Raw genomic sequence first — 57,671 nt, 5'->3', positions numbered from 1 at the left:
GCCCGCTCCGACCAGCAAGACATGGCTGCCAGGCTTGAGCTGGGCACGGATACGGTTGGCGTCGTCCAGCGTACGCAAGACATGCGATACCGAACCCAGCGCGTCCAGCTCGGGCAGACGGCGGGCTTGTGCGCCGGTAGCCAGCAACAGGCTGTCATACTTTAGGGTTTCGCCATTGGATAGGGTGACGCAGCCTTGTTGAGCATCAATCGTATCCGCACGAACCCCCAGTTTCAGGGTGATGTTCTGCTCGATGTAAAAGTGTTCCGGATGCACGTTGAGCTGCACATTGTCCGGGTCCAACAAGGCATCTTTGGACAAGGGCGGACGCTCGTAGGGCAGGTACGGCTCCTCACCGACCAGGGTGATCTGCCCGGCAAATTCACGGCGGCGCAGTTCAGCGGCGGCCGTGGCTCCGGCTTGTCCCCCCCCGATAATCACAATATGAGGTGTCTGCATCACAGCTCCAGTCCACCGGCCACATTACGTATGCCGCGTATTCCCAGGCCTGCGTCGGCATTGATCATGACGCCGGTCAGCGTTTGGTTGTTCTGGCGCGAGGCCAGCAGCACAAAGGGGCCGGTAAATTCCTCAGGCTCGGGAAAGAATTGCAGGGGCAAAATTGCTTTGATGGCGTCGGGCGAGCGCGAGTCCATGATGCGCGTATCTTGCTGGCCCAAGGCTTGTGGGCCACGCAGATCGGTTTTCATGCCGCAGGGCCCCACGCCGTTGACACGCACTTTAGGGGCCAGCTCAAACGCCAGCTCGCGAATCAGACCGACCGCTGCATGTTTGCTGGCGGTATAGAGCGGGCCACCGCCTTCGGCGTAAAAGGCCGAATTGCTTAAGGTGAAAATCATGCTGCCGCAGGATTTAACCAGTTCAGCGGCGGCTGCCTTGGCACCGAGCAGATAGCCTTTGACGTTGATGGCAAACAGCTCGTCAAAGCCAGTGTCCAATTGCTCGATGCTGGTGTTGATCAGCCGGGCACCGTGGTCCCAGACTGCGGCGTTGCCAATAAAACAGTCCAGCTTGCCAAAGCGGGCAACCGTGGCAGCCACGGCTTTCTGGTTGTCCGCCGCGCTGCACACATCGCCCTGGATAGCCAGCACTTTGCCTGCAAACTTCTGTTCCAGATCGGCACATTTTTCTGCCGAGCGTTCCAGTACCGCCACGGATGCGCCTTCCTGGAGAAAGCGCTCCACCAATGCCAGACCCAGGCCTGAGCCGCCGCCGGTGATCAAAGCGACTTCGTTTTGTAGCCAGCCGTTCATGCCTGGGCCTCCAGATCGATATAGACCATGCCTTCGCTGATGATCACCGGATAGGTACGTAGCGCCTCGGTGGCGGGTTGGCACAGGGCCGCGCCCGTTTTCAGGCAGAAACGGGCAGCGTGCAGTGGGCACTCCACCGTGCCATCGTCCTCGACATAGCCTTCGGACATGGACGCGTTGCCATGTGTGCAACGGTCGTCAGTCGCATAGAAGGTGCCATCAATATTGAACAGGGCAATCTGACGGTCGGGAGTGTCTATCTTCAGTGCCTCGCCATCGGCCAGGGCACCGGTTTCACATGCGGTAATGCGTGTCATATCAATCAACATCGGAAAGTGAGCAGGGTCAGAACAGAACGCTCAGGTTGTGGGATGTAATGACCACTTGATCCAGAACGATCTCGCGTTCATACAGCTCCCAACCAAAGCGGTTGTCTGCACGGCGTACATAGTCCAGGCGTTTGCCGGCGTACCAGGTCTCGTCCTTCTCTTTCTGGGCGCGGTACAGGATGTAGTTGCTACGAATTTCGTAACCCTGGCCGTCGGCAGTGGGGCGAATACGCAGGTTGCTGACAAAGTGGCGGGTGCGCGAAGGAGGTTCTTCGGCCCAGGCCATGCCGGTTTCCAGGCGAGCGACGCGACGTTCCAGTTGGAACTTGTTGTCGTTAAAGATCCAGGTGGTGGGTGGCTGCACGCTGCGGCGACGGTCGCGGGTTTGCGCATTGGTGGTGCTGCGCATGTGGTAGTGCACATCCTCGGACAGCAGGTCCAGCCAGTCGCGAAACTGCCAGTCGTCCAGCAACTCGGCTTCCATGTACAGGAAGTCAGCAATTTCATGATGCAGTTGCATATCGACGATGGCTGTTTGGGTCGGTTCTTCAATGACGGCGCTCATTTCACCAACTCCTCTTCGTAGACGCGGCTGCGCTCCAGGACTTCATCCCAGGTCTCGGACACCATCAGGTCGGCCCAGTACTTGTACAGGCCGCGAGCGGCGGTTTCGGAGAAGATGTAGTTGGTGACGCCTGGCACGCCGTCGCTACGCAGACCTTCGTTACCCAGGCCCATTTCCATGCACAACTGGGTGCCACGGGCGCGTTTGCCACGCAGGATTTTTTGGATCTCAGCCCAGTTCTCGGAGTCGTCCTGCTCCAGGAATCCGGCAGGACCAAAAGCGCGGGTGGCGCTGCGTTCAAAGGCCGCCTTCACATTGTCGGGAGCGGCGGCATCGGCAATACAAAATGCCCAGACTTCCACCTGGTTCGGGCCGCGTGGATGCCAGACGCGCAGCGTTGCGGTACCGTTCAGCCAGCTCAGTGTCGGGAACATATTGTTGTGGCCAGCCAGACGCAGGGCACGCACTTCGCCCAGGCGCTCGTGCGCTTCGGCATAGGTGTCGCGAAAGTACTGCGAGACCTCACCGTCTACCCACACGTTGGCATCGGGCTGTTCGGTAAAAAAGAAGCCACTGCCATGGCCGCGTTGGCCATATTGGACGGCGTCTTTGGCGGTTTCCCAGACAGGGCGGGCGGTTTGACCGGCACCTAGCGCCTTGTCTTCGTCACCCGGTTTTTGGCCCAGCACCTGCACAGCAGAAGCGTGCGAGAACAGAGCGTGGTATTGGTCGGAAGCGAATTGCTCAGCGGGGAATTTCCAGTTGCATTCGATGGTCCATTTCTGAACCCCGCCAATGATTTCAGTCCCGCCTTCGCGTCGGTCCAACACACCGTCCAGATACCAGGCGATATCGCCCATGTATTCTTCCAGATCAGGAGCGCTCGCATCCCAGTTGCCAAAGACCAGACCCTTGTATACTTTGACGCGGGTCACTTCTTGCAGACCCCACTTTTCCTTGCACAAGCCTTGCGGATAGGCGCGCGGCTCCAGCGGTACGTCCACCAGATCGCCGTTGGTGCCATAGCTCCAGCCGTGGTAAGGACAGGTAAAGGCTTTGGTATTGCCCGAGTCGGCATAGGACACGCGCATCGAGCGGTGTCGGCATTGGTTCAGGAAGGCCTTGATCGAGCCGTCTTTTTGACGGACAACGATAATCGGGTCCTCGCCCATATAGGTATTGAAGAAGTCTCCCGCTTTGGGGATCTGGCTGGTGTGACACAGGAACAGCCAGGTGCGGCCAAAGATGCGCTCCAGCTCCAGCTCATAAATATCCGGGTCGGTGTAAATGGAAGGGGTAACGCGTCCATTACGTGCATCGACCAAGGCTTCGATTTTTTCAGGGTTGATTCCCATCGCTTGCTCCTCGCTATTGCAATGCGTGCTTTTGCGAAACAGGTTTTTGTCGCCAACGGCAAAATGTAGAAGCTTGAAATGAATTCGACCAATACTTGCTTTAGATCGGGTGATCGGCAAACCCGATAAGTCGGCTTTAAGACCCTGGTATGTATAGGGTTTAAGTCTGAAGGCCAATATTGATGCGGCTTTACAGGTACTTAGGGTTTACGAGAATCCCAATTGCTGCGCTGCAGCAATGAAAATCGCAGTCGCTTGTAGCGCCTTTGGAGCAGCGACAATAGTGCTTGCAAGAACGGCTTGTTCGGGAGAAATACCGCAGGCCGAGCCCTATGCTGTTCGGGTCAGAGCCGGACAGGGCGACTAATTTGACAGGAGACTAACTTGGAATTGCGACACTTGCGTTACTTCGTTGCAGTCGCGGAAGAGTTGAATTTCACCCGTGCTGCTGAGCGGCTCTATACCTCTCAACCCTCCTTGAGTGAGCAGATCCGCAATCTGGAAGAGGATATTGGTTATCCCTTGTTGAACCGTACTCGTCGCAAGGTCGAGTTGACGGAGGCCGGAGCCGTTTTCCTGGATGACGCCCGCGAGATTTTGCAAAAAGTGGAAGAGGCGGTGATACGTGCGGGCAAGGCGGCTTCGCAAGCCAGGGAAGTGCTGACGATAGGCTTTGTCCCGGCGGCAGAGGTGCGTATCTTTCCAGCGGTATTGCCCGCTTTTCGGGCGGCTTTCCCCCAGGTGGATGTGGTGCTGCGTAGCCTGACATCCAACGAGCAAGAAGGCGCCATGGCCCGAGGGGAACTGGATCTGGCTTTCATGCGTGGCCCGGTGCGAGCCACCAATGTTTGTAGCGAAGTGGTATTGGATGAGCCCTTGCGGGTCTATCTACCCAAAGGTCATCGCCTGGAAGCGTATAGCTTGATTCCTCCGGCGCGTTTGAACCGCCTGCCCATGATTGCCGTGGATCGCTCTTATGGCCGCTCCATGCACGATGTGCTGGCTCGCTATCTGGCCCATCACAAGGTGGTGCCCGAGCATACCTACAATTCGGCCAACCCCCTGATGAGCATTAATCTGGTCGCGGCTGGATTGGGCTACACCTTGTTGCCAACCTACGCGGAATACTTCATGCCCAAGAACGTGGTGTCACGCCCCTTGATCGGTGGTGGCCCGCGTTGCGAGTTATTGATGGCCTACCCGCGAGAGACAGGCAGCATGAGCGAAGCGGCTGCCAGCCTGATAGAGCGCATACGAGAGCTGGCACGCTGGCATGGTTCAGGACCCTCCGCGGCCAGCAGTCATTTGAAACAGGCACCCAGCAAAATAGCCTGTATGTAGGAAGAACAAGAGTTTCTTGTCTGATCCTGAAGGGCGGACGGAGAAATGACGCTTGCACCGGTTATGTTTGGGTTGGAATACGTGTGGGGTTAGGAGTTGTGAGGAGCAAGCTGTGGTTGCAGTTTGATTCCCAAGGCGTGCATGACTTTTAGAATGGTGCCAAAGCTTGGATTGCCTTCGCCTGACAGGGCTTTGTACAGGCTTTCACGTCCCAAGCCCGTTTCTTTAGCCAACTGGCTCATGCCCTTGGCGCGAGCAATATTGCCCAAGGCTTTTGCAATGAAAGCGGCATCGTTGCCAGCTTCCTCCATGCAGGCTTCTAGGTATAGCACCATGTCTTCCTCGGTTTGGAGGTGTTCGGCACTATCCCATTTGCGTAATTTGATGGTTCCCATGATGATCGCCCCTTATAGTTGCCGCGCGATTTCCAGCGCAGTTTTAATATCTTTATTCTGGGTAGATTTATTGCCACCCGCCAATAAGATCACGATCTCCAGTTCACGTTGTACAAAGTACACACGGTAGCCAGGTCCGTAGTGAATACGCATCTCGGAAACTCCTTCGCCGACCGATTCACAGTCTCCAAAGTTGCCATCTTCTGCTCGGTCAATACGAACCTGAATTCGTCTGGCGGCCTGCTTGTCGCGCAGACCGCTAAACCAGTGATCGAAGGTATCGGTGGTGTGGATAGTCTTCATGGATTGATTGTATAAAACAGGATACAGTCAGTCAATTACTACTTGGTATTCATTTGTCTTCCACAAAGCGCATACGGAAGCGGCGACCTTTGATGTTGGCGTTGGAAATACGGTCAAAGAATTGACGGGCAATTCCACGATCCAGGGCCACGTAGGAGCGGGCGTCGGTAATGGCAATCTTGCCGACCTGATCCCCTTTCAGACCGACATCACGCGTCAAGGCACCGAGCAGGTCGCCGGGGCGCAGCTTGTCTTTTTTGCCACCCTGAATTTCCAGTGTCATCATGGGTGCGCGCAAGGGTTCTTTTGATTGAGATCGCAAGGCTTTCAGATTGCCCCATTTCACTTCACGGCCCTGGAAGTCTTCAATCAGCTTGACCCAGCGCAGCTCGTTGCGCGAGACCAGATTCAAGGCCAGGCCTTTTTGATCACCACGACCAACACGGCCAATGCGGTGGATATGCACTTCGCTGTCTTTGGTGACGTCTACGTTGATGACAGCCCCCAGATTCTGAATATCCAGACCGCGCGAGGCCACGTCGGTGGCGACCAGCACAGCGCAGCTCTGGTTGGAGAACTGCACCAGAATTTCGTCGCGATCACGCTGTTCAAGATCACCAGTCAAGGCCAGAGCCTGGATACCTTCGGATTGCAGCTCTTCGACGACTTCCTGGCAACGCATCTTGGTGTTGCAGAAAACCAGGGTCGAGCAGGGGCGGAAATGCTCCAGCAGGGTCACCACAGCAGACAAACGCTGCTCGGGGTGAACTTCGTAAAAAATCTGTTCGATCTGGCTGGCATCGTGCAGGGCTTCCACTTTGACTTCGGCGGGGTTATGCAGAAAGCGGGCGCTGAGCTTGCGAATGTTTTCCGGGTAGGTGGCCGAGAACAGCAGGGTTTGACGACGGGGCGGGCAGTGCGAGGCAATGGCCACGATGTCATCGTGAAAGCCCATGTCCACCATACGGTCGGCTTCGTCCAGTACCAGGGTTTTCAGGGCGGACAAGTCCAGGTTGCCGCGCTCTAGGTGGTCCTGGATGCGGCCCGGTGTGCCCACCACTACGTGAGCACCGTTGCGCAAGGCTTCTGTTTGCGGGCGCGAGGGAACCCCACCGCACAGCGTCAGCATACGTACGTTAGGAATCTGGCGGGCCAGACGACGCAGTTCGGTCGTGACCTGATCGGCCAGTTCGCGCGTGGGGCAGATTACCAGGGCTTGTGGCGTCAGTTTGCTGGGGTTGAGGGTTTGCAACAGACCCAGGCCAAATGCGGCGGTTTTGCCGCTGCCGGTCTTGGCTTGGGCAATCAGGTCGCGGCCTTGCAGAATCAGCGGCAGGCTCTGTTCCTGAATGGCCGTCATTTTTTCAAAACCCAGGCTATCCAGGGTTTCAAGCAAGGCGGGCAAAAGGGGAAGGGTACTGAAAGAGGTATGGGGCACGATGGGTGACATCAAAAAGAACTGCAAAATAAAGGATTTAGCGACAGTTTACCGGTATCGCTTGGTGTGCGGCATCTTAATGTTGTTGCTCGGATCACTGTGTGGCATCTGCAGCCCAGCGCAGGTGAGTCTGCCAGGAGCAGATCACGCTGCTGTGATCGACGGTCTGATTGCTTGGCTTGGCGCACAAAAAAATAAACCCCAAGTTATCGAACCTGGGGTTTATCGGCGGTCTGGGAAAGCGTGGCGAACCCGCTTGTTGTTGGCTTATTCTGGTTTGCGGACTCGTACGGCTGACACGGCAGCAATCGAGATGAGCGCGGCAACGATAATGTAGACCGCGACAGGCACCCAGGAGCCGTCGTAACGACTCATGAGCCATGTTGCGATCAGTGGTGCTGTCCCACCGGCCAAGGCGGCACCGATTTGATAACCCAGGGTAATGCCGGTATAGCGGACACGTGTGGCGAAAATCTCCGAAAACATGGTGCCCAGCACGGCGGTAATCGGTGCCCAGATCAGGCCCAGGGCAACAACCGTAGCAATCATCAGGGATGTGGTAGAACGTTGGTCAAGCAGCAGGAAGTAAGGGACGGCAAACAAGGCCATGGCTACTGCCCCAGCAATAAATACTTTGACGCGGCCGATATAGTCAGACAGCAGTCCCATCAGTGGAATGCAGAAGGTGGTGACCAGCGTGGCGACGGTCACCGCGTTAAGAACATCAAAACGTTCGTACTGCAATGTGCTGCTGGTGGCGTAGCTGACTACAAAGGTCGAGAACAAATAAAATGGCGCCGTTTCCACAATCTTGGCACCGATGGCGATCAGTACTTCACGCCAATGGTCTCGCAAGGTTTCAACCAATGGCATTTTGGCGACTTGACCCTCCTGCTTGGCTTTTTGAAAGTCCGGTGTCTCATCAATGCCATTACGTACCCATAGGCCAAGAAAAACCAGTCCGGCGCTTGCCAGGAAGGGGATGCGCCAGCCCCAGCTCATGAACTGCTCATCGGGCAGCAGGCTCATCAAGGTCATGGCCAAGGTGGCCAGCAGCATGCCAATGGTCACTCCCATCTGCGGAACGCTACCAAACAGCCCGCGTCGGTTCGGCGCCGCATACTCATAGGCCAGTAACAAGGCTCCGCCCCATTCTCCACCAATCCCCAAACCTTGAATCAGACGCAGCAGCACCAGCAAAATGGGGGCCCAGACGCCGATCGTATCGTAGCCAGGCAGCAGTCCAATCAGAACGGTAGCCCCGCCCATCATGGATAAGGTGATGACCAGGGTTTTCTTGCGTCCGATTCGGTCCCCAATATGGGCAAAGATCAAACCGCCCAAGGGACGAATGAAGAAGGTCAGGGCAAAGGAGAGGTAGGCCAGCATTAAACCGACGACAGGGTCGAAGGTAGGGAAAAACAGCTTGTTAAAAACGAGTGCGGCGGTTGTGCCGTACAGAAAATAATCAAACCATTCAATAGAACTGCCTGTCAGGCTAGCCAGAAGAACGCGCTTGGCGGAGGCACGTTGTGCGGGAGGGGTGACGTTTGCCGTCATGAGGGGTTTCCTTGTTATTGGTTCGCGTTGAGCCAATCAGCCCGGTGTAAAAGTAGAGGATTGTTCTTGCCAAAGGTCATAAGCCAGTGTCGCGGCAGCCAGGTCTTCCAAGGCTGTGCCAACGGCTTTGAACAGTGTGATTTCGTCGGCACTCTGGCGGCCAGGGTGTCGGCCCTGGCACAGATCTTCCAGCGTGGCGGTAATGTCAGCCGGATCGAATTTTCCGGATTTGATGGGTTCCAGAATGTCGCCCGATTTCATCGCTGCTTCATCGGTATCAACAAAAACGGTGGCGCGTGTAAAGCAGGCATCATCGCTCTCGCGCATGGTGGGCATGAAGCTACCGATCAGATCCAGGTGAGTGCCAGCTTGCAGCCATTCGCCTTTAATCAGCGGTTCGGTGGCCAGGGTGGCGCAGGTAATGATGTCAGCTTGTCGTGCAGCGCTTTCCAGCTCACGCACATGATGAGCGTCAAAGCCATCGCGGTTTAGCCGTTCGACCAAGGCGAGAGCATTGTCGGCATTCCGATCCCAGACCAAGACCGTGCGGATGGGGCGGACGGTGCGATAGGCATCGGCCAGCAGGCTGGCAATCCGACCTGCACCAACGACCAGCAGTGTTTGCGAGTCTGGGCGGCTGAGCCAGCGTGCAGCCAGGGCCGAGGCGGCAGCGGTACGACGGGAGGTGATGACATCGCCGTTCAAGGCCGCCAGTGGTTTGCCTGTAGTCGCATCAAACAGGGTATAGGTTGAGTGCAGGCCAGGCAGGCCCTGAGTGTTATTGTCCGGGAAAATGGACACGGTTTTCAGGCCCAGATGTTTACCGGCTTGCCAGGCGGGCATCAGCAGCAGGGTGCCGGTTGCGTGACCGGCGTTTTCAATGGCGTGGTTATGCCGTAAAGGCACGTTGCAGCCTTCAATGAACATGGATTCGATCGCATCAAAAAGACGATCGAAAGGCATGGAGTGCTCAGTTTGAGCTTGATCCAGGATTTGCATGTGATCTACCATCAACGTACAGGCGCATGCCTGTAATTTTGAGAAAAATATTTCTTATGCGAAATAATATTGCCATATCGGAAAATCCTCTTTAAGGGTTTTCCATAGGTAGTGCATCCAGGAAGCCTTAAAAACTGCCATGACCCCCCCTGATGATCCCGTCAATGTATTGGCCGTCAAACTGAATCAATTACGCCGTCAGGCCAAATTGACCCTGCAACAATTAAGTGAGCGATCGGGGATTTCTGCCTCGGCCTTATCCAAGATTGAAAATGGGCAGCTCTCTCCGACGTACGAAAAAATCGCTGCCCTGGCCCAAGGATTAGATGTGCATGTGGGCGAGCTGTTTGGCCACACTTCCAAACCCACGCCCCTAGGTAGACGCAGCGTGTCTCGACGGGGGGAAGGGGTGGTGCACGATACGCGTCAGTACAGTTATGAAATTTTGCATAGCGATCTTGCAGATAAGCAATTTATCCCCTTGGTAACGACGATCAAGGCGCATGACTCCAAGGCCTTTAAGACCTTGTTGCGGCATGATGGCGAGGAGTTCATCTATGTGTTGACAGGGACGGTGGTGATACACACGGATTTTTATGCGCCTCTGGAGCTGGAAAGTGGAGACTCCTGTTACTTTGACAGCGCGATGGGACATGCCTGTATTTCCGGTGGCGAGCAGGACGCCACCGTGCTGTGGGTAAGTTCACACCCCTCCTTGGGTGAGTGACTCGCTGGCCGATCAGCAGGTAACAATGGCAAGGTCGGGCCGCCTCAGCGTTGCGCTTGGCATCGCGCAGGACGGCTTGGCTTGACGGTAAGATGGGCGCGGACGGCGCCCTTAAAGAACTATTTCAGTTACCAGATCCGGCTTAAATCCAGGGCCATGGAGCTTTTGACCTCTTCCATGACGGCAAAGGTGCGGGTTTCTCGGATACCGGGTAGTTTCCATAGCACGCGACCGGCAAAGTCCCGGTACGCACTCATATCTTCGTGGCGGGTTTTGAGCAGGTAGTCAAAGCCACCAGCCACCATATGGCACTCCATGACCTCGCGTCGATCCTGTAGCGCCAGCTTGAACTCTTCAAATACGTTGGGCGTGGTGCGGTCTAACAATACTTCAACAAACACCAACATCCCTGCCTTGAGCTTGGCCGGATTGAGCCGAGCCTCGTAGCCCAGGATATAGCCTTCTCGTGTCAGACGTTGCACCCGAGCCAGAGCTGCCGTTGGAGACAGGGCAACGGCTTCGGCCAGTTTTGTGTTGGCAATACGTCCGTCTTGCTGGAGCAAGTCCAGAATTTTCAGGTCTTGCTTGTCAAGTTGGTGCTCTTGGTCTTTCATGATTTATTTTTCACTATAGATCGGTGTGAATATAGTGAGAAATTTTACATTTATTCCTTAATAATAGCGAAAAATTTGTCATCAATCTGTCTTTCGTATTTATTGCAGGGGTAGTTCATGGTCCTACAACAAGGTGCGTGCGCGTCGCCAGTTCGTGCAGCAGTCCACTCCTTTGCCGCTTTGACGCCTTGGTTGGAGCAATCCACGTTGCGGCAAGCCATTACCCGGGCCTGGCTGCGTCCAGAAACCGAGCTTGTGCCCAGTCTGTTGGAGCAGGCTCGTTTACCGGGTGAGATGGCGACCCGGGCGCAGGCTTTGGCACTGCGGGTTGCCGGAGCGTTGCGACAGCGTAAAACCGCCACCGGCAAGTCGGGACTGGTGCAGGGCCTCTTACAGGAGTTTTCCTTGTCGTCCCAGGAAGGCATTGCTCTGATGTGTCTGGCCGAGGCCTTGCTGCGTATCCCTGATACGGCAACACGCGATGCCTTGATTCGCGACAAGATCAGTCATGGCAATTGGCGTCAACACGTCGGCAAGAAAGGCACGCCCATCTTTGTCAACGCCGCCGCGTGGGGCTTGATGGTGACGGGCAAACTGGTATCCACCTATAGCGAAACTGGAATGTCGGCCTCGCTGGGGCGCCTGATCGCCAAAGGTGGTGAACCCCTGATTCGCAAAGGGGTGGATATGGCAATGCGCATGATGGGCGAGCAGTTTGTGACGGGTGAAACCATCCAGGCGGCCTTGCAACACGCAGGCTCCTTAGAGGCCAAAGGCTTTCGTTATTCCTATGACATGCTCGGCGAGGCGGCATTGACGGCGGCCGATGCCCAACGCTATCTGCAAGATTACGAGCAGGCTATTCATGCCATTGGCAAGGCCTCTAATGGCCGTGGCGTTTATGACGGCCCAGGGATTTCCATCAAGTTATCTGCCTTGCATCCGCGTTACAGCCGTGCCCAGATTGACCGGGTGCACGAAGAGTTGTATCCCTTGGTGTTAAAGCTGGCCCGTCTGGCATGTCACTACGATATTGGTCTGAATATTGACGCCGAGGAGGCCGATCGCCTGGAGATTTCCCTGGACCTGTTGGAGCGGCTTTGTTTCGAGCCAGACTTGCGGGGCTGGAAAGGAATTGGCTTTGTGATCCAGGCCTACCAAAAGCGATGCCCGTATGTCATTGACTATGTCATTGATCTGGCCCGTCGCAGTAATCAGCGTTTGATGGTTCGTCTGGTCAAAGGTGCGTATTGGGACAGTGAAATCAAACGGGCGCAGTTAGACGGCCTGGAAGGTTATCCGGTCTATACGCGTAAGCCCTACACCGATCTGTCGTATGTCGCGTGCGCACGCAAACTGCTGGCCGCACCAGAGCAAATCTATCCCCAGTTTGCCACTCATAATGCTCAGACACTGGCTAGCATTTATGAGCTGGCTGGGCCTGATCAGTATCATTCGGGACAGTATGAATTCCAGTGCTTGCACGGGATGGGGGAACCCTTGTACGAGCAGGTGGTGGGCCACCCCGAGCAAGGCAAGTTGGGGCGACCTTGCCGCATTTATGCACCCGTTGGTACGCATGAGACCTTGTTGGCGTATCTGGTGCGGCGCTTGCTGGAAAATGGGGCCAATACGTCGTTTGTGAATCAGGTCGCGGACGAGAGCATCGCGCTGGGCGAACTGGTGCGTGATCCTGTGTTGCAGGTCGAGCAAATGGCCGCGCAAGAGGGGCAGCTTGGCTTGCCGCATGCTGGCATTGCCTTGCCACGCGATTTGTATGGTGCATCTCGCCCCAACTCATGGGGACTGAATCTAGCCGATGAGCAGCAGTTAAAGACGCTTTCGCAAACCTTGCAGCAGGAAGCGAGCACGTCTATGCAGGTGCAAGCCATGTTGGGCACGGAGACGCCGCATGATGATTTGGCCGCAGCTGTGGTGACGGCGATCGTAAATCCAGCGGATCATCGCGATCAGCTCGGTCAGGTATACAGTGCGACAGCGCAGCAGGTGGAATTGGCCTTGCAGACGGCCAGTCAGTATTTTCCTCAATGGGCTGCGGTCGAGCCTGCCGAGCGTGCAGCAATTTTGTTGCGGGCTGCTGATGGCATGGAGGCGCAAATGCAGCCTCTGATGGGAATACTGGTGCGCGAGGCGGGTAAAACCTATGCCAATGCGATTGCCGAGGTCCGTGAAGCGGTGGATTTTCTGCGTTATTACGCCCAGCAAGTACAGGTCCAGTTTTCCAATCACAGCCATCGACCGCTAGGGCCAATAGTGTGTATCAGCCCCTGGAACTTCCCCTTGGCGATTTTCACGGGTCAGGTGGCTGCTGCTCTGGCGGCGGGCAATACGGTGTTGGCCAAGCCGGCGGAGCAGACCTCCTTGATTGCCGCCCAAGCGGTTCGTATCTTGTGGGACGCGGGTGTGCCGCGCCAGGCTGTGCAACTGGTGATTGGCCGGGGCAGTGTGGTGGGGCCACAGCTGACTTCGGATGATCGTGTGCAAGGCGTCATGTTTACTGGCTCAACCGAAGTGGCTCGTGGTTTGCAGGCGACGGTTGCCCAACGTATCGGTCGGCATGGGGGACCGGTGCCTCTGATTGCGGAGACGGGGGGGCAAAATGCCATGATTGTCGATTCGTCTGCATTGACTGAGCAGGTTGTGCAGGATGTGATCGTATCGGCTTTCGATAGCGCCGGGCAGCGTTGTTCGGCTTTGCGGGTTTTATTTGTCCAAGAAGAAGCGGCAGATCGTTTGATCACCATGCTGCAGGGTGCGATGGCTCAATTGCGAGTGGGCAATCCTGTTGAGTGGGCGAATGATATTGGTCCGGTGATTGATCAACGGGCTCAAGAGGGGATTGAGCGGCATATTGCAAAAATGCGTGCCAAGGGTCATGTCGTCCATCAGTTGAGTCTGGGCGGTGAAGCCGCCCGCACCTTGACAACGGCCCACGGTACGTTCATTGCGCCAACCTTGATTGAGCTGCCCGATCTGTCCGATTTGACGCAAGAGGTATTTGGCCCGGTACTGCACTTGCTGCGTTATCGCCGTGATCAACTGGATGCAGTGCTGGAGCAGATCCGGGCCAAGGGCTATGGTCTGACCATGGGTTTGCATACCCGTATTGATGAAACGATTGACTATGTTGTGGCGCGCAGCCATGTGGGGAATATGTATGTCAATCGCAATACGGTGGGGGCGGTCGTGGGAGTACAGCCGTTTGGTGGAGAGGGTTTGTCTGGAACAGGGCCCAAAGCAGGTGGACCTTTGTACCTGTATCGCTTATTGGCTGAGCGGCCTGAACAGGCGCTCAGTCAGCCTTTCGGCACAGACGGGGCAGGCCAGTTCTTAGGGAACCCACAGGAGTCTGCGCGACAAGCCTTGGCCAATTGGTTGGATCAGCATCCGGAACTGGCTCCAACGCGTACTCCGATGACGTTTTTCAGTAACCAACGCTTTGAGCTGCGTGGGCCAACGGGGGAGTCCAATACCTATCGCTTAGTGCCTCGTCAGGCCGTGCTGGGCGTGGCAGATAATGAGCGCGATCGTATCGCGCAATTGTGCGCCGTGTTGGCTGTTGGCAGTCAGATGGTATGGGATGCGCATGATGAGCAGGCACAGAGACTACATGCCCGTTTGCCCGCCTTGCTGCGTTCGGCCATTACGCTGTCTGATGATCTGGAGCGCTGCTACATTGATGCCATGCTGCATCACGGACAGGCCAGTTCATTGCAACGTTGGCAGCAACGGATCGCGGCCCGAGAGGGAATGATTGTCAGTATTACGGCATTAGCTCCAGGAGACCATGCGATTGCGTTGGAGCGACTGGTTCAGGAGCGAGTCTTGAGCGTTAATACGGCTGCTGCTGGAGGGAATGCAAGCCTGATGACGATGGCCTAAGCGATATGGATGTTCTGTAGGTAAACTGGAGCCTCAGTTCTTTGAGGCTCCGATTGTTTGACCTTGATGTTTTTGATCGGGTTCATCATTTTAGAAATAGGTCGACCATAATGAACACTATAGCGGCATCATTGATTCATAAACTGAACAATCCCCGCCTGGCTAACGATCAGTCCTGGACGGCTCGGGGTTGGGTCAGCGCAGCGGATGGCAATACCTTTGCCGTTCTGAACCCTGCTACGGGCCAGTGCCTGGCCAATGTCGCCAGCCTGGCTAAAGCAGAAGTTGAAGTGGTCATAAGCGATGCTGAAGTGGCTCAGCGCGAATGGCAGGCACGCAGTGGGCACGAACGTGCCAAGTTGTTGCGCGCCTGGTTCGATGCCATGGTTGCCAATGCAGATGACCTGGCCACCATCATGACCCTGGAGCAGGGCAAGCCCTGGGCGGAGGCGCGCGGTGAAGTGCTGTACGCCGCCTCCTTTGTAGAGTGGTTCAGCGAAGAAGCCAAGCGCGTATACGGCGATGTGATGGGGCACCCCCAGTCGGACAAACGCATTGTGGTGGTCAAGCAGCCTGTGGGTGTGTGTGCGGCCATTACTCCCTGGAACTTCCCTGCGGCCATGATTACTCGCAAGGTAGCGCCTGCTTTGGCTGCGGGTTGCAGCATTATTGTGCGTCCCGCCAGCCTGACTCCCCTGACCGCCCTGGCCTTGGCGGCGCTGGCCGAGCAGGTGGGTATTCCTGCCGGTGTATTCCAACTGGTCACAGGCTCGTCCAGCGTGGTGGGGGCTGCGTTGACGGAAAGTCCCATTGTGCGCAAGCTATCGTTTACCGGCTCGACCGAAGTGGGTCGTTTGCTGATGGCGCAATGTGCTCCTACCATCAAACGTCTGTCGTTAGAGTTGGGTGGCAACGCTCCGTTCATCGTCTTTGATGATGCCGATCTGGATGCCGCCATTGAGGGAGCGATAGCCTCTAAATACCGCAACAGTGGTCAGACTTGTGTATGTGCTAACCGTTTTCTGGTGCAGGACGGCATTTATGATCGTTTTGCCAAAGGCTTAAGCGAACGTGTTGCCACTCTGAAAGTGGGCAACGGGATGGATGAGGGGGTAGAACAAGGCCCATTAATCGAGCAAAAAGCCGTCGATCATCTGAGTGAGCTGATTGAGGATGCCCTTGAACACGGGGCCCGTGTTCTGCTAGGCGGTAAACCCCACCCCTTAGGCGGGACCTACTTCTTGCCCACGGTCTTGGGGGAGGCGAGCTCAGCCATGCGTGTGGCCCGTGAAGAGTTATTCGGCCCAGTGGCTCCATTGTTCCGCTTTGACACTGAAGAACAGGCCATTGCCATGGCCAACGATACCGAATATGGCTTGGCCGCCTACCTGTTCACCCGGGACAACGCGCGAGTCTGGCGGATGGGTGAGGCCTTGGAGTACGGCATGGTTGGTGTAAACACCGGTCTGATCTCTAACGAAGTAGCCCCATTTGGGGGCATCAAACAATCTGGCCTGGGCCGCGAAGGTTCACGCTACGGTCTCGACGAGTACCTGGAAATCAAGTACCTGTGCCAGCAACTATAGGGAGCGATCCCTATCGCGCACAGCGCCGCAACAAGGCGCCATTATTGATGGCATTCATACCAAGGGGCCGGAGGTTGAACCGGCGCCTTTCAATGTATTGACCTTGCCCGATGGCGGCTTTGTGGGGGCGGCTCAGCGCCCTTGAGGGCAGGGCACTGATGTGGTGCTCAGTGGTGATGCTTTCGGTTCGAAGGCATCACGGTTGGGCCGCAATTCGCAGGGCGGGTTTCAAGGAGGCGGCCAGCATCTGCCCGTGGTTCAGCTCGCTGAAGTTCTCGTAGCTGACGTTCAGCCCGGCCTCTTGCAAATGCTTGGCCATATCCTGTGTGGACCATTGTGCCGCAGCATTGCTCATGGATGTACTGCGGCGCTGTCCGCCGACCATGATGGCGATCTGCTTGTCCTTGGCCCGCCTTGTATCAAAGGCCTGAGCCGTCTTGACCAGAATTCCGTCGTACCACCACAGGGAAGGATCGCCCGCCACGTACCGCTGGTACAGATCAGGGTGGGTAAACAGGGTATGCAAGGTAAACAGGCCACCATAAGAGTGGCCCCACAGCGTCTGGCGGGAGCGATCAATAGGCTCGCGCGCTTCTACTGCAGGCTTGATGTGCGTTTCTATATAGTCCAGAAAAATATCGGCGCCGCCCCCTAAACGACCCCGTACTTCCACCGGCTTGCTGACGCCGTTCTCCGTGACCGGAGGCGTGTAGTCGAAGGAGCGGGCAATCACATCGTGACGTGCTTCGGTGTCGTAGCCAATGGCGACCAGTACCGGCGCAGACAGGCTGCTGATGGCTTTCAGGTCGTCCACATCAATACTGGCCATGGCGGCATTGCCATCGACCATATAAATCACCGGATGACCGCGTGCGGGAGCGGGGCGGTTTGGGGTGCCTATTTGTATTTTGTAGTGCCGCTTGCCGTCTTCCGAGGACATGATCAGCGTCTCGAAGCGGTATAGGCTTTGTTGCTGATCCACGATGGTGGGGCCCACTGATTCGTTCCAGGGGCGGGTAGTTTGTTGGGCTTGGGCGGGCAGCGTGCAGGCCAGGCAGAGCGTGGCGGCACTGAGCAGAAAGTGGGGTAAGGAGGTTTTCATCAAGGTCAGATTGCAGAAAGCTAAACAGGAATCATTCTTGATTATAGGGCCTGTGATATCTCAGAAAACCAATACCCGGACAACAAATCGTATCTCTATGATGAGAGGTGAATGATCAATCGTTCATTGCTCATTGTGGGCGATGGAGAGTTTGCCTGTCTGTAATAGGGGTTGTCGACTGCTTTTGATCATGCAGCGAGAAGCGCAGAGCACAGAGTGTGCCTGGTGCAGAGATTGAAGCGGGTAGTAAAACAGGTGTGAAAAAAAAAGCCCGGATTGGCAGCATGCGGATCCGGGCTTTTCTTTACAGGTCTTGATCAGGCAATGCAAAGGGGTTCAGGCCGGTGCGGCCATAACCTTCTGCGCTTGCTGCATCATCCAGTACCAGCGTCGCCAAGTCATCCGCGACACTTTCTGCATTGGGTTCGCGTTCCTGTGAGATCACCTTCAGATAGCTGTGGCAGTGACCGCAGCTTTCCGCACGCACCACGGCTTCGGTGGAGTCGAAGCTCAGGTAGTCCAGATCGCCCGCATCGGCGCAGTTGGTGCATTTGGCGCGAACCATATGCCATTGGCTCTCGCACAAGGAGCAGTGCAAATAGCGCAGACCTTGTCGGGTACCCTTATAGATCAGGCTGGCGACAGGGGCACTGCCACAAACCGGGCAACTGGGGGACTCTTCACTGCTGGCCACAGGCAAAGGCACTGTCCGTGCTGCCAAAGCCACGTCCAGAGAAAAAGCCGCCCACAAAAAAGGAGCCAGGGCCTGGGATACGGAATGGAACTGGTGTTGGGCCAGGGCCAGACCTGCATCCAGACGCGCCTGGGTGCTCATGGCGCGCAGGGCATCCAGATGTGGGGTAATTGCTGGTGAAGCACCAGGGATAAGCTGGTCCAGCATGGTATCCAGATGCGTTACCCATGTACCTTGGCGAGCGATCTCTACAGGATCAACGGCCACGGCATTGGAACGGCTTTCAGGTGAAACTGTTGCCTGAGCCTGAGCCTGAGCCTGAGCCTGAGCCTGAGCGACATCGGCGGCCAAACGCAGATAGGCCTCCAGCTCATGGCCTGTAGCCAGTTCGCGCAAACGGGCCGCGCGGGCGGTGTACAGCTCATGCAATTCAGGCAGCAGGATGGGGTCAAAGTGCCGGGTGGACTCTTCCGATGGAACGGAACGACGGACAGGAACTTCGTTCATGCCTTGCCTTCCTTCACGTCTTTCTTGGTCGCTTGAAGCTCTTCATGCCAGCGATCGTGATGATGACGTATCCAGGCTTTGGAAACATAGCCTGTCACCATGCCGGTGATGGAGCCGCGCACCCAGATCGCCAGATAAATATGGCCCAGAATCAGCAAGATCAGCCCAATCCCAGCCACGGAGTGGATCAGGATGGCCAGACGCAGAACGGGAATGGAGAAGAACTCGGCAAAGTACGCGCGCCACATGATCAGGCCCGATACCAGCAGCGTGACGATAGACAGCATGATCAGCCAGAACAGTACTTTTTGACCGGCATTGTATTTGCCGATTTTCAATGGCTGCTTGGCGTTGTTCAGGATCACGCCTTTGACGTTACGAAACCAGATCAGATCGGTTTTGGCGGGCAGGTTGTACTTTACGAAGCGGGTGAACATATAGCCAAGGCCAACGAAAACTGCGATCCCTAAAAAGGGATGCAGAACGCGTGCCAATTGCGGGGTGCCCAGAAAGGAACTTAACCAGGAAAAAGAGGGGTAGAACCAGGATAGCCCCGAGGTGGCAGCCAGGAAAAAGCAGAGCACAACGGCCCAATGACATAGCCGCTCACGGAATGGGGTGCGCAGCACAAGATTACTTTTCTTGTTCATGATCGTCTCCTTGCGTTGCCTTGTCGTGCTCGTGTTCTTCGTCCTCGTCCACGCTGTTGGGGCCCACACCGATGAAGTGGGCTGCCATACCGGCCACCGCCACCGCACCAGCTACGGCAGCAGCAGGTTTGAGTACGTCTTTCCAGCCATCCACCACAGCGCTGATCTGCGGGTCTTTGGGCAGGCCCGCGTAGCGCTGCGGATCGTCCGCGTGTTGCAGCACGTACATGACATGGGTGCCACCAACACCTTGAGGATCGTACAGACCGGCGTTTTCATAGCCGCGCTCGTTCAAGTCCTCAATACGACTCAGGGCCAGATCCTTCATTTCCTGTTTTGAGCCAAACGCAATGGCGCCGGTCGGGCAGGTTTTGGCGCAAGCAGGAGCCTGGCCCACGGTAACGCGGTCCGAACACAGGGTGCACTTGTAGGCTTTATGGTCTTTCTTGGAAATACGGGGCACATCGAAAGGACAGCCGGCCACGCAATAACCGCAGCCCACACACAGGTCGGACTGAAAATCCACAATGCCATTGGCATATTGAACAATCGCGCCGGGAACCGGGCAGGCTTTCAGACAGCCGGGGTCTTCGCAGTGCATGCAGCCGTCCTTGCGGATCAGCCATTCCAGCTTGCCTGCTTCGTCCTCGTGCTCGGTAAAACGCATCAAGGTCCAACTGTCGGGGCTCAGGTCGCTGGGGTTGTCGTACACGCCGACGTTTTCTTCCACCTGGCCGCGCAAATCGTTCCATTCATTGCAGGCGACCTGGCAAGCTTTGCAGCCAATGCAGATGGACACGTCAATCAGCTTGGCCACTTCCATCTGGTGATCACGCACCTGTGGGGCTGGTGTGACCGAGTTGGTGGCCGAACGGCGTACTATGTTTTGCGAATTCATGCCGTGGCTCCCTTCATTTTCTCGACATTGACCAGAAAGGCTTTGAACTCCGGTGTTTGCGTATTGGCATCGCCAACGCCGGGGGACAGCGTATTGGCCAGAAAGCCCTTGCGGGTTTCACCTTCAAAGCCCCAGTGGCAGGGGATACCAATTTGCTGCACCTGCTGGCCGGCAACGGTCAGGGTGCGCATGCGTTTGGTCACCACCGCCTTGGCGGTGATGTAACCGCGCTTGGTTGTGACTTTGACGGTGTCGCCGTGGCGGATGTCTTTTTCAGCCGCCAGTTGTTCGCCAATTTCCACGAACTGTTCAGGCTGCAACATGGCATTCAGATAAGAGTGCTTGGTCCAGTGGCGGAACAATTCGGTAATGGAGTAGGTGGTGGCTACATACGGGTAATCGTGACGATTGCCCATGCGCTCGGCGTCATTGGAAAGAATCCGTGCGGTCGGGTTATGCGTTACGTTTTCGTGTAGCGGGTTTTTCGCAATGGGGCTTTCTACCGGCTCGTAGTGTTCGGGGAAGGGGCCGTCATTAATGCCTTTTTCCGAGAACAAGCGGCCCAGCCCTTCGGGCAGCATAATGAAAGGCGCTGCTGGGCTACCAGGAGGCAGGTTGGCTGGGAAGTCCGGAACATCCGCCCCGGTCCATTGCTGGCCGTCCCAATGCAAAATCTGGCGATGCTCATCCCAGGGTCTGCCCATTTCATCCATAGAGGCGCGGTTGTACAAAATGCGTCGGTTGGCAGGCCAGGCCCATGCCCAGCCAGGGGTGTTGCCCAAGCCCGTATCGGTGTTGTCCCGATTAGCCATCTGGTTGCCTTTCTCGGTCCAGGAACCGGTAAATACCCAGCAGTAGCTTTGTGTCGTGCCGTCATCGCGCAATTGCGCAAAGCTATCCAGCAACTGGCCCTTGCGTAGAATCTGCGTGCCGTTCTCGTCGAAAACATCAGCCAGTGCATAGCCATTGGCCTCTTTGGCCACTTCTTCCGGATGCGGGAAATGCGGGTCGTGATAGGTGTCGGCGTCCCAGGTCATGTTCAGGACTTGTTCGGGACAGGCACCGCCTTCTTCTTCGTACAGGCGACGCAGTTCCATCATGATGTCGCCCAGGATGTTGGGGTCATGACGGGCCAGACCGGGAGGTTGCTGACCGGCATAGTGCCATTGCAACCAGCGGCCCGAGTTCACGATGGAACCGTCCTCTTCAGCAAAACAGTTCGACGGCAGGCGGAACACCTCTGTCATGACTTCTTCTGTCTTGATGTCGTTGAACTGACCTTCATTGCGCCAGAAGTTCGAGGTCTCGGTGACCAGTGGGTCCACAATAACCAGGAACTTCAGCTTGGACAGGGCCTTGGACGTCTTGTTCTTGTCCGGCATCGCGGCCAGCGGGTTAAAACCTTGTGCGAAGTACCCGTTGACCTTGCCTTCATACATCATGTCGAAGTAGGCCAGCATGTCGTAGCTACGATCCCATTTGGGCAGCAGATCAAAAGCGAAATCGTTAGCGGGCGTGGCGTGCTTGCCGTACAGGTTCTTGAGCAAAGAGATGAAGAACTTGGGTGTGTTTTTCCAGTAATTCACCTGACCGGGCAATACGTCTTTGGGCGTGGTTTCTTCCAGGTACTGTGCCAGTGTCTGCTGATTGTCCGAGGGCAGGTTCATATAACCTGGCAAGCGCAAGGACAGCAGACCCAGGTCGGTATAGCCCTGGATATTGGAGTGACCGCGCAAGGCGTTCACGCCGCCCCCGGCCATGCCGATATTGCCTAGCAAGAGCTGAATCATGGCGGCGCCACGAATGATCTGTGCGCCCCCGGTATGGTGCGTCCAGCCCAGCGCATATAGCCAGGTCAGCGTTTTGTTCTTGGCCGAACAGGAGCCAATAACCTCGGCAATCTGCAGGAAGTCGGCCTGTTTGACGCCGGTAATGTTTTCCACGACTTCGGGCGTGTAGCGGTCCACGTGCGCTTTTAACAACTGCAGCACGGAGCGTGGATGCGTCATGCTGTTGTCGCGCATCACTTCGCCGTTCTCGTCTAGCGCGTAGGTCCAGGAGGACTTGTCGTAGATCTTGGTTTTCGGATCGAAGCCGGAGAACATGCCTTCGTCAAAGGCGAAGTCGTCACGCACAATCAGGCAGGCATTGGTGTAGGCGCGCACGTACTCGTGCTGAATCTTGTCGTTCTCCAGCAGCCAGCGCACCATGCCCATCAAAAAGGCGGTGTCCGAGCCGGCGCGGATGGGCGAGAAGATATCGGCAACAGCGGCTGTACGGTTAAAGCGTGGGTCCACCACAATGACCTTGGCCTTGTTCTTGATTTTGGCCTCAATCACCCATTTGAAGCCGACCGGGTGGGCTTCGGCAGGGTTGCCGCCCATCACAATCACCACGTTGGCGTTCTTGATGTCCACCCAGTGGTTGGTCATGGCACCGCGCCCAAAGCTGGGGGCCAGGGCTGACACGGTCGGGGCGTGACAGAGTCGCGCCTGACAGTCGATACCCAGCATGCCTAAGGCACGGGTAAATTTGAAGTCCAGCAGGCCGGTTTCGTTGGACGCGGCCGAGGAAGCCAGAAAGCCCGAGGATAGCCAGCGGTTCACCACCTGGCCTTTTTCGTTTTTGGCAATGAAGTTGGCGTCACGGTCATCTTTGAGCAAACGGGCGATGCGCTTGGTGGCTTCGCTCCAACTGATCTTGACCCATTCTTTGGAGCCCGGGGCTCGGTATTCGGGGTGCAGCAGGCGATTCTTGGAGTGAATCATGTCCAGCAGGCCAGCGCCTTTGGGACAGAGCGAGCCACGGCTGACCGGATGGTCCGGGTCGCCTTCAATATGGAAGATGCGCGGTTTCGCGTTTTTGGAGCCATCGCCCATGGAATACATGAGGATGCCGCAGCCCACTGAACAGTATGTACAGTTGTTGCGTGTCTCTTTGGATCGAAGGAGTTTGTAGGGCCGGACGGCGGCGGGAACTTGAGCGGCGGCTGTCGAAAGTCCCATCGCGGTCGCTGACAGCGCAGCTGCCCCAGCACCAAGAATTTTGAGAAACTGACGCCGACCAAAACTTGGTACGTTGGTATTCATGAAAGGTTCTTCTTGCAGAAAATGTGTTGGCAAAAGGATCGCTAATTGCCGGGCCGGATTATAGCAGTCTGTGTATAAACTGCTTTTGCTGTGCTGATACTGTCGTTTTTAAAGCGGATAGCGTTTAAGGTTTATTCGCACAGCAGCGGCCAATGACTCGCCACAGGTAGTACACAGCGATGCCGCTAAAGATAAAGGCGGGCAAAGCCCAGACCATACCTGCGCCGATCAGGTTGTCTCCCTGCGCGTTCAGGCAACTGGAGGCAGCCGTTTCTATGCAGTCTTTATAGCGGTAGTAGCGCTCGTAAAATAGCCACCAGAAAAAACCAGCCAGACTAGAAAAAATAATCAGGCCAATCGTTGATTTAAGGCGGGGTGTCGAGCGGGAAATCATGCTTGGAAATGTGGACCCATTGGTGTGATGAAAAAAGGGCTTATGCCCCGATTGCTTTAGCTGATTGCATTTTGCTAGGTGATCAACAGCAAAAAGAATAGGTGCAGCACAGATGCAAAATTGTAGCGATTCTGTGTGTCGATTTTGATGCAAGAGCAGACCCTGGCACGATGAGGTCAACATAAAACTCCGTTAATTCAAGGCATTGCCGTACTCTTTGAATTCTTTAGAGGTGCCATATAATTGAGAATGTATGTTATTCTCAGTTGCATTGTGTCGGATGTTCTGTTCCCATCGGCCCGAGTGCCTTGAGCCCGTATCCGCCAGGCTGACATCGTTTTTTCTCTCTATTCCTATGATCAGATTCACAGTATCGGACTTTGACCGACTCGGTCGTCCGGCAGGCTTTCACTATTGTTTGCCTCACTATGTTGGCCCAGATCGGGAGAGGGAGCAGCTTTGCATTGCCGAGGGGCGTGTGCAGGAACACGAGGTCAGGCCGGGCATCAAGCTGGTGCTGTCAGATATCGTCACGCACCATCACTACGAATCCAGTTCCGTCAGCGCGCCGCAGTTCTCTGCGATTGTGATGCTGCAAGGCCGCGCGCAAGCCCGCCTGGCCAGTCAGAATCAACTGAGCCTGGTCGCGCAAAGTGGTGTCAGTATTGCGCATAGCGAATCGGTCGCGTTGACCGGGATACACCCGGCCGGGCAACGTTTGCGCTGTATTAACCTCTCTTTGCGTTCAGCGGAAAGCGTGGGCGACTCGCGCTTGGGCGACACCCTGTCCAAACTGATGGGCCCATCCGGACTGTGCATGCAGAAGTGGACGGTCCCGCCGCATTTGCTCAACACGCTCGAGCAGTTGATAGACAGCCCCTGGCAGGGGGCGACGTACGATTTGCTGCTGGAAGGTGTCAGCCTGCAAATGCTGGCTCATGCGCTGGACGGATTGACTCCAAAGCCTGCTAAAGAGTCGCCGGCCACGGCCCGTGACCGACAGCTACTGGAGCGTGTGCGTGAACGTTTGTACAACGCGCCGGGTGACGATCATACCTTGGCGGATCTGGCCAAGCTGGCCTGCATGAGCCCGAGCACCTTGCGGGTGAAGTTTCAGGCAACCTACCAGTGTTCTGTGTTTGGCTGGTTACGTGAGCGTCGTCTGGAGTTGGCACGTGATTATCTGGCGCAAGGCTGGAGCGTACAGCAGGCGGCTCATTTTGTGGGCTATCGCCACGCCACCAACTTTGCCACAGCCTTTCGTGAGCGCTACGGGATTGCGCCCAGCGAATTGAATTGAGGTGGCCGGGCGGCCAGCTCTGTCATTGTTCAAAGCTTTTTAGGCGTTTGCCATTCCCCTCTCTGGCGAGCCTGGTCCATCCTGAAAAAGACCTCCCCTATGCGGGTTTGTTTTCTTATTTCAGACAGAGCTGTGTTGCCTTCCTCGCTTCCCCCGTATCCCTTGATGGTGTTGATTCTGGGCCTGCTGGCCTGCGTTGCACCTGCCACTATTGACGCCTATTTACCTGCTTTCAGCGCGTTGGAGCGCGAGTTTCAGGTACCCCCCGAAAGCGTGCAGCAGACCTTGGGTGTGTATATGTCTGCCTATGCAGCGATGTTGCTGCTGCATGGCACTTTGTCCGATGCCTGGGGGCGCAAACCTGTGATTGTGGCGTCCCTGGCGGTGTATATCACTGGCTCGGTGATGGCGGCCTTGGCGCCCAGCATGGATTGGCTTTTGGCTGCTCGGGTACTGCAAGGCTTGTCGGCCGGAGCGGGTTTGGTGATTGGCCAGGCCATGGTGCGTGATTGCTATCAAGGTGAACAGGCGCAACGGACTCTGTCTTATATCGTCGTGGTCTTTAATGTCTCGCCCGCGCTGGCCCCGATTGTGGGTGGTCAATTGATTGCGCTTTTGGGTTGGCGCGCTGTGTTCTGGATGCTGGCCGCCCTGGCCGCTGCGGCGTGCTATTTGTGCCTGCGTCGCTTGCCTGAAACCTTGCCCAGCAGTAAGCGTCAGCCTTTGGCCTGGCGCCAGTTGCGTAGCGATATTGGGCAATTACTGGGTGATGTGCCTTTTATGGGCATGAGTGTGGCCTTAAGTTTGCTGATTGGGGCTCAGGCCTTTCTGATCGGCGCTGCTCCGGATTTCATTTCTCATACTTTGAATTTGCCTGAAACCGCCTTTGCCGTGTTGTTTGTGCCTTTGGTGGTCGGGGCCATGTTGGGGGCTTTGGCCTCTGCCCATCTTGTGCGACATTGGGGAGACATCACGATTATTCGCTGCGCCTATGGCTTGATGCTGGCCAGTTGCCTTGTCTATACCGGGTATCTGGCCAGCGCCTGGCATCCTGCCTTGCCGTGGGCCGTGTTGCTCCCCGCCTTTTTCACCGCAGGTCTGGCTATGTTGATGCCGGTGGTGACCATGCATATTTTGGCCCAAGTTCCCAGTCGGGCCGGGTTGGCGGCCTCCTTATTGGGCTTTTGCCAGATGAGTACGTTTTCGCTGGTCAGCGGTTGGCTGGTGCCGTGGGTTTACGGCCAGCCCTTGCGGATGTCAGCCGCCATGCTGATCTGCGTCTTGCTCAGTGCCGTTAGCTGGTTTTGGCTGCAACTGCGCGCGGATCGATGCCCCTCCTAGAAGGAAAGCGGCAGGACTGATATTTGGAATAGGGTTTTTGCGTTTAGGGATACGCTCATGCAAACTCTGTAGATGATAATTGTTCGCATCTAAAACCTGTTCTGAGATCCTTGCTCATGCCTGCTGCTTCAACCTGCTATGCCCGTTCAAGATTGCGCTTGCTTGTCCCTGTCACTCGTTCTGCCATGTTGCTGGTTGCTGCCAGCAGCCCGGCCTGGGCGCAGGATTCCGTGGCTGATACGCCTGTAGAACTGTCCACCATTACGATCAAGGGCAATCGAGACCCAGGCGTGACGGAAACTGATCCGTCTTACACCACCAAGGCCATGAGCACGGCGACGGGGCTGTCTCTTTCTATCAAGGAGACGCCGCAATCGGTCAGTGTGGTCACCCGAAAAATGATGGATGATCGCGGCATGCAGACGACGGCGGATGCCTTGCAGAGCGCGCCGGGTATATCTGTGACACGCAGCGATACCAACCGTTATTCCTTTTCCTCGCGTGGTTTTGGTATCGACAACTATCAGTTTGATGGTTTGACGCAGCCAGTTTTGTCGCCCTGGGCTTTTGGTGAAAGCAACCTGGACCTGGTCGTTTTTGATCGGGTTGAAGTGGTGCGCGGCGCGACCGGTTTGATGACGGGGGCCGGTAATCCTTCGGCAGCCGTCAATTATGTACGTAAACGTCCTTTGCGGGACTTTGCCGCATCGGGGGGGATCAGTGTCGGAAGCTGGGACTTTGCGCGTGGATACGCAGATGTGTCTACCCCGATTACGGAAGATGGGCGTATCCGTGGCCGTATTGTAGGAGCTTATGGCAAGGCCAATAGCTATACCGATTTGCAGGATACTAAAACCCGTACATTGTATGGCGTGGTCACGGCTGACTTGATGCCTGGCATGGAGTTGACGGGGGGTGTTGCCTATCAGTCCAGCTCCAATAATGGTTTTGGCAGTGGTTTTCCGCTGTTCTATAGCGATGGCTCTCGTACGGATTTCAAGCGTTCGATTTCCAACAATACAAACTGGTCACGCGTCGAGAACAATACGACAACGGGTTTTGTGGATTTGAGCCACCAGTTCAAGAATAACTTGAGCTTGCGCTTGACCTATAACCAGTCCTACACCGATGCCTTCATGAAAAACCTGTTTCGGGGTGGGTATCCGGATCGGGAAACAGGGCTGGGTACATCGAACTCGTACTCTTATTACGAAGGCGATGTACGCCGCAAGGCATTGAATGCGTCCTTGTCCGGGCCATTTACCTTGTTTGGCAAAGAGCACGAGTTTTCGGTGGGCTGGATGATGTCCCAGGATCGCGTATCTTTCCCGCAGTATCGGGCCGTACCCCCATTGGCTGCGGCGGCCAGCTTCTATCAGCCAGGCCGAGAGCCGGAGCCGAACTGGTCCAGTGAGCCATCCCAGGCTGATGATACGGATAACAAACAGTCCGGCGCCTATGCCGTTGGCCGCTTTGCCTTGAGCGATAGTTTGCGCTTGATGGTGGGGGGGCGGCTGAGCAACTGGGAAACTGATCAGACCTACTTTGGTTCCAAGCGTCAGTATCGCCATCGTAACGAGTTCATCCCCTATGCCGGCCTGATCTATGACTTTGACGATACCTATACCGCTTACGCCAGCTATACCGAGATATTCAAGCCGCAGAACGCCCGCAACGAACAGGGTGCGATTCTGGCACCGATTACCGGTAAAAGCTATGAGTTGGGCTTGAAAGCGGCATGGATGGATGGCCGGCTCAATGGTGCGTTGTCCCTGTTCCAGACACGGCAGGACAATTTGGCGGAAGCCACAGGTAATAATGTGATTGGTGCACCACCTAATACACCTGCTTACCGCCCGGTGTCGGGGGCCAAAGTAGAAGGGGTGGAGCTGGAGTTGGGCGGAGAACTGATGCCTGGCTGGAATCTGGCCACGAGTTTGACGACCTTTACCGCCAAGGATGCGAAAGGCAAGCCCATCAATACCAGCAAGCCACGTACCTTGTTCAAGCTCTATACCACCTATCGCTTGTCAGGGGATTGGCAAGGGCTGACTGTGGGCGGCGGCATTGATTGGCAAAATCGCATGTATCAGAACGCCACGGCACCAGGCCGCAAAGTGGTGAATGTTGAGCAGGGCAGCTATGCCATCGTGAATCTGATGGCAAGTTATGACTTCAACAAGCGCGTCTCGGCCACCTTGAACGTGAACAACCTGTTCGACAAAAAGTACTACTCGCAGATCGGTTTTTATAACCAGGGCTGGTACGGTGCTCCGCAAAACGTGATGCTGTCCTTGCGGGCGCAGTATTAAGGGTGGAGTGAGCAGACAGGATTGCCTGATACAAAAGCCTGCTTGGCAAGGACAAGCAGGCTTTTTTCATAGGAAGCGGAGACCTGAGCGGGGTTATCTCAGATGCAAAAATCTTGTGGTCCTGGAGCGGCAAGCGTGGCGCTGTCCGTCTGCCTTGAGGCCTGCGGGCTACAACATTCAGGATACCAAGGCCATTAAATCAGTCACCCCAATATCGACACCCGCTTGATACAACAAGGTGCTGGCCTGACCACGATGGTGAGTCTGGTGATTAAAAAAGTGCGTCACCAAAAGCGCAACATCCTTCTCCATGCTCTGGCCCGCCATATTGTTATAGCGTAGCGTTTGGCCCAGTTGCTCGGGTGTCAGTGTGGCCGCCCAAGCAATAATAATCAGATCCAGTTTGCGACGGTACGGATCCAGTTCCGCCAAGGTGTCGAATAACTGCTGGTCCAGTGTACGTGGCTTGGCAAATACCTCCATTTCTTCGCGCAAGCTGAGGGCATCAGGATGCTGGGCAAAGCGGTGCAGCCAGATCGTATCCCCCACTGCAATGTGCATCATCGTCTTGAACAAGGAGCCAAAGAAGGCGCCGCACTCTTGATGCTGCTTCTCTGGGGGCAAGCGAGCGGCGGCCTGATAAAGACGGCGGTTCATTTGGCTGTTGTAGTCAGCCATGCGGATGGCAGTTTGAGGTGTCATAAAGAGCAGTATCCGGCAAGAGGAGGCATCCTGATTATTTCTTTAAATAGATAGCGGTACCAAGATCAAGGGCCATCTTTGCCAGTCATGAGTTGTTCGGTTGATCCCGCGTTGACTGCTTGCCTGGCGTGCGGAAAGTTAAGTGGACCCTTGTGCTCGATAAATTGCGCTGTGAATGTTTCAGCTGAAACAGGTCTTCCAAAAAGATAGCCTTGTATTTCTGGGCATTCATTATTTTTAAGGAATATGAATTGCTCTTCCGTTTCCACGCCTTCTGCAATCACATCCAGGCCAAAGTTCTTGGCTAAGTAGATAATAGCCCTGACCAGTGCGGCATTTCCGGCATATTCGTAGACATGGTGGATGAATGACCGGTCGATTTTCAGGCGGCTGACTGGATATGTTTTTAGCAGACTTAATGATGCGTAGCCTGTCCCGTAGTCGTCGAAGGCCAGACCAACGCCTATGTTTCGTAAACCGCGAAACAAGTTTTTGGTGACTGCTTCGTTGCGAAGCAAGGAGGTCTCCACGATTTCCAGCTCAAGAGAACTGGCAGGCAGACCTGTTTCAGCCAGTAGAGCGCTGATTGTGTAGAGCAGGCGATTGGTACGTAGCTGTGCCTCGAACAGGTTTACGCTGATACGAAAATCGGGGATGGTTGCTTGCCAGCGGACGGCCTGACGGCAGGCCGTTTGTAATATCCATTCTCCTATAGCAGGCGCAGATGGCTTTTCGTTGAGCACATCAATAAAAGAGAGCGGCGTTAACAAGCCCCTTGTAGGGTGGTTCCACCGAATCAGTGCTTCTGCTCCGGTCAACTGCCTAGTGTGTGTTGATACTTGGGGTTGGTAGAAAAGCTCAAACTCATCGTTTTCAAAGGCCAGGCGTAATTCCCGCTCGAACGATCTGCGTGCGACAGCGACCTCGCGCAAGGCCGGAGAGAACACCTCGTAGTATCCCTTACCGGATGATTTCGCTTTGTAGAGCGCCAGATCGGCTGCGCTCAGAATATCCTCGGCGCTAGTGCCGTGCGTCGGCGCGAGAACCACGCCAATGCTGATACTAGTGTCAAAAGACTGGCCAGCAAAGTTATACGGCGTTGCAAAGACGTTGATCAGTGTTTGTGCGGCTCTTCGTGCCGCCTGCACGCCGTTTCCGGGCAGCAAGGCCATAAACTCGTCGCCACCGAATCGAGCAAGCTTAATGGCGTTGGGAAATGTCGACTTTAATTGCTGGGCGATGTGTTTGAGGGCGGCATCGCCAGCCGAGTGCCCGAAGGTATCGTTGATTTCCTTGAAGTCGTCCAGCTCAATTAACAATATGGTTGCAGGGGTTTCGTTGGCAAGCGTTTGGGCAAGGCGTGCCCGCCACATTTCCCGGTTGGCAAGGTTTGTTAGTGCGTCTAGCGAGGCCAGTTGAAACAGCCTTTCTTCATGATGCCGGCGCTCAGTGATGTCTCGCACAATGGCGCCGATATGGGTGGTGTCTGCTTCAACCCAGGTCGATAATGAGAACTCTGCCGGGAACTCGGTTCCGTCCTTACGCAAAGCGGATAGTTCGATCGTGCGGTCAGCAAGTTTCATTCGCTCGCCCTGTCGCAGCCGTAAAAGCTCTTTCTCGTAAATCTTACGCCAATTGTCGGGCACAATAATCGATCCTGGCTGGTTGAGGGTCTCGTCAGCTAGATAGCCAAAGATTTTCTCTGCAGAGCGATTCCAGAACGTGATGCGGCCATGCTCGTCAGAGCAGATGATGGCATCAGGGGAGGTGGCTGCGATATTTTCAAAACGGGCTTTGCTGTCTGATTTGGTTTGTTCCAGGCGGTGCGCTTCCATTCGCGCCATTACCAGGGTTGCCAGGTCGGAAAGGTTGGCACGATCAGTTTCGGTGAAGACATGGCGCGGCTTGGTATCCATCAGGCATACCGTGCCCAATCGCTCCCCCGTCGGGGCGAGTAATGGTTTTCCCGCATAGAAGCGAACGTGTGGCGGTTTGGTGACTAATGGGTTCGGTGCAAAGTGGGGGGCGTTCAAGGCGTCCGGGACAAGCAAAATGTCATTGGACAGGATGGTAGTCGTGCAAAACGAATCAGCGCGCCTTGTTTCGCGCAGATCAATACCAACACGTGCCTTGAAAAACTGTCGGTCCCTATCTATCAGCGAAATCAGAGCGATCGGTACCTTGAATAATCTGGCTGCCAGGTTAACGAGCCGGTCAAACTCTTCTGTAGGGGGAGTATCTAGCAGTTTGTACTCCGCTAGGATGCGTAGGCGACGATTTTCTTCGACAGGTACCGGGGAGGAGAGGGATTTCATAGTTGTCCTGTGCTCCATAGATTTAACTGTAAAAATAATCAATAACTGGTGGCCGTATCGATTACGTTTATGTTTGGGAGCTGGTGCCCCTCCGGTTTGTTCTGTGTAACCGCAGTTTACTGATATTTATACCCTCAGGCGGGCGGTGTTGTCTTATCTATATGTAGGTAGTTATACGTAACGGGCAGGCAGCAGCAGGCCGTGGCTGTGACAGCAAGGGGAGGAAATGGGGGAGGCAGGACGAAAAAAAGCCCAAACCGAAGTTTGGGCTTTCTGAATTTGGAGCGGGAGACGAGTCTCGAACTCGCGACCTCAACCTTGGCAAGGTTGCGCTCTACCAACTGAGCTACTCCCGCATTTTTTACTGCACTACCGACTTGTGACCAGCATTACTGGAGGCGCAAGCCGGAATCGAACCGACCTAGACGGATTTGCAATCCGCTGCATAACCACTCTGCCATTGCGCCGTGGTCGATTAAAAAGGGAAGCCTAGGCTTCCCTTAGGAATCTGGAGCGGGAGACGAGTCTCGAACTCGCGACCTCAACCTTGGCAAGGTTGCGCTCTACCAACTGAGCTACTCCCGCATTTTGCTGTGCAGATTGAATCTGTTTTCAGCGATTTACTTATTAGCTTTTGCTTATTAAGTAAAGAAAGCTAGTTTAGAGTGGCTATCTTTGTTTGTCAAGAGTTTTTGATATTTTGCTTATGCTTTTTATCGCTTAAGCTTTTTATCTGTACTGCCTAACAAACTAGCCTGCCTATAAACTGCTTTTTGCTGCGAAACCAACGCTGCGCTAAGCAAGAACGTAACTATAGACCGCAGGAAATATGCTTGTCAATAGATTCTGTAAATTTTTCCGGAAAATAGGCCGTCCGAGCTATGCTTACTGCTTTCTTTGATTGTGAGACAGGGCCGTGGACAGGCAGCGTAATGTGGATTTGAGCTCTTTTAATACCTTGGGTTTGGATAGCCGCGCGCGCGACCTGGTGGTGTATGACAATGTTACCCAGCTACCTGCCTTGCAAGCGCTGGTGGAGCAGGGCGAGCGTATCTTTGTGCTGGGCGGTGGCAGCAATGTGGTGCTGGCCGAGCACGTGGATGCCCTGGTGATCAAGGTAGAAAGCAAAGGGATCCGTCTGCTGCAAGAGCGGGACGATGTCTATGTTGTGGAGGCGCAGGCGGGCGAGTGCTGGCATGATTTTGTTCAGCATTGCTTGAATCTGGGTTGGCCTGGTTTGGAGAACCTGGCTTTGATCCCCGGTACGGTGGGTGCGGCTCCGGTTCAGAATATTGGTGCTTATGGCCTGGAACTGGAGCAGCGGGTGCACAGTGTGTTGGCCTGGAGCTTTAAAGAAGGCAAAGAGGTGGAGCTGTCTGCGGCCGAATGTGGCTTTGCCTATAGAGACAGCCGCTTCAAGCATGATCCGGCGGGTAGCTGGTTGATTCTGGCCGTGCGTTTTGCCTTACCACGTCAATGGACACCGGTGCTGGCGTATCCCGATCTGAATAAACAAGCTCATTTGGCGGGGGAGCCAGACCCTCAACGCATTTTTGATGCGGTCTGCAAGATTCGTCGTCAAAAATTGCCTGATCCCCACGTCCTGGGTAATGCGGGCAGTTTCTTCAAGAATCCCGTGGTGCAGACCGAGCAGCGTGATGCCTTGAAGCAGCAATGGCCCGATCTGGTCTCTTATGACCTTGGGCAAGGCCAATGCAAGTTAGCGGCAGGCTGGTTGATTGACCAGTGTGGCTGGAAAGGCAAGCGCGATGGCGCGGTGGGTGTACACGACCGCCAGGCTTTGGTGCTGGTGAATCATGGCGGCGGGACTGCACATGATATTGAGCGCGTGGCCCAGGCGATTCGTGGCTCTGTTCGGGAACGCTTTGGCGTGGAGCTGGAACAAGAGCCCGTTATGGTGAATTAAGCGTCTACCGCGCCCCACCATCGCAGCGTTTGTGCCAGATGGTGGCGTACCGCTTCCATGGCCGCTTCGGGTTTGCCCGCCTGCAGCGTGTCCAGAATGTGCAAATGTTCCTTCATGGCGGGTACGATGCGCTCGGGCAAAGGGCGTCGCGAGTGCTGCAGCACATTGATGCGATCACAATTTTCTTCGTAAATTGTCATGGCCGAGCGGTTCTGCAACGCTTGTGCCAGATAGCGGTGCAAGGCCCAGTCCACTTCCATGGCCTGAATCTGCAAGGCGGTGGTGACAAGGCCGCTTTGCGCCTGCTCCAGGATGTTCTGGTGTTGTTCCCGCAAGCTCTCCAGTGCGGGCTGCGTGGCACGGCTTGCCAATATCCTGGCCCCTTCCTGATCGAAGATACAGCGCAACTGAAAACATTCCCGTAGCGCTTCCGTGGTTGCCTCCAAAACCAGAACGCCACGCTTGGGCAGGATAGACACCAGCCCGGCCGCCGCCGCCCGCTTGACGGCCTCGCGCACTGGAGCCAGTGGAAAGTCGCTCAGTTTCATCAGCTCCGCCATCGACACCATCTGCCCCGCGCGTACCTGCCCGGTCGCCAACAAATGACGAAATGCCTGGAAAGCCTGGGTGGCTAGCAAAGTGTCATCAGAGGAGGAGGGAATACTCATTTAGCGTCTCCGGTTTTTACTTGTAGGGGTTTTTACGACTGCTTGTGCATATTCGATTTTAATTATATTCGGTATTTCATATTGAATATATGCTGACATGTCAGATGAAATTTTAGATTGATGGATTGCTGATAGCGATACGGCAGCGCTTACAAAACAACAGGAGACAACGATGCGTTTTTTGTACAGAACCTTGTTTGGACAGGTCATTGTGGCCTTGATACTGGGAGTCTTGGCGGGTGTGATCTGGCCGGACTTCGCCGCCTCGCTCAAACCCTTTGGTGATGGTTTTATCAAGCTGATCAAAATGATCGTGGCACCCTTGGTGTTTTGTGTCGTGGTGCACGGAATTTGTGGCAGCAGCGATTTGAAGAAGGTGGGGCGTGTTGGGGTGAAGGCCCTGATTTATTTTGAGGTTGTCACCACCTTTGCCTTGGCCTTGGGCATTTTGCTGGGCTACTTTTTTACGCCTGGGCATGGGATGAATGTAGACCCCAGTACCCTGGACGCCAGTGCCATGGCTGCGTATACCTCGCGGGTGGAGCAAAGCACAGATACCGTCGGGTTTTTAATGAAGATTATTCCGACGACGTTTGTGGATGCCTTTGCGTCAGGCGATATTTTGCAGGTGCTGCTGATTGCAATTTTGTTCGGTTTGGCGGTTGCCTTGCTGGGGGAGCGGGGCCGTCCGGTAGCATCGGCGGTAGAGACGCTGTCCCATGTGTTCTTCAAAATTATTGGTTTCATCGTCCGTTTGGCACCCTTGGGTGTGCTGGGAGCCGTCGCTTTTACGGTTGGCGAATACGGGCTTGGCACCTTGGGCAAGCTGGGCCTGCTGGTTGTACTGTTTTATGTGACGTGCGCCATTTTTGTGCTGGGCGTCTTGGGGCTGATCCTGCGCATGACCGGCTTTAGCATCATCAAGCTGTTGAAGTATTTGCGGGAGGAATTGCTGGTTGTACTGGGCACAGCGTCGTCTGATGCGGTCTTGCCCCAAGTGATGCGCAAGCTCGAGCGTATGGGTATCAAGCAATCCACTGTAGGTTTGGTGGTGCCAACAGGTTATTCCTTTAACCTGGATGGTTTTTCGATCTACCTGACCTTGGCCGCCGTGTTTATTGCACAGGCAACCAATACCCCCTTGTCCTTTATCGATTTGATGACCATTTTGGCCATTTCCATGTTGACCTCCAAAGGGGCGCACGGTGTACCGGGGTCTGCCATTGTGATTCTGGCAGCGACCTTGAGTGCGGTTCCTGCTATCCCGGCCATTGGCTTGGTGCTGGTTTTGTCCGTTGACTGGTTCATGGGCATGGCGCGGGCCTTGACCAACTTGATTGGTAATTGCGTAGGAACCGTGGTGGTGGGCGCCTGGGAAGGTGACGTGGACCGAGAGCGGGCTCATGCTGTTTTGGATGGGCGTGTTCACGTTGATCTGAGCCAGGACAGCAATGGCAATTAAGCCGAGCCGTTCATGAGTTTAAAACCCATGTCAGCCAAATCGACTGACACGGGTTTTTTATTGAACTTTAAGTTTACTAATCATCAATTAAATCAGAGCATTAAGCTGAAACTTCCTCCAGCGAACGCCCCTTGGTTTCCACCCCCAATGCAATCACCACCAACGCTGCAATAGAGAAGGAAATAGCCCCCAGGGTGAAGACGCCTGAATGCCCGGTCCAGGGCAGGATAAAGCCCACCAGCAGCGGTCCGAACAAGGAACCCAGTCGGCCAATGGATGAGGCAAAGCCGGCGCCTGTGCTGCGTGTGCGTGTGGGATACAGCTCGGGGGTGTAGGCATACAAAACCGACCACATGCCAAACATGAAGAACTGCATGCACAAGCCAGCGCCAATCAGTTGAGCAACAGGGGCCTGACTGGTGGCGACGTGGCCATAAATAAAGGCACAGCCTGCGCTTCCGAATAGCATCAAGACCATGGTTGCCTTGCGACCCCATTTCTCCAGCAACCAGGCCGAGAAGATGAAGCCTGGAATACCGGCCAGGGAAATATAGATGGTGTAGGTAACGGATTTGGTGACTTCATATCCGGCTTGTTGCAACAGTGCGCCCAGCCAGGTGGTCAGACCGTAGTAGCCCAGCAAGGAGAAGAACCACAGCATCCACAGCATCAGGGTGCGACGGGCGTATTGGCCTTGCCAAAGTTGAGCAAACAGCGCGCCACGCTTCAGTTTCTCGCAAGGGGTGGGAGGCAGGGGAGAGGGCAGGGCCTGGCCTCCGTTGGCCTGAATGACTTTGTGTTCAAAAGCCGTTGTGACTTGTTCGGCGCGGTCGTTATGGCCTGCCTCTTCCAGCCAGCGGGGGGACTCAGGAACCCAGCGACGAATCACAAACACAAACAGGGCAGGGATAGACAGGGCAATGAAGATCCCGCGCCAGCCTATATAGTCCAGACTCAGATATGTCAGAATCCCGGCGCTGATAAAGCCCAGCGGCCAGAAGCCTTCCAGAATCGCAATATATCGACCGCGACTTTTAGCGGGCACAATCTCCGAGACCATGGCCAGGCCGATGGGAAACTCCATCCCCATGCCAAACCCCAGCAGCACCCGAAACGCCATCAACTGCTCGACGTTTTGGGACAGGCCACAGGCCAGGCTTCCTACGCCCCAAAAAATCATGCTCCATTGAAAGACGGGTTTGCGCCCGTACTTGTCTGCCAGCATGCCCGCAATGGCAGCTCCCAAAAACATGCCTAAAAAGCTGGAGCTGGCCAGCATCCCCGCCTGCGCGGTGCTGAGCCCCATTTCTGCTTTGATGGAACCTAAAACAAAAGTCATAATGCCCAGGTCCATGGAATCAAAGAACCAGGCGGTCGCGATAATACCGAACAGCATGCGTTGATAGCGTGTCATGGGTAATCGCTCCAGGCGATTGGCCACATTGGGGGATACGGCTGTCATTGGTGTCTCCTGTAGGTCCGCTCTTGTGGCGGGTTTTATGTATAGGAGACCTGCCGTCAGGCCAAGGCAGGTTTTTTTCTTCTACTAATATATTACATGGATACTAGTGGTATCTATTTTAAGATTAAATAATGGTATGTACTTAGCTGACTAATTAACTGTGGGTTAGTGCTCCGGCCAAAGTGCCTTCAAAAGCGTGTTGAATAATGCGTTGATAGGCGCTGGCGCAGTCAGCAACCGGGAAGGCTTTGGCAAGACGGCTCACTTGCAGGGCGTCGCTCAACAAGCGTTCCAGCTGATGCTCTTGCACGCCGCATTGGCTCAGATCAGAGGGGATGTCCAACAGCTCGACCAGCGACCGCACATGGGCGGGGAGCGCCAGCAAGGTGTCTTCCGGTTGGCCGGCTGGCATGCCCAGTAGTTGGGCGACTTCCAGCAGTTCGGTGGCACGGGTTTCGCGCAGTTCGTCCAGAACGTAGGGCAGCAGTACGGCATTGGTGGTGCCGTGAGATTGATGCGTCAAACCTGCCAGTGCGTAGGCAATACCATGCACCGCGTTCAGGCCCGCCGTGCCGTAGGACAGGGCGGCATAGTAGCTGGCGCTGGCCATGCCATCGCGGGCTTCGGTGTCCGTGCCGTCGCGATAGGCTCGCAGCATGTACTGGCCGCACAGGCGTATGGACTCGCGCGCAAACATCATGGTCAGGCTGGATCGGCCGCTATAACCAGGGTCCGGGCTGCCACCCCGATCAAACAGGCTAGCGTCCTGAGTCACGAAGGATTCAATTGCGTGGGTCAGGGCATCAATACCGGCGTCGGCAGTAACGTGCGGTGGGCAGCTATCGCTGAGTTCCGGATCAATGACCGCAATGGCGGGGCGCAGGGTATTGCCCATGACGGCGATTTTGGTGGCATTGTCGGGGTCGACCAGAATGGCTCCCGGTGTTGCTTCTGATCCTGTGCCGGAGGTGGTGGGCAAGGCGATCAAGGGCAAGGGTTGGGTGTGCGCTGGCCAGGTGCCGCTGTAGGCGCGTATGGACTCCCCGGTGGGGACAGTCAGACACAGGGCTTTGGCCAGATCTATATTGCTGCCGCCGCCCAAAGCCAAGACGAAATCTATAGGGTGATCGGCTAGGTGGGCACGTACTTGCAGCGTGGCCTGATCGCATAAGGTGGTGGAAGGATCTGGCTCGCCACCATCAAAAACCACGACCTCAATACCCAACTCTCTACAGGCGGTGATGTAGTCCTGAACCCAGGTAGTTTGAATGGTGAAAAAACGGTCGGTAATCAATAAGCCGCGACGCCAGCCCAAGTGCGCAATCAAGGCAGGCAGTTCATGGCGGCAGCCGCGTCCCATCAAGGTGCGGGGCGGTGGACAAAAGAAAACATGTTTGTTCATACGGAAGTCCTTGCGGTGTGTAGAGAGCAGAAGGGTTCTATCAATGAGGCGATCAGTTCAGTGTGCGAGCCCAGAATGCTGTGGCTCGCATCAGGCAGACTGTGCAAGGTGGCTTGTGGCAGTGCCTGCGCCAACAGGTGGGCGTGCTCAATGGGACAGTCCTGATCCTGTTCGCCATGGATGATCAAAGAGGGGATGGAAATACGAGGTAGCTGCGCGTACAGGTCGTGCTGCCGATTTGCCAGCCAGGTCCAGGCCACGTCTTGATGACCGGCGGCTGCAAGCAGACCCAGGCGCCGCTCTCGTTCTGCAATTTCGTGCAGCAAGGCAGGCGTGTCCTGGGCTTTGAACCATTGGGTCTGGTTCAGGCTGGCTGTGCCCGATAACAACACCAGGGCTTGCGGTAGTGGGGCCTGTTCATCCAGCAGCGTCAGACAGGTTTGCAGCACGATCGTGACGCCCAGGCTCCAGCCTGCCAGGACATAAGGGGTGTGTTCGGGCAGGGCTTGAACGCTGGCGCGCAAATCGTGGACAAAGCCGTCCAGCCCGTAATCTTCCTGGCTGGAACCATGAAATGCCTTGCCTCGGCCGCGTAAGTCCGGGGTGTGCCAGAACATCAAACCCGAGCTGGCTTGAGCTACGGGCAACCAGCTGCGATGGGTGCCCTGAATCCCATGCACGGCAATGATGGCCGCTTGTTTTGAATCGCAGGCAATGCTCATGTGGCTTCCTGGAGTAGATAAATACAACTAAGATATGAGGCTGTTGCCCAGCTCCGGCCATGTACTTGCAAGGCCAGGGCAGGCGTCAGAGTTGGGGTGTCAGCAGCAAACGCTGCGTTTTAAAGGCAGGCTTAGCATGGTCACAAGCAAGCGGAAGGTAGCGGGAAAAGGGCAGGCTCATGATGAGGCCTTGGACATCAAGGCCTTGACGGAACCCAAGCCCAAACTTACGGACATTGCTTACGAGCGTTTGGAAGAAGCCATCATTACCTTGAAGTTGCCGCCGGGCAGCATTGTGTCCGAGCTGACCTTGAGCCAGATGTTCGAGATTGGCCGCACGCCGATTCGGGAGGCCATTCAACGGCTGGCACGCGAGCATTTGATGCTGGTCTTGCCGCAGCGCGGGCTGTTGATTCCAGAGCTGGACATGCCCAAGCAGTTGCGCCTGATCGAGACGCGACGGGAGATCGAACGTCTGATCTGCCGTAGTGCGGCCAAACGGGCGACACGAGATCAGCGCGAGCAATTCAAGAGCTTGCATGATGCTTTCCTGGAAGCAGCCACCCAGAACGATGAAGTCAGTTTTATCCGGGCAGATCGACGGTTGAATGAGCTGGAAATCGAGGCGGCTCGCAATGAGTTTGCCGAGGCAGCGATGCGTCTGACCCATGGTCTGTCTCGCCGTTTCTGGTTCTGCCACTATCAGCAAAATCCGGATCTGACGCAGATGGGCAGACTGCATGCCAACTTGGCCATGTCCATTGCCGGGGGCGATATGGACCAGGCGGGTCAAAGCCTGGACCTTTTGATGGACTACATTGAAGAACTCGCCCGCACTACTCTGATTTCCAGCCTGTAAATACAATCAGGGTCTTGGCTAGGCCAGGCCCCGCTCCAGGGCGTGGGCCTCTTCTTGTTTCAGGGCCGGGCCGTCCGTGGTGTCGCCAGTATCCTCAAAGCGGAAGCGGCGGATGATGGGCTTGAGCTCTTCCTTGACGTGCTTTTCGCTATAGCCATTGAACAGGTGACCAAGCAGGCCGCGGCGCAGGTCCGTGGTGCCCATGGCCCAGTCCGCAATGGGGAAAGTCAGGTTCATGTTGTACTTCATCATGATGCCCTGATTGTGGTGGGCCGTATGGTGGCGGCGAATGGTGTTGATGAAGGGCATATTGCGCACAAAGCTGTTCTCATGCACATGACAGCAGTAGTGAAAGGCCTCGTACACCAGGTACTGCGCCACCATGGTCATGAACACAAAGTAGCCTGCATTGGGATTGATGATGGTGGCAGCCAGCCAGCCCAGAATCCCGCCGCCTACGCCCAGCGTTGCCAGAACGCGCCAGGGGAAAAACACAATCCGGAACTCCTTGCTGGAATCAATCGTGGCTTCGTTGTCAGTGAAGTACTGGTGATGCTGGCGAGTATGGCGTTCGTAGATTTCCCGCAAACCAATGATGTTGATGCGTCGGTGCATCACATAACGGTGCATGGCCCATTCAACAAAATTACCCGCCAGAAAAACGGGAATCACAATCAGCCATTCCCAACCTACCGGGCCTAGCTGGGTGATGCTGTAGTAAATCGCTGCCAGACCCACGATGTAGGTCACAACAACGTGAACAATGCCGTTGTAGGCGGGGCTGATATTGGATTTGTAGTCCTCTCGGAACTTGCGTTGGCGTTCGCTCATCATGTCAGTTGTCTCCTGCGAAAAGGTTTATTCTTTGAATATCCAACTAACATATTAGTGATATTTTTTTCTGCGTCAAGCAGGGAAAACAGGGGGGAGGAAAGGTGACAAGGGGGCGACTTAAGGGGGGAAGCCGCTGTAGCGCGTGGTGGAGCAGTTTTTCAGGCCAGGCTCAGGACTGGTTGTGCAGTTTTACTGGCGAGCTTGGAACTGTTTTTTTTGTGGTGAGGCGAGGCGAGGCGGGAGGGAGCAAGACGGGGCACACTGGACCAAGGCTAGGGCAGGAGATGAAAGGACAGGTAAAGGACAAAACAAGGCAAAGGAATAGGTGCTGGCCAGATCAATCCAGCACGCCACTTTAGGAAAGTAGCCCAACAGGAGGAGGCCCTGTTAAGCGGAGATAAAAAAGCCGGCTCGAAAGCCGGCTTTTTATCAGAGCGTTTGCAAGTCAGGAACTTACAGGCCCAGTACGTCCTGCATGGTGTACAGGCCGGTGCTTTTATCGCCCAGGAAACGGGCGGCACGCAGGCTGCCATTGGCATAACCGGCACGGCTGCTGGAGCGATGCGAAATTTCGATGCGCTCGCCTTCACCGCAGAAAAACACGGTGTGGTCGCCCACAATGTCGCCACCACGGACAACGGAAAAACCAATGCGGCCATCCTGACGCGCCCCGGTATGTCCGTGACGGGCCCAGTCGGCTACATCGTTCAGGGATTCGCCCCAGGTCTGGGCGATGACTTCACCCATGGCCAAGGCGGTGCCCGAGGGTGCATCCACCTTGTTGCGATGGTGGGCTTCAAATACCTCGGCGTCGAAACCCTGGTTCAACAAGGCAGCGGCCATTTCAATCAGTTTCAAGGTGGCATTGACGCCCACGCTCATGTTCGGGGCGAAGACAATAGCAATCTCGCGGCCAGCGGCTTGGATCTGTTGTTTCTCCGCTTCAGAAAAGCCGGTGGTGCCAATCACCAGACGGGTGCCGTGTTGGACGCAGGCATCCAGATGGGCCAGGGTGCCTTCAGGGCGGGTGAAGTCAATCAGGCAGTCGGCTTGGGCCAGGGCGTTCAGATCGTCCGTGATCTTGATTCCCGTGTCTTTACCCAGAAAAGCTCCTGCATCCTGGCCGATGGCTTTGGAGCCGCTGTGGTCCAAGGCGGCGGCCAGTGTCAGGTCGGTACTGTTCAAAACAGCTTCAATCAGCATACGGCCCATACGGCCGTCTGCGCCAGCAATGGCAATGCGCATGTATCCAGTGTCCTTAACGTAAAGCTTAAAGCGTGGGCTGGTTGCCGGTCACGCTGGGCGTGGGGGCCGTATTTTCGGCGTCAGCGGGAGGCGGCGTTTGTTTCTTGCCGGTATCGCTGCGCTCGAATGGTTGGCGATCAGGCTGTTCGTCGCCTTGCCAGCGAACCAGGGTGTCGCCTTCAAACCAGACGGTGAACGTGCGCTGCTCGATCTTGCCGTAGCCAGGTCGGTTCAGGTAAGGATAGTCCCAACGGTCGGCGTGGAAAATGTCTTGCAAGGTCGGTGAGCCCAGCAGATAACGTACCTGTTCGCGAGTCATCCCCGGTTGCAGGCGGGCCACTTGCTCGGCAGTGATCCAGTTCCCCTGCTGAATGTCTGCGCGGTATGGGAAGCCCCATTTGGAGGATCCGCAGGCGCTCAGGGCGGCGGCAGCCAAGCTGGCTGCGAGTATGGCGCGGATGACAGGAGTGAATGAATTGGCCTTCTTCTGCACGAAATGCCCCAGTAGGAATAAAATCGTTATCATATAAGGGTTTAGGAAAAAGCGCATGAATTGCGCGTTGAACCGCCTCAAGACGAGCTGGTTTTCAATCAGAACGGACTTGAGATCCATCCCCATCAAGATGCGATAATTTAGCCATGAACGATCAAAATGAACTGAAGAACATGGGGCTTAAGGCGACGTTTCCACGCCTGAAGATTCTGGATATTTTTCGCCGCTCCGATCAGGACGGCCAACGACACCTGAGCGCTGAAGACGTATACCGTTTGCTCATTGCTGAAGAAGTCGATATTGGTTTGGCCACGGTATACCGTGTGTTGACCCAGTTTGAACAAGCCGGCATTTTGGTGCGTAGCCAGTTTGACGGCGGCAAGGCCGTCTTTGAACTGAATGATGGCGATCACCACGATCACCTGATTTGCACCAATTGCGGCGTTGTCGAAGAGTTTACCGACAGCAATATCGAAGCCCGTCAGCATCAGGTCGCACAGGATCACGGTTTTGTGCTGGAGAGCCACACGATGCTGTTGTATGGTATTTGCCCCAAATGTTCGGAAGCGGGCAAGCAGGCCAAGCCCGGTTTGCGTAGTTAATTCTGTTGTAGCTGGCCCGCAGGCCCAGGATCTGACGATTGGGGGGCAGGATAGCCAGGACGGCATTCTGAAAATTCAAAGAACAGTCAGATTCAGGCCATAGGGCATCACAGCCGGACATGAAAAAACCACCAGTTGCTGCGGCGCTGGTGGTTTGGTTTGCGTTTCAAAAGCGGCTTTACTGTCGCGCCAGCATTTCCCGTGCATGTTCACGCGTGGTTTGCGTAATTTTCAGACCACCCAGCATACGGGCAATCTCATCTACCCGTTCATCTTGCGTCAAGGGGCGGATCGAGGAAAAAGTCTGGCCTTGTTCGGTCGTTTTCTCGACTTTCAGATGATGGTTCCCACAGGCAGCCACCTGGGGCAGGTGGGTCACGCACAGAACCTGATGGCGTGCGCCCAGCTCTTGCAGTAGACGTCCTACCACTTCGGCCACTGCGCCACCCACACCGGTATCGACTTCATCAAAAATCAAGGTAGGTACACGAGCCGCTTGACTGGCGATCACAGACAGCGCCAGGGAGATTCGAGCCAACTCACCTCCAGAGGCCACTTTGGCCAGTGGACGCGGTGTGACGCCTTCGTGACCTGCAACCAGGAACTCCACGTGCTCGACACCATGGACTTGAGGTTCGCAGGCGGTCAGGGCGACCTCGAAACGGCCGCCTTGCATGGCCATGGACTGCATGGCCTGGCTGACTTGTTTGCCAAGCTGCACACTGGTTTTGCGTCTTGCCGCACTAAGCTTGCCGCTAAGCTCCTGATACTGCTTCTGCGCGTGCTGGGCCTTGGCTTGCAAGGCCTCCAAATCAAAAGATTGCTGTAACTGTGCGAGCTGCTCCTGCCAGGAGTCCAGCAGACTGGGTAATTCCTCGGGCTCCACTTTCAGTTTGCGCGCGGCACTGAAAATGGCTGACACCCGCTCCTCTGCTTGAGCCAGGCGCTCGGGGTCCAGCTCCATATCGCTTAAGTAGCTGTTCAGATCCGAAGCCGCTTCGGTGACGGCAATTTGTGCCGACTCCAGCGCATCCACAATCGCTTGCAGGCCAGGGTCATGGCGCAATAGGGCACTCATTTCGTGGCTGGCCTTGCCCAGCAGTTGCTGTACCGAGGTTTCCTCGCCATCCAGAGCGGTCAGGGCCAGCGCACTGCCATCAATCAGGGCTTGAGCATGAGACAGACGGGTGTGTTCTTGTTGTAGCTGGTCCCATTCCCCAGCGCGCAGATTCAGGCTGGAGAGCTCATTGATCTGCCATTCCAGGCGCTCTTGCTCGCGCTTGCCTTGTTCCGCACTTTGGCTGGCTTGTTCGACGGCTTTGCGCGCCTGGCTCAATTGCTGCCAGGATTGTGCCACTTGACGCGCCAGTGGCAAATGGCCGCCTTGGCTATCGAGCAGATCGTACTGACTTTGAGGATTCATCAGGCTTTGATGTGCGTGCTGGCCGTGAATATCCACCAGCAATTCGCCCAGCTCACGCAACTGGGTCAAGGTTGCTGCGCTGCCGTTGATGTAGCTGCGGTTGCGCCCTTGCAGGTCAATCAGACGACGCAAGATCAACTCGTCCGAAACATCGAAGTCACGCTCGCTCAGCCAGCGCTGAATGTCTTGTTCGCAATCGAAGTGTGCGCTGACTTCAGTGCGTGTGCAGCCTTCGCGTATGGCTTTGGCATCGCCGCGTGCTCCCAGAACCAGGGAGAGCGCGTCAATCAGGATGGATTTGCCAGCGCCGGTCTCCCCGGAAAAGACCGTGAAGCCGGTGTCGAAATCAATCGTGGCTTGATCCACGATGACAAAGTCTCGAACGTGCAGGGTACGGAGCATAGAGGTTTATTCGTTTTCGTCGTTAGGCAAAGGGATGTGATTCCAGCCCAGTTTTTGGCGCAGAGTGGAAAAAAAGCTGTAGCCCTTGGGATGGATAAAGCGAATGGTGTCCTGGGAGCGACGCACATCAATGCGGTCTCCCTGCTGACAGTCGGACCAGGTTTGCATGTCAAAGTGCACACTGCCACCTGATTCCACCCGGCCCAGTGCCGTAATGGTCAAGTTCAAGGTACCTGTGTCGGGTAGCACGATGGGCCGGTTAGACAGGGTTTGCGGCGCGACAGGCACCAGCAAAAAGGCTTTCAGGGACGGGTGCAGCAAGGGGCCGCTGGCGGCCAAAGCATAGGCGGTCGAGCCGGTGGGAGTGGAGATGATCAGGCCGTCCGAGCGCTGGCGATACATGAATACACCATCCAGTTCTACGCGCAGCTCGATCATGCCGCCACGGCCAGCGCGGTTGATGACCACATCGTTCAGGGCCACGCCTGAATACAGCACTTGTCCGTCGCGCACGACGCGGCCTTCCAGCATGGAGCGCTCTTCAACGTCATACTCGCCTTTGAGAACGCTCAGCAAGGCGTCGTTGGCGTCATTCAAGGGAATATCGGTAATAAAGCCCAGGCGACCATGGTTGATTCCGATCAGGGGGACTTTACTGTGGGCTAATTCGCGAGCCGCGCCTATCATGGTGCCGTCGCCGCCCATCACGATAGCCAGATCGGCGTGCTCGCCAATTTGGGCATAATCGCCGATGGGAAATTCGGTAATACCGGCATTCTGGGCGGTTGTGGCCTCAAGCAATACCGAGCAACCAGTGCTGACCAGGGTATTGGCCAGCGATCGGATGGGCGCATCCAAGCCGGAGTCCTGGTATCTGCCAACAATGGCAACCGTTTTGAAATGCATGGGGCGAAAACCTTAAGATTAATGAAATAATGGCGATCAGTGGATTATAGAGTTGCCACTCTAGGCTTGGCTGTAAGATTCTCCCCTTTATCATGCAGTGCTGGTGTTTTTAAGTGACGTACGCGACATGGATGACAGAGCAAATGCCTTGTTGAAGGTGCTGATCGAGCGTTACATCGCCGATGGTCAGCCGGTAGGGTCTCGTACCTTATCGACCGTTTTTGATTTTTCTCCGGCCACCATTCGAAATGTGATGGCCGAGTTGGAAGGCTTGGGACTGATTCACAGCCCGCACACCTCGGCGGGGCGTATTCCCACGCCCAAGGGTTACCGCTTGTTTGTGGATCGTCTATTAGCGGCAGAGCGTTTCGAGCGGCCTGATGCTCGCAACCTTAGCCAGTATCTGCCTTTTGATGAACCCAACCGGGCGGTCAGTTCCGCCGCTGCCTTGCTGTCGAATCTGTCGCAGTTTGCTGGCGTGGTGCTGGCACCGAAAAAAGCGCAGACCTTCCGGCAAATTGAGTTTATTCGCCTGTCCGACAAGCGAGTGTTGCTGATTATCGTCACACCAGATGGCGATGTGCAAAACCGTATCCTGTTTGTGCCGCGTGATTACCTGGAGCAGGAGCTGGTTGAGGCCAGCAACTTTTTCAATCAGCATTTCTCTGGCCTGTCTTTTGAGTCGGTCAAGCTGGCCTTGTCGCAGGAGCTTAGCTCTTTGCAGGCGGACATTTCGCGCCTGATGCAGCAAGCGGTGGATGTAGGCAGCCATCAGCCTGACAGTGAGGAGGCCGTGGTGATCGCTGGCGAGAGCAAGTTGTTAAATGTCTCGGAAATGGTGGCGGACATGGATCGTTTGCGCCGTCTGTTTTCCCTGTTCGAGAAAAAAACCGATCTGTTGCATCTGCTGGATGTGTCCAGCCAGGCTGAAGGGGTGCAGATTTATATCGGCGGAGACTCCCAGCTCCTGCCGCTGGATGATGTCTCTGTGATTACCGCCCCGTATGGAGTGGACGGCAAAGTCGTGGGTACGCTGGGTGTGATCGGGCCATCGCGGATGGCGTATGATCGTGTGATTCCGATCGTGGACATTACGGCTCGGCTATTGTCCAATGCCCTGAGCCATCACTCGGCCAGTTAATGGATAGATCTTCAACCTGTTGGCAGGCGGAAGGTTTGCTGGCTGTCTAAGGTATTAATCATCATGCCCAAGTTGTTTGCTTCTCCTTATTTGCCCGAAGAGCAGGACGCCGATATGTTCAATGACCAGGCTCCGGTACGCCAGGCTGGGCCGGTCGGTATCTTGCTGGTCAATCTGGGTACGCCGGATCAGCCCGATGCGGCATCCATTCGCCGTTATCTGGGCGAGTTTCTGTCTGATCCTCGGGTAATTGAAATCCCGCAGCCGGTCTGGCAGATTATTTTGCGCCTATTCATTTTGCCCCGCCGTCCCAGCAAGCTGGCGCCGCGTTACAAAGACATCTGGTTGCCGCAGGGCGCCCCCTTGCTGGTCTACAGCCAGGCCCAGGCCGATGGTTTACAAAAGTTGTTGCACTCGCAGGGCCACGATGTAAAGGTGGAGCTGGGGATGCGTTATGGCAATCCGTCCATTGCCAGCGGACTGGATAAATTGAAAGCTGCAGGTTGCGAGCGGATTTTGAGTTTGCCCCTCTATCCACAATATGCAGCCAGCACGACCGCGACAGCGGTCGATTGTGTCGCTGCGCATCTGGGCAAACAGCGCAATCAGCCAGAGCTTCGTTTTCTCAAGCGCTATCATACGCACCCGGATTACATTGGTTCCTTGGCAGCGCTGATTCGTCGTTATTGGGATGAGCATGGCAAGCCAGAGCGTTTGTTGTTGAGTTTTCACGGTTTGCCACGCCGCTGCGTGGAACTGGGTGATCCTTATTATCGCGATTGCCGTGAAACGGCCAATGCCTTGCGTGCGGCGCTTGATGAGCCTGCTGTAGAGGTCCACATGGCTTTTCAAAGTCGCTTTGGTGCGCAGCGCTGGCTGGAGCCGTACACCGAGCCTACCTTGCGTGAGTGGGGTAAGCAGGGAGTAGGACGTGTCGATGCCGTTTGCCCCGGTTTCTTGGCAGATTGCCTGGAAACCCTGGAGGAGATTCAGGTGGAGTGTCGCGACGCCTTTTTGGAAGAGGGCGGTCGCGAGTTCCATTACATTCCTTGCCTGAATGACGACCCGCAATGGATCGAAGGTCTGGGACGGCTGGCTGTGCAGCATTTGGGAGGCTGGTTGCCCAGCCGTCTGGTGTCAGCCCAGTAGTGGCCAGGGAAGGTTTTAACGGGCCGAGCGAGCAAAATACGAAAGCAGGTCTTGAACTGGGGGCAGATGCCCCCATTTTTATGCGATCAACGAATTCTGTAGTGGAGAAAAATCGAATGGCTACACACGCCGATCCCAATAAGCCTCTGGACGGGGAAGTGACGGAAAACACGCCTGAGCAGGCGCAAACGGGCACCGTCGAGCAAGACCAGCCAGAGATTTTGGCCCAGCAGCCTGAAGAGTGTTCGGCTGATCTGGCGACCGAATTGGCCCAGGCCCAGGAGAAAGTGTCGCAGTATTACGACCAGTTGCTGCGTGCCAAAGCTGAAGTGGAAAACATCCGTCGTCGTGCGGATGATGATGTTGCTAAAGCCCGTAAGTTCGGCACCGAGTCCTTTGCCGAAAGCCTGATTCCGGTGCGTGATAGCCTGGAAGCAGCCCTGGCCCAGGGCGAGCAAAGCCCTGAAACCTGGAAAGAAGGGGTGGAGACGACCTTGCGTCAACTGAACAAGGCTTTTGAACGCAATAGCTTGAAAGAAGTGGCTCCACAAGCTGGCGACAAGTTTGATCCGCATCTGCATCAGGCTATCTCGGCCGTGCCTTCGGAGTTTGAAGAGGGCGCAGTCGCCCAACTGCTGCAAAAGGGTTACACCATTTCGGATCGCGTGTTGCGTCCCGCCTTGGTGATGGTGTCAGCTCCCAAGTAATCAGAGCTTGCCTGACTGTGCCAGCAGGCTTTCCGGGCTAAACCCACTTTCAAGCTTCTTTTCCGGGTTTCTGGCAGGCACAGTGAAAAAAATAGGGCTGTTGCTCTTGAAATGCGTACACAGTTCCCCATATGCATTTCATCAAATAATTTGCTTTCGCAATCAATCTTTTAGTCAGGTAAAAAATCATGGGCAAAATCATTGGTATTGACCTTGGAACCACCAATAGCTGTGTATCGGTGTTGGACGGCGACCAGGTTCGTATTATCGAAAATGCCGAAGGTGGTCGTACGACCCCTTCCATCGTGGCTTACATGCAGGATGGTGAAATCCTGGTTGGCGCTCCTGCCAAACGTCAGGCTGTGACCAACCCTGCCAACACCATTTTCGCGGTCAAGCGTTTGATCGGTCGTAAGTTCACTGAAAAGGCTGTTCAGACAGATATTGAACACGTGCCTTACACCATTGTTGCCGCTGATAACGGTGACGCATGGGTAGAAGCACAGGGCAAGAAGATGGCACCTCAGCAAGTGTCTGCCGACATCTTGCGCAAAATGAAGAAAACTGCCGAAGACTACCTGGGCGAAGAAGTAACCGAGGCCGTGATTACCGTGCCTGCTTACTTTAACGACAGCCAGCGTCAGGCAACCAAGGACGCAGGCCGCATTGCCGGTCTGGATGTCAAACGCATCATTAACGAGCCAACCGCAGCGGCTTTGGCTTTCGGCCTGGACAAGGCTGAAAAGGGTGATCGCAAGATTGCGGTGTATGACTTGGGTGGCGGTACGTTTGACGTGTCCATCATCGAAATCGCCGACATCGACGGTGAAAAGCAGTTTGAAGTGCTCTCCACCAACGGCGACACCTTCCTGGGTGGCGAGGACTTTGACAAGCGCATCATCGACTACATCATCGACGAGTTCAAGAAAGAAAGCGGCGTTGATCTGTCCAAAGATGTGTTGGCCTTGCAGCGTCTGAAAGAATCCGCTGAAAAAGCCAAGATCGAGTTGTCGTCCACGCAGCAGACCGAAATCAACCTGCCTTACATCACGGCAGATGCTTCCGGTCCCAAGCACTTGAACCTGAAGATCACTCGCTCCAAGCTGGAAGCGCTGGTTGAAGACCTGATCGAACGCACGATCGAGCCTTGCCGCGTTGCCATCAAGGATGCTGGCGTGAAAGTGTCGGAAATCGACGATGTGATCCTGGTCGGCGGCATGAGCCGTATGCCCAAGGTGCAAGAGCGCGTTAAAGAGTTCTTTGGCCGTGACCCACGTAAAGACATCAACCCGGATGAAGCTGTGGCCGCTGGTGCCGCGATTCAAGGTTCCGTCTTGTCGGGCGACCGTACTGACGTCCTGCTGCTGGACGTGACTCCTCTGTCCCTGGGTATTGAAACCCTGGGTGGCGTCATGACCAAGATGATCCAGAAGAACACCACGATCCCTACGCGTCATTCGCAAGTGTTCTCCACGGCTGACGACAACCAGCCTGCGGTGACCATCAAGGTGTTCCAGGGCGAGCGTGAAATTGCTGCCGGTAACAAGGCTCTGGGTGAATTCAACCTGGAGGGTATTCCACCAGCAGCACGTGGTCTGCCACAGATTGAAGTGACGTTCGACATCGACGCCAACGGTATCTTGCATGTGTCCGCCAAAGACAAGGGCACAGGCAAAGAGAACAAGATCACCATCAAGGCAAACTCCGGTTTGTCCGACGAGGAGATCGAGCGTATGGTCAAGGATGCCGAGGTCAACGCAGCTGAAGACCACCGCATCGCTGAACTGGCCGTTGCTCGCAACCAGGCCGAAGCTTTGATTCACTCGACCCGCAAGTCCTTGACGGACTACGGCGACAAGCTGGAAGCGGCAGAGAAAGAAGCCATCGAAAAGGCAATCGCTGATCTGGAGGAAACTCTGAAAGAAGGCGATAAGGAAGCCATCGACGCCAAGGTGGAAGCTTTGGGTGTGGCCTCGCAGAAACTGGGCGAGAAGATGTACGCTGACATGCAGGCTCAAGCCGCAGCACAAGAAGGTGCTGAAGGTGCAGCCCAGCAGCAGCCCGCCGATGAGAACGTGGTCGACGCTGACTTTAAAGAAGTCAAACGCGATCAGTAATTGAGAGCCTGATTCAGGTTCCCTGGCCCGATCTTTGGCGGCATACGCTGGAGATCGGGCATTATTATTCAAACAGCGGCGTTTGGACGTCGTTAATCAAACATGGCAAAACGCGACTTATACGAAATTCTCGGTGTGGCCAAAAATGCGACGCAGGATGAAATCCGCAAAGCGTATCGCAAGCTGGCCATGAAGTTCCACCCTGACCGTAATCCGGATAGCAAGGACGCCGAGGAAAAGTTCAAGGAAGCCAAGGAAGCGTACGAGATCCTGTCCGACGAACAGAAACGCGAAGCCTATGACCGCTATGGTCATGCCGGAGTCGATCCCAATGCCGGCATGGGCGGTATGGGTGGTGGCATGGGCGGGGCCGGATTTGCAGACGCCTTTGGCGATATTTTTGGTGAAATATTTGGTGGTGGCGGTGGACGTCGCGGCGGTGGCCCTCAGGTTTACCGTGGCGCGGATTTGCGCTATGCGCTTGATATCAGCCTGGAGCAGGCAGCAGCCGGTTTTGATACAGAAATTCGCGTACCAAGCTGGGAAAACTGTGAAACTTGCTCGGGTTCGGGTGCCAAGCCCGGTACCTCTGCACAGACTTGCCGTACCTGCCAAGGCAGTGGCGCAGTCCGCATGCAGCAGGGCATTTTCAGCATGCAGCAAACCTGCCCGACCTGTCACGGTAGTGGCAAGGAGATTCCTGATCCCTGCGTGGTGTGCCACGGCGAAGGCAAGGTTAAAAAGACCAAGACTTTGCAGGTCAAGATTCCTGCCGGTATTGATGATGGCATGCGCATTCGCTCCAGCGGCAATGGCGAGCCTGGCGTTAACGGTGGTCCTGCCGGTGACTTGTATGTGGAAATCCGCATCAAGCCGCACGGTATTTTCCAGCGTGATGGCGAGGACCTGCATTGCGAGCTGACCATCCCGTTTACCACGGCAGCCTTGGGCGGAACGGTGGAAGTGCCTACCCTGACAGGGCGTGGCGAAATCACCATTCCAGAAGGTACTCAAGTGGGCAAGACATTCCGCTTGCGCGGCAAGGGTATCAAGGGCTTGCGCTCTAGTTACCCTGGTGACTTGTACTGCCACATTCAAATCGAGACACCTGTACGTCTGAACGAAGAGCAAAAGAAGTTGCTGCGTCAGTTTGAACAGGCCTTGAACGATGGTGGCGTCAAGCATTCGCCCAAAAGTGAGTCCTGGACGGATAAGGTGAAGGGTTTCTTCTCCTGAATCCTGCAAGGGATAGCGCAGTAAAAAGCCCGGTACATGTGTACCGGGCTTTTTTATGCCTGCCTGAACAGGCCCTGGGTTTCAGCTATCAGGGCTGGGCTTCCAGTGCAGCCGGGGCATCAGTTGGAGCTGGGGCGGGTGCCGGTCCTTGCTTTGTTTCCTGGGCTTCAGGAGCGGCAGCACCTTGTTTCTGGCGCTCGTGGTCTGCGGCAATTGCCACGACCATTTCCTTGGGTTTCAGGTATTTGTGCAAAGCCGCATTGACCTGTTCGGCATTGAGTTTTTGCAGCTCCTGGTCCATTTTCTCGGACCATTCAAAGCTACGACCCAGGTCCAGGTAGTTCAACCAGGCGCTGCTGACCACGGTGTCCTGGCTGCGCGACAAGCGACGATAATTCAGCAAAGCATTCACACCTTCTTTGACCTCTTGCTCGCTAAAGCCATCTTTTAGTGTTTGAGTCAGTACTTCGTCGATGGTCTTGCCCAGTTTTTCGCTGTTACTGGGGGCGTGGATGGCATAGACCTTCCACGAGCCATTGGGCTCATAGCTGGACGCCTCCACCTGACTGCGTACGTTGTAGGACAAGCCATCTTCCACTCGCACGCGGTTCCATAGGCGCGAAGTCTCAGACAGGCCCAGCAAGTAGTTGGCTAAGTAGACAGCCGGAAAGTCAGCATCGCTGTCTTGTAACTTCAGACCCAGATCCGCTAGATAAAAGGCGTTGGCCTTGTCTGGGGTGTTGATATCGAAGACCTTGGGGGCCACGGTTTGCAGTGGGTCGTCCGGACGCTGGTAGGTCGGGGCTTTGCGCCAGCCCTTCAGACCCTCCGCCAAAGCCTTGCGAACTTCTTCCTTGTCAAAGTCGCCCACGGCGCTAAAGGCGACATCGCCCGTACCGTAGAATTTTTGATGGAAGTCCCGTACTTGCTTGATGTTTACCGCTTGGACTCGCTCTATGCCTTCCTCAAAGCTGGGCGTGTAGCGAATATCGTCTTTAGGCCAGGGGTTGGTATAGCGTTCAATGGCCTGGCTTGCCAGGGCTGCAGGCTCGGTACTGGCCGATTTCAGGTCGGTTACAACGGCTTGCTGATATTTCTTGAGCTCGTCTTCGGGGAAGTTCGCCTCGCGCAGCACATCCAGCGCCAGAGCAATGGCTTTAGGCAGGTTCTCTCGATTCGAGGATAGGCTCAGGTACAAACGGCCATTGGAGCCGCTGGTGCTGAACTGGGTTTGCATGGCGGTGAACTGGTCGGAAATCTGTTCCCGATTCAGCTTTTTGGTGCCGGTGCTCAGCAGGCTGGCCACGGCAGCGGCGGTAGCTGTCTGGTTCTTGAGTTGATCAGGTGAGCCAAACTTGAAGGACAAGCGGGCCTCCACACGTTCAGCGCGCGTTCCCTTGGGTAGCAGCGCCATTTTCACTTCGCCCAGGTCCTTGCCCAGGGACAGGGGCTGCAGATCAGTGCGGGCCATGATGTTGGCAGGGCTAGGATCAAAGGCCTCTACCGCTTTGCCACTGTCCTTGCCGGTATAGTCTTGCACCAGTTTGGCCACATCTACTGTAGTGGCTTGCGGGGCGCGCAGCGGTTTTTCTGTAGGGATGTATAAACCATTGCTGCGGTTGCTGGCTACCAACCAGGTCTCCAACGCCTTTTGAACGTTTGGCAGCTTGGCCGCTTCTACCCGGTCGCGCTGCAGAAAGAACAAACGCCAGTCCCCGCTGGCAGCCGCTTCAGACAGTGCGCTGGCCAAGCTGGAGGGATTGGCATAGGTCTGTGTCCAGCCTGTCATCCATTGGCTGCGGATGCGCTCCAGATCCGTCTCTTTCAGCGGGGACTTGGCTAAACCCTCCAGCGTGTCATTCATGACCTTCAAGGCCTTTTGCTGATCCATATCGGGTTTGAGCTCGGCACCAAACAAGGCGTAGCCCGGATCGTGGCTTTCGGAGTCAAAGCTAAATACGCTGGTAGCCAGGTTCTGGTTGACCAGGTTCTTGTACAACTGTCCGCTGGGGGTATCGCCCAAGGCGCTGATGCCCAGGCTCAGGTCCATATATTCCGGGCTGGCGGCGCTGGGCAGGTGGTACAGCGACATGATCAGGGGGGTACCACCGTGTCGGCGCAAGGTGACTGTGCGCGTGCCGTCTTGCACCGGCTCAACCGTGTATTCGGGGCGCAGTGTACGAGTTGGCTTGGGGATGGAGCCAAAGGCCTTGGCAATGTTTTCCAGGGTTTGATCGGTGTCGAACTGCCCGGTTACAAAAAGCACGGCATTATCGGGCTGATAGTAATCGTGGTAGAACTTGCGAAGCTGTTCAATATCCACATTTTCTACGTCGGAGCGGGCGCCGATCGTGGTCTTGCCGTAGCTATGCCATTGGTAGGCGGCAGCGGTCAGTTTCTGCATCAGAACACGGAAGGGGCTGTTTTCACCGCTTTCCATTTCATTGCGTACCACGGGCATTTCCGCTTCCAGATCCTGCTTGTCGATCAAGGCGTTGACCATGACATCGGCTTGCCAGTCCAGATACCATTTCAGGGTTTCGGGATCTGCAGCGAAGCTGGCAAAGTAATTGGTACGGTCGCTGGAGGTGGTGCCGTTGGCTTCCAGACCGCGTTTGGAAAATTCGCCCAGCGCATTGCGCAAGGTGGGCGTGCCGCGAAACAGCATGTGCTCCAGCAGGTGAGCCATGCCGGTTTGCCCGTAGTTCTCGTGTCGTGAGCCGACCAGATACGTCATATTGACCGTGGTCGTGGGTTTGGAGTCGTCTGGGGCCAGAACCAGGCGCAGGCCATTGTCCAGAGTGTATTGAGTGACGCCTTCGACAGAGGGGCCTTGGGCCAGACCTGCGGGTAGGGCATAGGCTGCCAGCGAAGTGGACAGCAGCGCAGCCCCTGCAAGATGGCGCAGGCGCAGGGCGGCAATCAGTACAGAGAGTTTCATGAACACATCCTTACGGTTTTAGCGATGAAAAAGCCAGCCAAGCCGACCAGTGTCTTTTGTAGCATGGGGTCGTTTGGCTGGGTAGGCAGCTTGCCTTACAAATGTCCGGCGTGATCGAAAAAAAACCCATCAGGGACACTGATGGGCAAAACAGCAAGAAAACGATGCCGCGTCTAGCTGGGTTTGTGTTTTAGCCTCTCCAAAGCGTCCTTGCGTAGGTGGCTTAGGCTCTTGAAGAGAAAATCGTAAAGTGCAGCCAATTGCTTGGGGTTGTAGTGTGCCGTGGCATCCATGATGTGATGGGCAGGCAGGTTTATATCAGTAATCAGGCGCTTGCAGCGCTCTTGGTTGGGATACAGGCTGGTCATGCGCCCGTCGCGCGGGTGCGGCTTGCGCAGCAGATATCCGGCGTTCTCCAGGCGTGTAATCAAAGCCTGCGTACCACTGGGACTCAAGTCCAGTAGCTGGGCCAGCTTGCCGGGAGACAGAGGTTTGAACTCCAGTACGAACTCCAGAGCCTTGTATTCATTCAGGCTCAAGCCCGCTGCTTGTGCCAACTGGGTTTTGTTTGCCTCCAGGTAGACATCAAACTGGCGCAGCATCATGCGCACAATGTCGCTTTGCATATGCCCTGATAAAACCTCGTCCCTTGCTTCTGGCTCGGTCCAATCCGTTCTCAGGGGCTGTTTATTAGGCATATGCACACATCCTTAGCGCGGGGGAGCGCCCAGCAAACCGTTAATCAGTCCGGTGACGGGGCTTAGTAGACCGACATTGGTGGTGGCGACTGTGTTGCCAGGAGGCGTTTCGGTCGTGGCCGCAGGTGGGCTAAGCAAACCATTGCCCAGCAGACCGGTGATGGGGGCCAACAAGCCTGGGTTATTGGCCATGTCGCCACCAAGACCACTCGTCACGCTGCTGACCAGGTGGGTGACAGGGGCCAGCAGGCCAGCGTTTTGTTCTGTGCCGTCCGCAAGTCCGCCAGTCAGGGAATGGGCCAGACCAGTAATGGGGGACAGAAGCCCGTCATTGCCGACGTTCCCGCCTGCTAAGCCACCAGTTAACCCGTCGACCAGATTGGTGACAGGGGTCAGTAAACCGGCGTTGTTATTGAGTGCTGTGGTTTGAGCACCGAGCAAAGGTTGTAGCTGATTGCTGTCATGCAAGAGTGCATCGCTTGTCGCGGCAAGGCTGCCCGTTAGGTTTTCCAGCGTGGAGCTAATCGGGTTGGGATTGTTGGGGTCGTTATGGAGCAGGCCTCTTGCGCTACCGACCGTATCACTGACTCCATACAGCAAGTTGCCCGCCGCTTGTCCTGCGTTGAGTGGGAGATTGGCGTTTTCAATGAGCTTGCCCACAATATCGATGCCATGTTCAGTTTCGTCCAGGGTGACGTTGACGCCCTCGCTGTCGATGATGGTGCCTAGATCAATTGCTTCCATTATTCGAGCTCTCCAGGGCTCTATATCCTGGATGTCTAGTATTTGATCAGCGCTTAATCCAACACGCTGTCCGTAATTGCGCAATCCGACAGGCAGAATGTTATCTACTGCTTGACCTGTATTTGCCAAGCTCGTTTCAAGCGGGCCGGGTTGGACGACCATTGTTTCTGCTGTTCTCAGGTTTTGACTCAGGTTCAGATTTGCTGGAACAGCGAGAGGGCTGGCTCCCAGCAAATCGGCCTGGGCAGTCGTAGAGAACAGACTGGCTGTCAGGCTGAGCAAAACGATCCTGCTGGACGTAAAACGTGTCTTTATAGTCATGACTTACTCCATCTGAAGATCAGGATTGCTCAGGCGTTTCAAATCTGAATGAGTGAGCTCCTGGGGATAAGGGATGGGGCGGTTGAGCGCCCCATCCTTCCGTTTAGCGGGGGCCGCCCAGCAAGCCGCCGAGCAGGCCGGTTACCGGGGCCAGTAAGCCGCCGTTGTTGGTGGTCCCACCACCGGCATTCACGCTGCCAGAGGCACCGCCATCTACCGAAGGGGCTGCTCCGCCCAAAAGCCCGCCGGTCAAACCACCGACCAAGCCAGTTACAGGAGCCAGCAAACCGCCGTTGGCAGCGTCACCACCACCCAGTCCTCCGGTCAGGCCACCGACCAGATTTGTGACGGGAGCCAGCAAACCGCCGTTGGCAGCGTCACCACCACCCAATCCTCCGGTCAGGCCACCCACCAGATTCGTGACGGGAGCCAGCAAACCGCCGTTGGCGGCGTCACCACCACCCAATCCTCCGGTCAGGCCACCCACCAGATTTGTGACGGGAGCCAGCAAACCGCC

General features: G+C 55.6%; 47 protein-coding genes, 3 tRNA genes and 1 pseudogene (1 of these 51 running past the window's edge). 16 read left to right on the top strand and 35 right to left on the bottom strand.

The features are described from left to right. The 5 genes in view from hcaD to hcaE are tightly spaced (at most 28 nt apart) and all read right to left on the bottom strand, a layout consistent with a single transcriptional unit that may run on beyond the window. Positions 1-459, bottom strand: partial view of a 3-phenylpropionate/cinnamic acid dioxygenase ferredoxin--NAD(+) reductase subunit gene (gene hcaD / locus AB7E06_RS16115; RefSeq protein ID WP_427957589.1) — the beginning only. Its footprint begins 837 nt before the window's first position; 459 of the gene's 1,296 nt are visible here — the first part of the coding sequence; it begins with the start codon at positions 457-459; its stop codon lies beyond the left edge, outside the window. Beyond that, complete coding sequence (gene hcaB / locus AB7E06_RS16110) at positions 459-1,274, bottom strand: 3-phenylpropionate-dihydrodiol/cinnamic acid-dihydrodiol dehydrogenase (RefSeq protein ID WP_094197436.1); 816 nt, start codon at positions 1,272-1,274, stop codon at positions 459-461. The genes hcaD and hcaB overlap by 1 nt, the downstream gene beginning before the upstream one ends. Continuing rightward, on the bottom strand, positions 1,271-1,591 hold the full coding sequence (gene hcaC / locus AB7E06_RS16105) for a 3-phenylpropionate/cinnamic acid dioxygenase ferredoxin subunit (RefSeq protein ID WP_094198412.1): 321 nt from the start codon (positions 1,589-1,591) through the stop codon (positions 1,271-1,273). Before hcaC ends, hcaB begins: the two co-directional genes overlap by 4 nt. Positions 1,592-1,619: 28 nt before the next feature. Next, entirely contained in the window at positions 1,620-2,168 is a 549-nt protein-coding gene (gene hcaF, locus AB7E06_RS16100; protein ID WP_094197435.1) for a 3-phenylpropionate/cinnamic acid dioxygenase subunit beta, read from the bottom strand. Beyond that, positions 2,165-3,523 carry a 3-phenylpropionate/cinnamic acid dioxygenase subunit alpha gene (gene hcaE / locus AB7E06_RS16095; protein ID WP_094197434.1) on the bottom strand — a complete coding sequence of 453 codons (1,359 nt, stop codon included), beginning with the start codon at positions 3,521-3,523 and terminating at the stop codon, positions 2,165-2,167. Before hcaE ends, hcaF begins: the two co-directional genes overlap by 4 nt. A gap of 384 nt (positions 3,524-3,907) precedes the next feature. On the opposite strand from hcaE, the gene AB7E06_RS16090 reads away from it, so the two are divergent. Then, positions 3,908-4,864, top strand: a complete 957-nt coding sequence (locus AB7E06_RS16090) for a LysR substrate-binding domain-containing protein (protein WP_108727827.1) — start codon at positions 3,908-3,910, stop codon at positions 4,862-4,864. Positions 4,865-4,953: 89 nt separating this feature from the next. Here AB7E06_RS16090 and AB7E06_RS16085 read toward each other — a convergent pair whose 3' ends face one another. From AB7E06_RS16085 to AB7E06_RS16065, 5 genes are all read right to left on the bottom strand, one after another. After that, positions 4,954-5,259 (bottom strand): addiction module antidote protein, encoded by a 306-nt coding sequence (locus AB7E06_RS16085; RefSeq protein WP_094197432.1) that lies wholly within the window; start codon positions 5,257-5,259, stop codon positions 4,954-4,956. Positions 5,260-5,271: 12 nt separating this feature from the next. Then, the gene (locus AB7E06_RS16080) at positions 5,272-5,562 is read right to left on the bottom strand and encodes a type II toxin-antitoxin system RelE/ParE family toxin (RefSeq protein WP_094197431.1); all 291 of its coding nucleotides are present in this window, start codon (positions 5,560-5,562) and stop codon (positions 5,272-5,274) included. A 49-nt stretch (positions 5,563-5,611) separates the two neighbouring features. Further along, positions 5,612-7,012, bottom strand: a complete 1,401-nt coding sequence (gene dbpA / locus AB7E06_RS16075) for an ATP-dependent RNA helicase DbpA (protein ID WP_094197430.1) — start codon at positions 7,010-7,012, stop codon at positions 5,612-5,614. Positions 7,013-7,267: 255 nt separating this feature from the next. After that, positions 7,268-8,560, bottom strand: coding sequence for an MFS transporter (locus tag AB7E06_RS16070; RefSeq protein ID WP_094197429.1), 1,293 nt, complete (start codon positions 8,558-8,560; stop codon positions 7,268-7,270). 36 nt (positions 8,561-8,596) lie between these two features. Further along, a complete protein-coding gene (locus tag AB7E06_RS16065; protein ID WP_094198411.1) occupies positions 8,597-9,559 on the bottom strand; it encodes an ornithine cyclodeaminase family protein in 963 nt (320 codons plus the stop codon). 139 nt (positions 9,560-9,698) lie between these two features. Between AB7E06_RS16065 and AB7E06_RS16060 the strand changes: the two genes are divergently transcribed. Beyond that, on the top strand, positions 9,699-10,286 hold the full coding sequence (locus tag AB7E06_RS16060; protein ID WP_094197428.1) for a helix-turn-helix domain-containing protein: 588 nt from the start codon (positions 9,699-9,701) through the stop codon (positions 10,284-10,286). A 128-nt stretch (positions 10,287-10,414) separates the two neighbouring features. On the opposite strand, the gene AB7E06_RS16055 is transcribed toward AB7E06_RS16060, so the two are convergent. Then, positions 10,415-10,900 (bottom strand): Lrp/AsnC ligand binding domain-containing protein, encoded by a 486-nt coding sequence (locus tag AB7E06_RS16055; RefSeq protein WP_094197427.1) that lies wholly within the window; start codon positions 10,898-10,900, stop codon positions 10,415-10,417. A gap of 117 nt (positions 10,901-11,017) precedes the next feature. Here AB7E06_RS16055 and putA point away from each other — a divergent pair, with 117 nt between their 5' ends. After that, on the top strand, positions 11,018-14,803 hold the full coding sequence (putA, locus tag AB7E06_RS16050) for a trifunctional transcriptional regulator/proline dehydrogenase/L-glutamate gamma-semialdehyde dehydrogenase (protein ID WP_125277677.1): 3,786 nt from the start codon (positions 11,018-11,020) through the stop codon (positions 14,801-14,803). 110 nt (positions 14,804-14,913) lie between these two features. After that, the gene (locus AB7E06_RS16045; RefSeq protein ID WP_125277678.1) at positions 14,914-16,389 is read left to right on the top strand and encodes an NAD-dependent succinate-semialdehyde dehydrogenase; all 1,476 of its coding nucleotides are present in this window, start codon (positions 14,914-14,916) and stop codon (positions 16,387-16,389) included. A gap of 196 nt (positions 16,390-16,585) precedes the next feature. On the opposite strand, the gene AB7E06_RS16040 is transcribed toward AB7E06_RS16045, so the two are convergent. The 6 genes from AB7E06_RS16040 to AB7E06_RS16015 form a co-directional block, all read right to left on the bottom strand. Beyond that, entirely contained in the window at positions 16,586-17,491 is a 906-nt protein-coding gene (locus tag AB7E06_RS16040) for an alpha/beta hydrolase (protein WP_427957584.1), read from the bottom strand. A 304-nt stretch (positions 17,492-17,795) separates the two neighbouring features. Next, complete coding sequence (gene fdhE, locus AB7E06_RS16035; protein ID WP_427957582.1) at positions 17,796-18,692, bottom strand: formate dehydrogenase accessory protein FdhE; 897 nt, start codon at positions 18,690-18,692, stop codon at positions 17,796-17,798. Continuing rightward, entirely contained in the window at positions 18,689-19,342 is a 654-nt protein-coding gene (locus AB7E06_RS16030; protein ID WP_264671953.1) for a formate dehydrogenase subunit gamma, read from the bottom strand. The genes fdhE and AB7E06_RS16030 overlap by 4 nt, the downstream gene beginning before the upstream one ends. Beyond that, complete coding sequence (fdxH, locus tag AB7E06_RS16025; protein WP_427957580.1) at positions 19,326-20,240, bottom strand: formate dehydrogenase subunit beta; 915 nt, start codon at positions 20,238-20,240, stop codon at positions 19,326-19,328. Before fdxH ends, AB7E06_RS16030 begins: the two co-directional genes overlap by 17 nt. Next, a complete protein-coding gene (gene fdnG / locus AB7E06_RS16020) occupies positions 20,237-23,329 on the bottom strand; it encodes a formate dehydrogenase-N subunit alpha (RefSeq protein ID WP_108727819.1) in 3,093 nt (1,030 codons plus the stop codon). Before fdnG ends, fdxH begins: the two co-directional genes overlap by 4 nt. 124 nt (positions 23,330-23,453) lie before the next feature. Beyond that, complete coding sequence (locus tag AB7E06_RS16015; RefSeq protein ID WP_166727077.1) at positions 23,454-23,723, bottom strand: hypothetical protein; 270 nt, start codon at positions 23,721-23,723, stop codon at positions 23,454-23,456. Positions 23,724-24,078: 355 nt separating this feature from the next. On the opposite strand from AB7E06_RS16015, the gene AB7E06_RS16010 reads away from it, so the two are divergent. The 3 genes from AB7E06_RS16010 (at position 24,079) to fauA (ending at position 28,676) form a co-directional block, all read left to right on the top strand. Continuing rightward, positions 24,079-25,023: a helix-turn-helix transcriptional regulator gene (locus AB7E06_RS16010; RefSeq protein WP_264671952.1), complete on the top strand. Its 945-nt coding sequence runs from the start codon at positions 24,079-24,081 to the stop codon at positions 25,021-25,023. A gap of 165 nt (positions 25,024-25,188) precedes the next feature. Next, positions 25,189-26,364 carry a multidrug effflux MFS transporter gene (locus AB7E06_RS16005; protein ID WP_427957625.1) on the top strand — a complete coding sequence of 392 codons (1,176 nt, stop codon included), beginning with the start codon at positions 25,189-25,191 and terminating at the stop codon, positions 26,362-26,364. Positions 26,365-26,480: 116 nt separating this feature from the next. Next, positions 26,481-28,676, top strand: coding sequence for a TonB-dependent alcaligin siderophore receptor FauA (gene fauA / locus AB7E06_RS16000; protein WP_321269017.1), 2,196 nt, complete (start codon positions 26,481-26,483; stop codon positions 28,674-28,676). Positions 28,677-28,853: 177 nt separating this feature from the next. On the opposite strand, the gene AB7E06_RS15995 is transcribed toward fauA, so the two are convergent. From AB7E06_RS15995 to AB7E06_RS15975, 5 genes are all read right to left on the bottom strand, one after another. Beyond that, positions 28,854-29,378: a DinB family protein gene (locus tag AB7E06_RS15995; protein ID WP_108727816.1), complete on the bottom strand. Its 525-nt coding sequence runs from the start codon at positions 29,376-29,378 to the stop codon at positions 28,854-28,856. Between the two features lie 65 nt (positions 29,379-29,443). Then, positions 29,444-31,693, bottom strand: coding sequence for a putative bifunctional diguanylate cyclase/phosphodiesterase (locus tag AB7E06_RS15990; protein WP_321269019.1), 2,250 nt, complete (start codon positions 31,691-31,693; stop codon positions 29,444-29,446). Between the two features lie 280 nt (positions 31,694-31,973). Beyond that, positions 31,974-32,049: transfer RNA gene (locus AB7E06_RS15985), tRNA-Gly, on the bottom strand. Positions 32,050-32,086: 37 nt separating this feature from the next. Then, positions 32,087-32,160, bottom strand: a tRNA-Cys gene (locus tag AB7E06_RS15980). A gap of 42 nt (positions 32,161-32,202) precedes the next feature. Further along, a tRNA-Gly gene (locus AB7E06_RS15975) sits at positions 32,203-32,278 on the bottom strand. A 331-nt stretch (positions 32,279-32,609) separates the two neighbouring features. Here AB7E06_RS15975 and murB point away from each other — a divergent pair. After that, complete coding sequence (murB, locus tag AB7E06_RS15970; protein WP_427957577.1) at positions 32,610-33,620, top strand: UDP-N-acetylmuramate dehydrogenase; 1,011 nt, start codon at positions 32,610-32,612, stop codon at positions 33,618-33,620. Here the strand turns inward: murB and AB7E06_RS15965 are convergent. Beyond that, complete coding sequence (locus tag AB7E06_RS15965) at positions 33,617-34,288, bottom strand: GntR family transcriptional regulator (RefSeq protein ID WP_427957575.1); 672 nt, start codon at positions 34,286-34,288, stop codon at positions 33,617-33,619. The two genes, murB and AB7E06_RS15965, sit on opposite strands and share 4 nt — an antisense overlap. Positions 34,289-34,460: 172 nt before the next feature. Between AB7E06_RS15965 and AB7E06_RS15960 the strand changes: the two genes are divergently transcribed. Further along, positions 34,461-35,750 carry a C4-dicarboxylate transporter DctA gene (locus tag AB7E06_RS15960; RefSeq protein WP_088450611.1) on the top strand — a complete coding sequence of 430 codons (1,290 nt, stop codon included), beginning with the start codon at positions 34,461-34,463 and terminating at the stop codon, positions 35,748-35,750. A 100-nt stretch (positions 35,751-35,850) separates the two neighbouring features. Here AB7E06_RS15960 and AB7E06_RS15955 read toward each other — a convergent pair whose 3' ends face one another. The 3 genes from AB7E06_RS15955 to AB7E06_RS15945 form a co-directional block, all read right to left on the bottom strand. Beyond that, entirely contained in the window at positions 35,851-37,212 is a 1,362-nt protein-coding gene (locus tag AB7E06_RS15955) for an MFS transporter (protein WP_042488489.1), read from the bottom strand. A gap of 154 nt (positions 37,213-37,366) precedes the next feature. Beyond that, complete coding sequence (locus AB7E06_RS15950; protein ID WP_427957573.1) at positions 37,367-38,614, bottom strand: iron-containing alcohol dehydrogenase; 1,248 nt, start codon at positions 38,612-38,614, stop codon at positions 37,367-37,369. Next, positions 38,611-39,336, bottom strand: coding sequence for an alpha/beta fold hydrolase (locus tag AB7E06_RS15945; RefSeq protein WP_427957572.1), 726 nt, complete (start codon positions 39,334-39,336; stop codon positions 38,611-38,613). Before AB7E06_RS15945 ends, AB7E06_RS15950 begins: the two co-directional genes overlap by 4 nt. Before the next feature lie 136 nt (positions 39,337-39,472). Here AB7E06_RS15945 and AB7E06_RS15940 point away from each other — a divergent pair, with 136 nt between their 5' ends. Then, positions 39,473-40,195 (top strand): GntR family transcriptional regulator, encoded by a 723-nt coding sequence (locus tag AB7E06_RS15940; protein WP_042488478.1) that lies wholly within the window; start codon positions 39,473-39,475, stop codon positions 40,193-40,195. A gap of 18 nt (positions 40,196-40,213) precedes the next feature. Here the strand turns inward: AB7E06_RS15940 and AB7E06_RS15935 are convergent, their stop codons facing one another. The 3 genes from AB7E06_RS15935 to AB7E06_RS15925 form a co-directional block, all read right to left on the bottom strand. After that, positions 40,214-41,029, bottom strand: a complete 816-nt coding sequence (locus tag AB7E06_RS15935; RefSeq protein ID WP_042488474.1) for a sterol desaturase family protein — start codon at positions 41,027-41,029, stop codon at positions 40,214-40,216. Between the two features lie 453 nt (positions 41,030-41,482). Beyond that, positions 41,483-42,274 (bottom strand): 4-hydroxy-tetrahydrodipicolinate reductase, encoded by a 792-nt coding sequence (gene dapB / locus AB7E06_RS15930; RefSeq protein ID WP_108727812.1) that lies wholly within the window; start codon positions 42,272-42,274, stop codon positions 41,483-41,485. Positions 42,275-42,299: 25 nt separating this feature from the next. Next, positions 42,300-42,767: an outer membrane protein assembly factor BamE gene (locus AB7E06_RS15925; protein ID WP_319802190.1), complete on the bottom strand. Its 468-nt coding sequence runs from the start codon at positions 42,765-42,767 to the stop codon at positions 42,300-42,302. Positions 42,768-42,913: 146 nt separating this feature from the next. Here AB7E06_RS15925 and fur point away from each other — a divergent pair, with 146 nt between their 5' ends. Beyond that, positions 42,914-43,369 carry a ferric iron uptake transcriptional regulator gene (fur, locus tag AB7E06_RS15920; RefSeq protein WP_094197413.1) on the top strand — a complete coding sequence of 152 codons (456 nt, stop codon included), beginning with the start codon at positions 42,914-42,916 and terminating at the stop codon, positions 43,367-43,369. Positions 43,370-43,547: 178 nt separating this feature from the next. On the opposite strand, the gene recN is transcribed toward fur, so the two are convergent. Together recN and AB7E06_RS15910 are read right to left on the bottom strand one after the other, a co-directional pair. After that, the gene (gene recN, locus AB7E06_RS15915) at positions 43,548-45,194 is read right to left on the bottom strand and encodes a DNA repair protein RecN (RefSeq protein WP_125278089.1); all 1,647 of its coding nucleotides are present in this window, start codon (positions 45,192-45,194) and stop codon (positions 43,548-43,550) included. Between the two features lie 6 nt (positions 45,195-45,200). Then, positions 45,201-46,100: an NAD kinase gene (locus tag AB7E06_RS15910; protein WP_094197411.1), complete on the bottom strand. Its 900-nt coding sequence runs from the start codon at positions 46,098-46,100 to the stop codon at positions 45,201-45,203. A 127-nt stretch (positions 46,101-46,227) separates the two neighbouring features. Between AB7E06_RS15910 and hrcA the strand changes: the two genes are divergently transcribed. From hrcA to dnaJ, 5 genes are all read left to right on the top strand, one after another. After that, on the top strand, positions 46,228-47,241 hold the full coding sequence (gene hrcA / locus AB7E06_RS15905; protein WP_094197410.1) for a heat-inducible transcriptional repressor HrcA: 1,014 nt from the start codon (positions 46,228-46,230) through the stop codon (positions 47,239-47,241). 63 nt (positions 47,242-47,304) lie between these two features. Continuing rightward, positions 47,305-48,390, top strand: coding sequence for a ferrochelatase (hemH, locus tag AB7E06_RS15900; protein ID WP_094197409.1), 1,086 nt, complete (start codon positions 47,305-47,307; stop codon positions 48,388-48,390). A 116-nt stretch (positions 48,391-48,506) separates the two neighbouring features. Continuing rightward, on the top strand, positions 48,507-49,097 hold the full coding sequence (gene grpE / locus AB7E06_RS15895; RefSeq protein WP_094197408.1) for a nucleotide exchange factor GrpE: 591 nt from the start codon (positions 48,507-48,509) through the stop codon (positions 49,095-49,097). Positions 49,098-49,285: 188 nt separating this feature from the next. Then, positions 49,286-51,214: a molecular chaperone DnaK gene (gene dnaK, locus AB7E06_RS15890; RefSeq protein WP_230017635.1), complete on the top strand. Its 1,929-nt coding sequence runs from the start codon at positions 49,286-49,288 to the stop codon at positions 51,212-51,214. 102 nt (positions 51,215-51,316) lie between these two features. Beyond that, positions 51,317-52,450: a molecular chaperone DnaJ gene (dnaJ, locus tag AB7E06_RS15885; protein WP_094197406.1), complete on the top strand. Its 1,134-nt coding sequence runs from the start codon at positions 51,317-51,319 to the stop codon at positions 52,448-52,450. An 88-nt stretch (positions 52,451-52,538) separates the two neighbouring features. Here dnaJ and AB7E06_RS15880 read toward each other — a convergent pair whose 3' ends face one another. The 4 genes and pseudogenes from AB7E06_RS15880 to AB7E06_RS15865 form a co-directional block, all read right to left on the bottom strand. After that, complete coding sequence (locus AB7E06_RS15880) at positions 52,539-55,391, bottom strand: M16 family metallopeptidase (protein ID WP_427957566.1); 2,853 nt, start codon at positions 55,389-55,391, stop codon at positions 52,539-52,541. Between the two features lie 173 nt (positions 55,392-55,564). Beyond that, positions 55,565-56,017, bottom strand: coding sequence for a MarR family winged helix-turn-helix transcriptional regulator (locus AB7E06_RS15875; protein WP_427957564.1), 453 nt, complete (start codon positions 56,015-56,017; stop codon positions 55,565-55,567). An 84-nt stretch (positions 56,018-56,101) separates the two neighbouring features. Next, positions 56,102-56,995 (bottom strand): hypothetical protein, encoded by an 894-nt coding sequence (locus AB7E06_RS15870; protein WP_427957623.1) that lies wholly within the window; start codon positions 56,993-56,995, stop codon positions 56,102-56,104. 262 nt (positions 56,996-57,257) lie between these two features. Then, a pseudogene (locus AB7E06_RS15865) lies at positions 57,258-57,671 on the bottom strand (collagen-like triple helix repeat-containing protein); the annotation flags it as partial.

It is taken from the genome of Alcaligenes sp. (assembly GCF_050255915.1).
GTDB lineage: Bacteria > Pseudomonadota > Gammaproteobacteria > Burkholderiales > Burkholderiaceae_B > Alcaligenes > Alcaligenes aquatilis.
The sequence above is the reverse complement of the archived record's forward strand: the minus strand, read 5'-3'. Positions and strand labels throughout refer to the sequence as shown.

Bases quoted from the DNA above. Each gene is read 5' to 3' on its own strand.
- hcaC (WP_094198412.1), bottom strand. From the start codon at position 1,591: ATGACACGCATTACCGCATGTGAAACCGGTGCCCTGGCCGATGGCGAG.
- AB7E06_RS15935 (WP_042488474.1), bottom strand. From the start codon at position 41,029: ATGATGAGCGAACGCCAACGCAAGTTCCGAGAGGACTACAAATCCAAT.
- fdnG (WP_108727819.1), bottom strand. From the start codon at position 23,329: ATGAATACCAACGTACCAAGTTTTGGTCGGCGTCAGTTTCTCAAAATT.
- AB7E06_RS15870 (WP_427957623.1), bottom strand. From the start codon at position 56,995: ATGGTCGTCCAACCCGGCCCGCTTGAAACGAGCTTGGCAAATACAGGT.
- AB7E06_RS16045 (WP_125277678.1), top strand. From the start codon at position 14,914: ATGAACACTATAGCGGCATCATTGATTCATAAACTGAACAATCCCCGC.
- AB7E06_RS15955 (WP_042488489.1), bottom strand. From the start codon at position 37,212: ATGACAGCCGTATCCCCCAATGTGGCCAATCGCCTGGAGCGATTACCC.
- AB7E06_RS16085 (WP_094197432.1), bottom strand. From the start codon at position 5,259: ATGGGAACCATCAAATTACGCAAATGGGATAGTGCCGAACACCTCCAA.
- recN (WP_125278089.1), bottom strand. From the start codon at position 45,194: ATGCTCCGTACCCTGCACGTTCGAGACTTTGTCATCGTGGATCAAGCC.
- hcaF (WP_094197435.1), bottom strand. From the start codon at position 2,168: ATGAGCGCCGTCATTGAAGAACCGACCCAAACAGCCATCGTCGATATG.
- dnaJ (WP_094197406.1), top strand. From the start codon at position 51,317: ATGGCAAAACGCGACTTATACGAAATTCTCGGTGTGGCCAAAAATGCG.
- hcaB (WP_094197436.1), bottom strand. From the start codon at position 1,274: ATGAACGGCTGGCTACAAAACGAAGTCGCTTTGATCACCGGCGGCGGC.
- dbpA (WP_094197430.1), bottom strand. From the start codon at position 7,012: ATGTCACCCATCGTGCCCCATACCTCTTTCAGTACCCTTCCCCTTTTG.
- AB7E06_RS15950 (WP_427957573.1), bottom strand. From the start codon at position 38,614: ATGAACAAACATGTTTTCTTTTGTCCACCGCCCCGCACCTTGATGGGA.
- AB7E06_RS16010 (WP_264671952.1), top strand. From the start codon at position 24,079: ATGATCAGATTCACAGTATCGGACTTTGACCGACTCGGTCGTCCGGCA.
- dapB (WP_108727812.1), bottom strand. From the start codon at position 42,274: ATGCGCATTGCCATTGCTGGCGCAGACGGCCGTATGGGCCGTATGCTG.
- dnaK (WP_230017635.1), top strand. From the start codon at position 49,286: ATGGGCAAAATCATTGGTATTGACCTTGGAACCACCAATAGCTGTGTA.
- AB7E06_RS15965 (WP_427957575.1), bottom strand. From the start codon at position 34,288: ATGAGTATTCCCTCCTCCTCTGATGACACTTTGCTAGCCACCCAGGCT.
- AB7E06_RS16070 (WP_094197429.1), bottom strand. From the start codon at position 8,560: ATGACGGCAAACGTCACCCCTCCCGCACAACGTGCCTCCGCCAAGCGC.
- AB7E06_RS15875 (WP_427957564.1), bottom strand. From the start codon at position 56,017: ATGCAAAGCGACATTGTGCGCATGATGCTGCGCCAGTTTGATGTCTAC.
- AB7E06_RS15945 (WP_427957572.1), bottom strand. From the start codon at position 39,336: ATGAGCATTGCCTGCGATTCAAAACAAGCGGCCATCATTGCCGTGCAT.
- AB7E06_RS15910 (WP_094197411.1), bottom strand. From the start codon at position 46,100: ATGCATTTCAAAACGGTTGCCATTGTTGGCAGATACCAGGACTCCGGC.
- fauA (WP_321269017.1), top strand. From the start codon at position 26,481: ATGCCTGCTGCTTCAACCTGCTATGCCCGTTCAAGATTGCGCTTGCTT.
- AB7E06_RS15990 (WP_321269019.1), bottom strand. From the start codon at position 31,693: ATGAAATCCCTCTCCTCCCCGGTACCTGTCGAAGAAAATCGTCGCCTA.
- AB7E06_RS15995 (WP_108727816.1), bottom strand. From the start codon at position 29,378: ATGACACCTCAAACTGCCATCCGCATGGCTGACTACAACAGCCAAATG.
- AB7E06_RS16055 (WP_094197427.1), bottom strand. From the start codon at position 10,900: ATGAAAGACCAAGAGCACCAACTTGACAAGCAAGACCTGAAAATTCTG.
- AB7E06_RS16030 (WP_264671953.1), bottom strand. From the start codon at position 19,342: ATGAACAAGAAAAGTAATCTTGTGCTGCGCACCCCATTCCGTGAGCGG.
- AB7E06_RS15940 (WP_042488478.1), top strand. From the start codon at position 39,473: ATGGTCACAAGCAAGCGGAAGGTAGCGGGAAAAGGGCAGGCTCATGAT.
- AB7E06_RS16005 (WP_427957625.1), top strand. From the start codon at position 25,189: ATGGTGTTGATTCTGGGCCTGCTGGCCTGCGTTGCACCTGCCACTATT.
- fdhE (WP_427957582.1), bottom strand. From the start codon at position 18,692: ATGAACGAAGTTCCTGTCCGTCGTTCCGTTCCATCGGAAGAGTCCACC.
- AB7E06_RS16065 (WP_094198411.1), bottom strand. From the start codon at position 9,559: ATGCAAATCCTGGATCAAGCTCAAACTGAGCACTCCATGCCTTTCGAT.
- fur (WP_094197413.1), top strand. From the start codon at position 42,914: ATGAACGATCAAAATGAACTGAAGAACATGGGGCTTAAGGCGACGTTT.
- fdxH (WP_427957580.1), bottom strand. From the start codon at position 20,240: ATGAATTCGCAAAACATAGTACGCCGTTCGGCCACCAACTCGGTCACA.
- AB7E06_RS16015 (WP_166727077.1), bottom strand. From the start codon at position 23,723: ATGATTTCCCGCTCGACACCCCGCCTTAAATCAACGATTGGCCTGATT.
- putA (WP_125277677.1), top strand. From the start codon at position 11,018: ATGGTCCTACAACAAGGTGCGTGCGCGTCGCCAGTTCGTGCAGCAGTC.
- hemH (WP_094197409.1), top strand. From the start codon at position 47,305: ATGCCCAAGTTGTTTGCTTCTCCTTATTTGCCCGAAGAGCAGGACGCC.
- grpE (WP_094197408.1), top strand. From the start codon at position 48,507: ATGGCTACACACGCCGATCCCAATAAGCCTCTGGACGGGGAAGTGACG.
- hcaE (WP_094197434.1), bottom strand. From the start codon at position 3,523: ATGGGAATCAACCCTGAAAAAATCGAAGCCTTGGTCGATGCACGTAAT.
- AB7E06_RS15960 (WP_088450611.1), top strand. From the start codon at position 34,461: ATGCGTTTTTTGTACAGAACCTTGTTTGGACAGGTCATTGTGGCCTTG.
- AB7E06_RS15880 (WP_427957566.1), bottom strand. From the start codon at position 55,391: ATGAAACTCTCTGTACTGATTGCCGCCCTGCGCCTGCGCCATCTTGCA.
- AB7E06_RS16080 (WP_094197431.1), bottom strand. From the start codon at position 5,562: ATGAAGACTATCCACACCACCGATACCTTCGATCACTGGTTTAGCGGT.
- AB7E06_RS16040 (WP_427957584.1), bottom strand. From the start codon at position 17,491: ATGAAAACCTCCTTACCCCACTTTCTGCTCAGTGCCGCCACGCTCTGC.
- hrcA (WP_094197410.1), top strand. From the start codon at position 46,228: ATGGATGACAGAGCAAATGCCTTGTTGAAGGTGCTGATCGAGCGTTAC.
- AB7E06_RS16060 (WP_094197428.1), top strand. From the start codon at position 9,699: ATGACCCCCCCTGATGATCCCGTCAATGTATTGGCCGTCAAACTGAAT.